The 52,375-nt window shown below is 69.9% G+C and carries 42 protein-coding genes, 1 tRNA gene and 2 pseudogenes; 10 read left to right on the forward strand and 35 right to left on the reverse strand.

The features are described 5' to 3' along the window. Positions 1–298: 298 nt before the first annotated feature. On the forward strand, positions 299–1,240 hold the full coding sequence (locus OP79_RS38520) for an FRG domain-containing protein (protein ID WP_157857433.1): 942 nt from the start codon (positions 299–301) through the stop codon (positions 1,238–1,240). A 266-nt stretch (positions 1,241–1,506) separates the two neighbouring features. Here OP79_RS38520 and OP79_RS58115 read toward each other — a convergent pair. Continuing rightward, a pseudogene (locus OP79_RS58115) lies at positions 1,507–1,656 on the reverse strand (transposase); the annotation flags it as partial. Positions 1,657–1,860: 204 nt separating this feature from the next. On the opposite strand from OP79_RS58115, the gene OP79_RS58120 reads away from it, so the two are divergent. Continuing rightward, positions 1,861–4,608: a LuxR C-terminal-related transcriptional regulator gene (locus OP79_RS58120; protein WP_078492274.1), complete on the forward strand. Its 2,748-nt coding sequence runs from the start codon at positions 1,861–1,863 to the stop codon at positions 4,606–4,608. Positions 4,609–4,610: 2 nt separating this feature from the next. Here the strand turns inward: OP79_RS58120 and OP79_RS38535 are convergent, their stop codons facing one another. From OP79_RS38535 to OP79_RS38640, 21 genes are all read right to left on the reverse strand, one after another. After that, complete coding sequence (locus OP79_RS38535; RefSeq protein WP_033327236.1) at positions 4,611–7,709, reverse strand: DNA/RNA non-specific endonuclease; 3,099 nt, start codon at positions 7,707–7,709, stop codon at positions 4,611–4,613. A 152-nt stretch (positions 7,710–7,861) separates the two neighbouring features. After that, complete coding sequence (locus OP79_RS38540) at positions 7,862–10,054, reverse strand: ATP-binding protein (RefSeq protein WP_051745280.1); 2,193 nt, start codon at positions 10,052–10,054, stop codon at positions 7,862–7,864. A 1-nt stretch (position 10,055) separates the two neighbouring features. Next, on the reverse strand, positions 10,056–12,077 hold the full coding sequence (locus OP79_RS38545; protein WP_033327237.1) for a hypothetical protein: 2,022 nt from the start codon (positions 12,075–12,077) through the stop codon (positions 10,056–10,058). A gap of 43 nt (positions 12,078–12,120) precedes the next feature. Then, on the reverse strand, positions 12,121–12,714 hold the full coding sequence (locus OP79_RS38550; RefSeq protein ID WP_033327239.1) for a hypothetical protein: 594 nt from the start codon (positions 12,712–12,714) through the stop codon (positions 12,121–12,123). Between the two features lie 62 nt (positions 12,715–12,776). After that, positions 12,777–13,985 carry a hypothetical protein gene (locus OP79_RS38555; protein WP_033327241.1) on the reverse strand — a complete coding sequence of 403 codons (1,209 nt, stop codon included), beginning with the start codon at positions 13,983–13,985 and terminating at the stop codon, positions 12,777–12,779. A 13-nt stretch (positions 13,986–13,998) separates the two neighbouring features. Then, positions 13,999–15,120, reverse strand: a complete 1,122-nt coding sequence (locus tag OP79_RS38560; protein ID WP_033327243.1) for a hypothetical protein — start codon at positions 15,118–15,120, stop codon at positions 13,999–14,001. A 17-nt stretch (positions 15,121–15,137) separates the two neighbouring features. Then, a complete protein-coding gene (locus OP79_RS38565; RefSeq protein ID WP_033327245.1) occupies positions 15,138–16,367 on the reverse strand; it encodes a hypothetical protein in 1,230 nt (409 codons plus the stop codon). Further along, positions 16,364–17,779: a phage tail protein gene (locus OP79_RS38570; protein ID WP_051745282.1), complete on the reverse strand. Its 1,416-nt coding sequence runs from the start codon at positions 17,777–17,779 to the stop codon at positions 16,364–16,366. The genes OP79_RS38565 and OP79_RS38570 overlap by 4 nt, the downstream gene beginning before the upstream one ends. Before the next feature lie 3 nt (positions 17,780–17,782). Then, entirely contained in the window at positions 17,783–19,945 is a 2,163-nt protein-coding gene (locus tag OP79_RS38575) for a putative baseplate assembly protein (protein WP_051745284.1), read from the reverse strand. Continuing rightward, positions 19,942–22,089: a baseplate J/gp47 family protein gene (locus OP79_RS49985; protein WP_051745286.1), complete on the reverse strand. Its 2,148-nt coding sequence runs from the start codon at positions 22,087–22,089 to the stop codon at positions 19,942–19,944. The genes OP79_RS38575 and OP79_RS49985 overlap by 4 nt, the downstream gene beginning before the upstream one ends. After that, a complete protein-coding gene (locus OP79_RS38590) occupies positions 22,086–22,565 on the reverse strand; it encodes a GPW/gp25 family protein (RefSeq protein ID WP_051745288.1) in 480 nt (159 codons plus the stop codon). Before OP79_RS38590 ends, OP79_RS49985 begins: the two co-directional genes overlap by 4 nt. Then, positions 22,562–23,290 (reverse strand): phage baseplate assembly protein V, encoded by a 729-nt coding sequence (locus OP79_RS38595; protein ID WP_033327247.1) that lies wholly within the window; start codon positions 23,288–23,290, stop codon positions 22,562–22,564. Before OP79_RS38595 ends, OP79_RS38590 begins: the two co-directional genes overlap by 4 nt. Before the next feature lie 7 nt (positions 23,291–23,297). Beyond that, positions 23,298–24,485, reverse strand: a complete 1,188-nt coding sequence (locus OP79_RS38600) for a phage late control D family protein (RefSeq protein ID WP_033327249.1) — start codon at positions 24,483–24,485, stop codon at positions 23,298–23,300. Between the two features lie 6 nt (positions 24,486–24,491). Further along, positions 24,492–25,193 (reverse strand): CIS tube protein, encoded by a 702-nt coding sequence (locus OP79_RS38605; protein WP_033327252.1) that lies wholly within the window; start codon positions 25,191–25,193, stop codon positions 24,492–24,494. Next, positions 25,193–25,414 carry a putative phage tail protein gene (locus OP79_RS38610; protein WP_033327255.1) on the reverse strand — a complete coding sequence of 74 codons (222 nt, stop codon included), beginning with the start codon at positions 25,412–25,414 and terminating at the stop codon, positions 25,193–25,195. The genes OP79_RS38605 and OP79_RS38610 overlap by 1 nt, the downstream gene beginning before the upstream one ends. Before the next feature lie 74 nt (positions 25,415–25,488). Beyond that, positions 25,489–26,001, reverse strand: coding sequence for a phage tail protein (locus OP79_RS38615; RefSeq protein WP_033327257.1), 513 nt, complete (start codon positions 25,999–26,001; stop codon positions 25,489–25,491). Next, positions 25,998–27,611, reverse strand: a complete 1,614-nt coding sequence (locus tag OP79_RS38620; RefSeq protein ID WP_051745292.1) for a phage tail sheath subtilisin-like domain-containing protein — start codon at positions 27,609–27,611, stop codon at positions 25,998–26,000. The genes OP79_RS38615 and OP79_RS38620 overlap by 4 nt, the downstream gene beginning before the upstream one ends. A gap of 13 nt (positions 27,612–27,624) precedes the next feature. Beyond that, positions 27,625–28,083: a phage tail protein gene (locus tag OP79_RS38625; RefSeq protein ID WP_033327259.1), complete on the reverse strand. Its 459-nt coding sequence runs from the start codon at positions 28,081–28,083 to the stop codon at positions 27,625–27,627. A 76-nt stretch (positions 28,084–28,159) separates the two neighbouring features. After that, the gene (locus OP79_RS38630) at positions 28,160–29,977 is read right to left on the reverse strand and encodes a phage tail sheath family protein (protein ID WP_033327261.1); all 1,818 of its coding nucleotides are present in this window, start codon (positions 29,975–29,977) and stop codon (positions 28,160–28,162) included. Between the two features lie 13 nt (positions 29,978–29,990). Beyond that, complete coding sequence (locus OP79_RS38635) at positions 29,991–30,710, reverse strand: hypothetical protein (RefSeq protein WP_033327263.1); 720 nt, start codon at positions 30,708–30,710, stop codon at positions 29,991–29,993. Beyond that, positions 30,707–31,342, reverse strand: a complete 636-nt coding sequence (locus OP79_RS38640) for a Pvc16 family protein (protein WP_051745297.1) — start codon at positions 31,340–31,342, stop codon at positions 30,707–30,709. The genes OP79_RS38635 and OP79_RS38640 overlap by 4 nt, the downstream gene beginning before the upstream one ends. Positions 31,343–32,444: 1,102 nt before the next feature. On the opposite strand from OP79_RS38640, the gene OP79_RS57425 reads away from it, so the two are divergent. The 4 genes and pseudogenes from OP79_RS57425 (at position 32,445) to OP79_RS55560 (ending at position 36,009) form a co-directional block, all read left to right on the forward strand. Next, positions 32,445–32,840, forward strand: a complete 396-nt coding sequence (locus tag OP79_RS57425) for a transposase (RefSeq protein WP_051745298.1) — start codon at positions 32,445–32,447, stop codon at positions 32,838–32,840. A gap of 548 nt (positions 32,841–33,388) precedes the next feature. Continuing rightward, a complete protein-coding gene (gene ltrA / locus OP79_RS38650; protein WP_033327265.1) occupies positions 33,389–34,564 on the forward strand; it encodes a group II intron reverse transcriptase/maturase in 1,176 nt (391 codons plus the stop codon). 89 nt (positions 34,565–34,653) lie between these two features. Next, a pseudogene (locus OP79_RS38655) lies at positions 34,654–35,313 on the forward strand (IS1634 family transposase); the annotation flags it as partial. Positions 35,314–35,858: 545 nt separating this feature from the next. After that, a tRNA-Pro gene (locus OP79_RS55560) sits at positions 35,859–36,009 on the forward strand. On the opposite strand, the gene OP79_RS58680 is transcribed toward OP79_RS55560, so the two are convergent. The 5 genes from OP79_RS58680 to OP79_RS55565 form a co-directional block, all read right to left on the reverse strand. Next, entirely contained in the window at positions 35,991–36,854 is an 864-nt protein-coding gene (locus tag OP79_RS58680) for an integrase core domain-containing protein (RefSeq protein ID WP_078492278.1), read from the reverse strand. The genes OP79_RS55560 and OP79_RS58680 overlap by 19 nt on opposite strands. Then, entirely contained in the window at positions 36,776–37,012 is a 237-nt protein-coding gene (locus tag OP79_RS57430; RefSeq protein WP_245685598.1) for an ArsR family transcriptional regulator, read from the reverse strand. Before OP79_RS57430 ends, OP79_RS58680 begins: the two co-directional genes overlap by 79 nt. Before the next feature lie 477 nt (positions 37,013–37,489). Further along, the gene (locus tag OP79_RS54490) at positions 37,490–37,840 is read right to left on the reverse strand and encodes a carbohydrate-binding protein (RefSeq protein ID WP_033327267.1); all 351 of its coding nucleotides are present in this window, start codon (positions 37,838–37,840) and stop codon (positions 37,490–37,492) included. A gap of 442 nt (positions 37,841–38,282) precedes the next feature. After that, positions 38,283–39,125 (reverse strand): aminoglycoside phosphotransferase family protein, encoded by an 843-nt coding sequence (locus tag OP79_RS49995; RefSeq protein ID WP_425428669.1) that lies wholly within the window; start codon positions 39,123–39,125, stop codon positions 38,283–38,285. Between the two features lie 197 nt (positions 39,126–39,322). Beyond that, complete coding sequence (locus tag OP79_RS55565; RefSeq protein ID WP_157857434.1) at positions 39,323–39,508, reverse strand: hypothetical protein; 186 nt, start codon at positions 39,506–39,508, stop codon at positions 39,323–39,325. Positions 39,509–40,017: 509 nt separating this feature from the next. Here OP79_RS55565 and OP79_RS38675 point away from each other — a divergent pair. After that, entirely contained in the window at positions 40,018–40,398 is a 381-nt protein-coding gene (locus tag OP79_RS38675) for a hypothetical protein (protein ID WP_033327269.1), read from the forward strand. A gap of 556 nt (positions 40,399–40,954) precedes the next feature. Next, positions 40,955–41,227 carry a hypothetical protein gene (locus tag OP79_RS38680; RefSeq protein WP_157857435.1) on the forward strand — a complete coding sequence of 91 codons (273 nt, stop codon included), beginning with the start codon at positions 40,955–40,957 and terminating at the stop codon, positions 41,225–41,227. A gap of 224 nt (positions 41,228–41,451) precedes the next feature. On the opposite strand, the gene OP79_RS38685 is transcribed toward OP79_RS38680, so the two are convergent. The 3 genes from OP79_RS38685 to OP79_RS38695 all read right to left on the reverse strand — a co-directional run bounded on the left by OP79_RS38685 (position 41,452) and on the right by OP79_RS38695 (position 44,165). Next, complete coding sequence (locus OP79_RS38685; protein WP_033327271.1) at positions 41,452–42,717, reverse strand: DUF418 domain-containing protein; 1,266 nt, start codon at positions 42,715–42,717, stop codon at positions 41,452–41,454. 375 nt (positions 42,718–43,092) lie between these two features. Beyond that, on the reverse strand, positions 43,093–43,569 hold the full coding sequence (locus tag OP79_RS38690; protein ID WP_033327273.1) for a (2Fe-2S)-binding protein: 477 nt from the start codon (positions 43,567–43,569) through the stop codon (positions 43,093–43,095). A gap of 44 nt (positions 43,570–43,613) precedes the next feature. Then, positions 43,614–44,165 carry a molybdopterin cofactor-binding domain-containing protein gene (locus tag OP79_RS38695; protein ID WP_342669574.1) on the reverse strand — a complete coding sequence of 184 codons (552 nt, stop codon included), beginning with the start codon at positions 44,163–44,165 and terminating at the stop codon, positions 43,614–43,616. Positions 44,166–44,195: 30 nt separating this feature from the next. Between OP79_RS38695 and OP79_RS38700 the strand changes: the two genes are divergently transcribed. Further along, complete coding sequence (locus OP79_RS38700) at positions 44,196–44,909, forward strand: hypothetical protein (protein ID WP_051745305.1); 714 nt, start codon at positions 44,196–44,198, stop codon at positions 44,907–44,909. 423 nt (positions 44,910–45,332) lie between these two features. Here the strand turns inward: OP79_RS38700 and OP79_RS38705 are convergent, their stop codons facing one another. Beyond that, positions 45,333–46,202 (reverse strand): MBL fold metallo-hydrolase, encoded by an 870-nt coding sequence (locus tag OP79_RS38705; RefSeq protein ID WP_033327276.1) that lies wholly within the window; start codon positions 46,200–46,202, stop codon positions 45,333–45,335. A 496-nt stretch (positions 46,203–46,698) separates the two neighbouring features. On the opposite strand from OP79_RS38705, the gene OP79_RS52660 reads away from it, so the two are divergent. Next, complete coding sequence (locus tag OP79_RS52660) at positions 46,699–47,589, forward strand: DUF1963 domain-containing protein (protein ID WP_078492281.1); 891 nt, start codon at positions 46,699–46,701, stop codon at positions 47,587–47,589. On the opposite strand, the gene OP79_RS58685 is transcribed toward OP79_RS52660, so the two are convergent. From OP79_RS58685 to OP79_RS38725, 4 genes are all read right to left on the reverse strand, one after another. Continuing rightward, entirely contained in the window at positions 47,579–48,184 is a 606-nt protein-coding gene (locus tag OP79_RS58685; RefSeq protein WP_078492282.1) for an ATP-binding cassette domain-containing protein, read from the reverse strand. The two genes, OP79_RS52660 and OP79_RS58685, sit on opposite strands and share 11 nt — an antisense overlap. 8 nt (positions 48,185–48,192) lie before the next feature. Continuing rightward, positions 48,193–49,092: an LLM class flavin-dependent oxidoreductase gene (locus OP79_RS38715; RefSeq protein WP_033327278.1), complete on the reverse strand. Its 900-nt coding sequence runs from the start codon at positions 49,090–49,092 to the stop codon at positions 48,193–48,195. A 194-nt stretch (positions 49,093–49,286) separates the two neighbouring features. Then, positions 49,287–50,486: an MFS transporter gene (locus tag OP79_RS38720; protein WP_245685599.1), complete on the reverse strand. Its 1,200-nt coding sequence runs from the start codon at positions 50,484–50,486 to the stop codon at positions 49,287–49,289. Beyond that, on the reverse strand, positions 50,479–52,375 hold a 1,897-nt coding region (locus OP79_RS38725), incomplete at its 5' end, for a glycoside hydrolase family 2 TIM barrel-domain containing protein (protein ID WP_033327308.1). The genes OP79_RS38720 and OP79_RS38725, both read right to left, overlap by 8 nt.

Genomic DNA, 52,375 nt, shown 5'->3' on the forward strand with positions numbered 1-52,375 from the left:
GGCCCGGTCCCTGTTCAGCATCGCATCGTCCACGACCTCGCCAGCCTGAGCGCCGCCTACACGACCGCGAGCCTGACCGGGCTACAGCCACGGGGAGTTTTCGCGCAGGGCAGGCGGCTGCTGGTGGAGCGGGTGAAGGGGCGTCTGCCGTGCCGGTGGTGACCAGTCGGTTACCGGGCGCGTCGCAGGTGTGCTGCCAGGTGGGGACTTTCTGTGTATTCACGCACATCGGCAGAGTGGGTAGGTTGTGGACTACGTCGGAGTTCGGAGATAGAGGCTGTCCCATCGGAGGCAAGTGGTGGACAAGAATGTGTACCGCGGCTCGACGCTCACACGATGGAATGAGCTGGTGAAGGCTCAAGATGTATGCGGCATGAGGGACCTCAGCCACATGAAACGCCCCTTCGGTGATGCGGAACCGGTCCTGAAGGTAACCTCGTTCTTGGACCTTTTCATGAACGTCTCCTTCCTCTCCGTCATGAACAAGAGGTGGACGCTTCTCTACCGGGGTCAACAGAGTCAAAATCCCTTGCAACCGGGCCTGTTCAGAAACCAATGGACCCACAGTAGTGACGACTCCTCATGGTCCGTTTCCCTGGAGGGGGACGAGAGGCAGCACTACTGGGGGTCCCTGGGGACGGTGGAGCGACTGGCGCTGGAAGTGACCAGGAAACACGGTCTGCCGCGATGGCGTCATTTCAAGGCACAGTCGCTGGCGCGCTGGGCCATGGTTCAGCACTACGAACTCTGGCCGACGCCGCTGCTCGACTTCACCACCTCACTGCGGGTGGCTGCCTCGTTCGCGCTTGGGATCTCCTCACCGGTTCGCACCGGGTATGTCTATGTCGTGTGCGTTCCGACAGTACGTAGCGACGTCATGGACCTGGAAGGCGCCGACAGCGACGAAAGGGCCAGTCAGGTTCTGGCGCTGCGGCTGAACTCAGTCTGTCCTCCCAGCGCTCTGCGCACGCATCTACAGGAAGGCGTGCTGCTGGGTAGGTACCCAGTGCTGAAGGACGGGTTCCAGGAAGCTGGCGAGCAAGATCTCTCCAACCTGACCATCGCGACCTTCCAACTGGTCGACGACAACCACACATTCTGGAGTGACGACTTCCCTCGGCATACCGAGCGGTCACTGCTCCCGGCCCGGGACTCTGACCCCTTGTTACGTGACCTGCGAGAAGCAGTGCAGTACCGGATCGATTCAGCGGGGCGTGCACATCTGATGACTCCGACTTGATGCCAGGCGCGCTGCGCACGATTGGTAGCTGGTCACCGTGGGTGCCGACCGGTGCGCTCTTCAGAGTCGAGGAAGCGTTTCGTCGCTTCGATCTCGGTCTTCCGTCGGAGCTCGGCCTCCGCGTCATAGGTCCGCTCCCGAAGCGGTTCACGCTTCTTCCGTGCCTCGGACGTCTCATGCGCCCCCTTCCAGTCGGGCCTGCCACTCAGCGGATGTGAGGTTGGTTGTCTTCGCCGAACCCTCGGCCTCGCCTCGCGGTCGGCAAAGTCGCCGGCCATGAGCTCGAGGGCTTCGCGTCCGCAGTCCACGGTGATGCCGGTGGCGATGACCACGGCCCTGGAGACAATCTGGTGGTCGACGCGGGCCTTGCAGTGCGTGGCGTCGAGGTACACGTAGGGGAAGGGGGTGTGGCTGTGATGGCGATGCCGTAGGTGATGCCGAAGTAGCTTGGCCGTGCCGTACGTCCACACGTCCACCGCCCGACAGGTGCTCGGCGTCCGGCCGAATGGCCGGAGTCATCCGGTTGCGGTGAACCGCCGTGTGCCAGACTTGCGGAAGGGGGGAAGCGGCACCGGAGACGTGGGGTCTCGCGTCTGTCCTCCGGGCATGTCGCGTGCAGCATGCTTGGGAGGAGCGCAGAAACCGTCGCACTGGCTCGACTGCTCGGCGCTGCGGTGTCCGGGCGTGGGGGTGCGCTCTTCGTCGTAGGACGAACGGGCGTTGGACGGACCACCGTTCTCCGCGAGACAACCACCCTCGACACCGACTTGGAGTCGACGTGCGTCGCAGGAACCGCCGCCGAGTCGCAAGTGCGTTACGCGGGCGTGCACCAGGTGATCCAGGCATACCGCAGTGATCTACGACTACTTGCCGCGCCCCAGCGTGAGCTGTTGGAGCATCTGCTGGTCACGGGGCGGCAGCGTCCGGAGGATACCGGGCTCGCGGTGGGAGCGGCGGCGCTCGGCCTGCTCGGCGCGGCGGCTGCGCGGTGTCCGCTCCTGCTCGCGATCGACGACGCGCACCTGCTGGACGCTCCGTCCAGGGAGGCGCTGCTCTTTGTCGCGCGGCGGATCGCGGGGGAGCCGATCGCCATGGTCCTCACAGCCGAAGACTGCCGCTCCGTCAGGTCCAGCCTCCGCCCGGCCGTCACCGGCGTACCCGAGCTGAGGCTCGGTCCGCTGGACCCGGCTGATGCGCGGGCTCTGCTCAAGAAGGCCATGCCGTATCCACTGCGGCAGTTCGTGGCCGAGCGGCTGCTCGCCGCCGCGGAGGGCAATCCGTTGGCTCTCACCGAGCTGCCGACTCTGCTCACACGGGCCCAGTGTTCGGGGGTGTTGCCGCTCGATGACCCGCTTACTCCTGGCGAGATGCTGCGGGACGCCTACCTTCCCGGGCTTGCCCGGCTCCCCGACACAGCCCGTGCCGCCCTTCTGGTGCCCGCCGCGGCGGGTGACAGTCCGAGTGACGACGTGCAGCGCGCGCTGGTGCTGCTGGGACACGCGCCTGACGCGCTGCTGCCTGCGGAAGAGGAGGGAGTGATCGAGTTACGCAGGGGGCGGCTTGTATTCGCCGACCGGCGGCTGCGCCTCGTCATCTACCACGACGCCAGTACGTCGCGGCGACACGCGGTCCACCGGGTTCTCGCGCAGGTTCTTCAAGGCGCCGTCGCCGCATGGCATTTGAGCGCCGCACACATGCGGCCGGACCGGGCCGTGGCCCACGCCGTCGAGGCGGCCGCGAGTGCTGCGGCCGAGGCGGCCCCGGTCACCTGCGCCGAACTGTACGAGCGTGCTGCGGGCGTCGCGGACACGGACGACGAGGCGGCTCGACTCCTCGGCCTGGCGGCGGGCTCATGGCAGCGGGCCGGGGCTGCGGAACACGTACCGGTGCTGTTGGGCAGGGCGCTGGAGCTCACCCGTGAGCCGGCGCTGCGCCGCGAACTGAGTGTGGTCCAGGCGCGCCAGCGGGGGGCGGTCGGCCACCCCGGTTCCGCTCACCGAATGCTGCGCGCCGAGGCTCGTCGCCAAGCCGGGCAACCCGTCCTGGCGGCCCAACTTCTCTTGGAGGCGGTCGATTCAGCGATGTGCGCGGCCGATAGCCGTGCCGCGCTCGGCAGCGCCTGGCAGGCCTACCGGCTGACCCGGCTGGGCGGTGGGGACCTGGCGGAGTCGGCAGCCGTCCAGCTCGCGCAGGTCCTGGCCCTGCGCGGGGAACGCGTGCAGGCCCGCGAACTTCTGCTGGCCCGGTCGGCGGGTGAGGCCGCGGTGGCGCTGGTGGGGCGGGCGGAAGTCCTTGGCTGGCTGGAGGAGTACGAGGCCGCCCGCGTGCTGCTCGACCGGGTGCTTGGCGAGCAGCCTGGGGTCGAAGCGGGAGCGGGAGCGGAGCGGCGGGCGACCGCGCTCGGCTGTCGGGCCTGGATCGGGCTGTGGACAGGGGAATGGGTCGCGGCCCGCACCGATGCGGCGGAGGCTGTCGCGTGCGCCGAACTGCGCCAGGAAAACGCTGCGTTGGCGCAGGGCCTTGTCGTGCTCGGGCGGCTCGAGGCCGCGCAAGGTCGGGTGGTGGAGTGCGGCGCGGTACTGGCCCGCGCCGCCGGAGTGGCGAGGGCATACGGCCTTGAACTCGTCACGGGGCAAATTGCAGTTGCCGAGGGTCTGTTGGCGTTGGGGGCCGGTAAGTTCGAGAAGGCGGTGGACGATTACGAGCGGGCCGGTGTCCTCGCCCATCGGGCCGGCATCGAGGATCCGTCGGTGGCCCCGTGGGCGGCGAATCTGATCGAGGCTTATGTGCACAGCGGGCGGATCGCCGAGGCCGAGCGCGAACACGGCTGCTTCGACGCCGAGATGCGGCGCGCGGGACCGTCCTGGGCGCTCGCGGTGAGCGCCCGGTGCCGCGCCCTGCTCCTCGAGGCTGACGGCCGGGGCGCGACCGGTGCGATCGAGGCGGCCTTCCATGAGGCCCTGGAGTGGCATGCGCGGGGCGCCGTCGTCTTCGAGCATGCGCGGACCTTGCTGTGTCATGGTCAGTGGCTGCGCCGTACGGGACGTACGCCGGAAGCGCGCGTTGCCCTGGCGGAGGCGCTGTCGGTCTTTTCCGTGCTCGGTGCCGTCCCGTGGGAGGAGGCGGTCCGCAGTGAGCTGCGGGCGTCGGGTGAGCGGGGTGGCCGGACGAGTTGCGGGCGGCTCACCGAGCAGGAGGGGCGTATCGCCGGGTTGGTGGCGGGCGGTGCCACGAACAAGGAGACGGCGGCGGCGCTTTTTCTCAGTCCGAAGACCGTGGAGTTCCATCTGGGGAATGTGTATCGGAAGTTGGGGGTGCGGTCGCGGAGTGAACTGGCGCGGACTTATGGCGCGGTGGGCGGGGTGTGAGGTCAGTCCTTTTTGTTGGCGAGTGTTTGGTGCACGAATTTCTTCCCCTTTACTGAGGCTTTCATGGTCACGGCAGTCGGGCGCTTGGAGGCATTGGTGACCCGTTGCGTGTTGTCTTCATAGTGAGGCGTGACGACATACCTGATCGTGTACCCCAGTTCTGCCTTTTTCCGAACTTCGCGTTCATGGTTGGTCATTCCTGGAGTGTTGACAGAGCCGTACAGCGTGACGACATTCTTCAGTTCGTCGTTGGCACCGCCGAGTTGGGCGCCGATCAGATGGGACCTGTGGAAACCTTTGTCCTTCTCCCAGCCGGGAGGCTCTGCGTCGAGGTTCAGGTTGGTGCGTCCGCCTATCGTGTCCGGGGTGATCTCCGCCACGGCCCTGCCGGGGCGGCCCTTGTTCGCTGGACCGTAATCGGTCCTGGCGAGTAGCCCGAGCGGCGCCTTCTTGACCTTCTTTTTGAGCTTCGCCTTTTTCTCAGGGTTGAGTTTTCCTTCCACGCTCCACATGCCGCCGTCTTCCACCGGTTCAAGGGAGGTGAGGCGGTATCGGACGCGTATGGGGAACAGCGCAGCCTTGATGACCCGTCCGTCGAGGGCTAATCCCTTCAGCTTGTTGGCCGTCCTGACAGCGAGCTTCACAGCGGCTTCGACATCGCGCATCTTCTCCTCCGGCTTACGCCGGTCCGCCCTCGCGATCAGTTTGCCGAAGGCCTTCTTTCCGCCGGCCATGAGTTTCTTGCCGTATGCTGCGGCCTTGGCGATCAGCCCGGAGACGAAGCTGCGAACTGGGGTGCCGACCTTTTCCAGGATGCGCTTGATACTTGCCGGGATCGCACCGAGTCCCAGGACGCGGGCGAAGAGGTCGACTGCGAGCGGGAGGACTCCTGCGAGGGAGGTCTCGATCTTGTCGGCGGCCTTCCGGGAGACGCCGTTGCAGATCTCGTCGAGCGTGTCGAGGATGCCGCTGACGAATGCGGCGAGTGCTTGGGCCTTGTCGAGCAGGAAGGTGATGAAGTCGTAGATGGCCGTGACGGCCTTGATCAGGGCGCCGGCCGGAGTGATCAGGGAGAGCAGCCAGTTCATCCCCGCCTTGATAACGGTGTCGGCGACAAATCCCTTGAGCATGTCGAAGGCCTGCTGCTTGAGGTCGCCGACCTTGTCCCTGATCTCCTCCCACAGGCCCGCGGTGCCCTTCTCGTTGAGGACCCCGATGATCCTGACTGTGCCGATGACGGCGTCCAGAACCGGCTGAGGCATGCGCTTGAGCAGCTCGGAGCGGATGGAGGCCCAGCTGATGCCGAAGAGCGAAAGCATCAGCTTGATGACGCCACGCAGATCCCACTGCTCCGGCAGCTCCACCCCGGCGGAGGCCAGATTTCCGAACACCCAGTCCTTGAGGGCCTTCGAGAGGTGCTCGGGGATGTGCGTCAGGAACTGTGTCAGCCCTGCCTTGACCGAGGCGGCCAGGTTGGTGAGGAAGACGAACGGGTGCCTGATGATACGTTCGGCGACGCCGGCCGCCCGTTTCACCACACTGACCAGCAGGTCTTTCAGGCCGATCAAGATCTTGCGCGCGCTGCCCACGGCGTCGCCGGCCCGCTTCCACAGGCTCCTGTTGGCCTGCTTCACTGCCGCGAGCGCCGCGTTCGTCGCCTGCTGTGCCTGCGCGTACGACTCGGCGAGCTGGTCGACGACCGCGTCCGCCTTCTCGTCGATGGATGCTTCCAGAGCGTCGTACCGCTCGGTGAATCCGGCCGCCGCCTCCTCCCCGAAGCTACGCATGGAGGGCTCAAGTCCCGCGACATGGGCGTCCATTCGGAGCCGACCGATCGCAGCTCGCTGCCGTGCGTAGGTGACCCGCTTCTCGACGACGGTGGCGACCTCGTCGACCGTGGCCCGGATCTCGACCGTGTAGACGGCCTGGTGTGTCTTGTAGTCGGGGTCGCCCGAGAAGAAGTCCCACACGCTCGTCTCGCATGCGGCGAGGAAACGCTTGCGGGCCTGCGTGGCCCGTGCGTCGAACAGCGCCCGGACGGTGGCGTCCAAGTCCGCGAGGGCTGCCCCGACTTCGGTCCTGGTCTCCTCGTAGATCGTGGTCAGATCTGTCGTGATCTTGGTGCGGCGGGCCTCGGCACGTGCCTGGGCCGCCCGTTTGCCGCTCGTCACCGACTTGCCTGCACCGGTCCGCACGCCGGCCATGGCGGTCATCGCCGCCTGGCCCGCGTCGGCCGCCCGCTGCGCGGCCGCGGCGCGCTGCGCGGCCTCCTCTGCGCGGAAGGAGGCCGGTGCCGCCGCGGAATCCCGCTCCGCGGCCTTCTTGGACTGCAGGGCGGTCGAGAAGGCGGGCTCGTTGGCGTGCAGGAGGGTCTCGTCGGTGAGCCCTGCCTTGTTCATCTCGGCCGTTGTGCCGCTCGCATGGGCGGAGAGGTCCACCGCGGCGGCGGGCGCCGGCGGCGGTACGGCGTCCGCTGCGCGGGGCGGGGGCGGAACGGGAGATGGACGGTCGGGCGGCAGAGGTGTGGCGGGGCGTTCGGGTACACAGGCCGGGTCAGGGGCGGTCGCCGCGGTGTCCCGCACCTCGCTCGACGTGGCATCCGCCGCGGCGTGCACCTCACTCGAGAGTTTCGGGGTGAGGGTGTCGGGCCGTGCCGGGTCCGCGAGTGCCTTGGCCTCGTCCGCTGTGATCGGTTGCTGTTCCTGGATGCGCTGCTCGAACCTCGCGATGAAGCCGGCCCGGTCGAAGGGCTTGGGCTGCGTCGAGGCGATTGCGTCCGTCTGGTCGAGGCCGGCGTAAGCGGCACGCTCCCCGTGTGGTGCCACCGCAGCGCGTTGCGCCGCCGTGGCGTCGGCGGTGGGCGCGGGGTGCCGGGCCAGCGCCCATGCGGCGGCGGTGACCTGGTCGGCGATCCGGCGCAGTCCCGGCGAAGAGACCCCTTTGCCGGCCGTCGCCCGCCGCGGCGTCTCCTTCCTGGCACGGTCGGTTGTCGCCTCACCTCGGGCGGCGAGTGCGGCGGCGGCGCCGTTGCCGACCGCCGTCCGTACCGAACGCGGGCGCGTGGCGGGTGCGCCACCGGTGGTGCCGGTCTCCCGCACCACGGCGGGCGCGGTTGTGCGCGGCCCCCTCCGGGTTGCCGCCAGGGCAGGGCGTGGGCGCAGCGCCTTGAGCTTGTCGGGCGAGGGCCGAGTGGACCCGGATGCTGCTCGGGTGACGGGGGGCGGCGGCGTCGGGACGTTCCGTACGGGGGCGCTCATGGGAGCACGCAGGGCGTGGTCGACGGGACGGGCACATCACGTCCTTGTGCGGACAACGGGCCGAGTGCCAGGTCGAGTTCACCGGACCTCGGCAGTCGCGACTCCTGACGGAACTGGCGGGTGATCGCCTCGGCGAGGTGTTCGCGGCCGATGGTTGTGCTGCCCTGTTCCGCCGCCAGCAGTGCGGCGCCGCGCGCGGCGGCCATGATGGCCGCGCCGGTGAGATCGAGTCGCGCGAGCCCTGTCAGGTTCAGCTGGGGGTCCAGCGGGGCGCTGCGCGGGAACGCCATGTGCCACAGCCTGGTTCGCTCGCGCTCGCCGGGACGGGAGAAGTGCACCAGGAACTGGAAGCGGCGGGTGAAGGCGTCGTCCAAGTTCCCTTGCAGGTTGGTGGTGAGGACGACCAACGCCGGGCTGGATTCGAGTCGTTGCAGCAAATAGCCGACCTCGAGGTTGGCGTAACGGTCGGTGCCGCGGGTCACCGCGCCCCGCTTGCCGAACACGGCGTCGGCCTCGTCGAAGAGGAGCAGTGCGTTCGTGGACTCGGCGTGACGGAACGCCTCGTCGAGGTTCTTCTCGGTCTCGCCGACCCACTTGGAGACCGTTTGCGCGAGATCGACCCTGAGCAGGTCCACGCCGAGGGCATCGGCGACGACCTCGGCGGCGAGGGTCTTGCCGGTGCCGGGCTCGCCGGTGAAGAGGGCCTTCAGGCCGGGGCCGCCGTGCTGCCCGCCGAAACCCCACTCCTGGGAGACCTTGGGCCAGGCACGGAAGGCGGCGGCAAGCCGGCTGATCTGCTGCTCCTGTTCGGCGGGGAGCACGAGGTCGGCTGTGCCCCGGGTGGGCGTACGGACGTCGGCGATACGGCCCGGCTGTACGGCGAGTACACGGGCGACGGCTGCGTCCAGGGACAGGCCGGCGGACTCGCCGAGCCGCACCGCCGCGCGCATGTGGGCGGGCGTAAGGCGGAAGCGGGCGGCCAGGTCGTCGAGCACGAGAGACGAGGGGCCTCCGTCGTACGTGTTGGCAGCGGTGGCTGTGCTCCACAGGTCGCGTCGTTCCCGGTAGCCGGACTCTCCGGTGAACTCCTCCGCGTACCGGCCCGAGGCGAGCAGCCCCAGGGGGCGCCACGGAGTCCGCCCGGTGAGGACGACCGGGACGCCCGAGCGGGTCAGGACGTCGCAGACGGATGTGGCGGCCCATCCCGTGTCGGGGTCGTGGAAGCGGTCCGAGGGCAGCCAGAGCGCCGTGCCGAGCACGGCGGCCGCAGCCAGCGCGTGCCTCGTGGCCGCCCGTACTTCCTCGGGTGTACGGCATGCCTCCAGGTCCGGAGCCTGTCGTAGTGCGAGTCCCGCCTGGTCGGCCACGGCACAGGCCGCGTCGGCCTGGCCGCCGTCCGGAAGCCCCCACAGGGCGGCGATTCCCACCGGGTGCTGCCGCAAGTGGGAGGCGAGGTGTTCCGTACGGCCTCGGGCCTGTGCGTCGAGCAGCGCGGGCACGGGTGCGAGGAGTTGGCCGGGGTCGTGTGCCAGGAGTTCGGGATCTCCGAGGCCGTGCAGCAGGAACGCGGTCAGTTCGGGAACGACGTGCAGCGGGCGCAGTAGATCGGCGCCGGACGGCTCGGGTCCGCCGTACCTCTCCGGGCTGCCGTCCTGGACGAGCAGCCCGAAGCGGCGCAGCCGCCCGTACGGCCCCAGCGCGGGCAGCCTGTCGAACCGTTCGGCGGGCGAGGGCGCGAGGACAGTGAGAATCAACTCGGCCGTGGGGCGGCGTTGGTCGAGGTCGTCGAGGAGGTAGCCGAACAGCAGGGAGTGCTCGGGAGCCAGAGCCGGTGTGAGGCAGAGCAGCAGCGCGTCGCACTCGAAGGAGTCGAGGCCCGCGGTGCGGGCCAGCGCATCCAGCGGCAGCTCTCCTCCCTCGGCGGCAACGTGGCGGCGGAGTTCGAGCTCCGCCTGTGTCTGCTCGGGCGACGGCGTCCCGCGCCGGGACGACGGCTGTACGACGCCGGGGTCGGTGACGTCGAGGAGGAGACCGGCCTGCTCGTCGGTGACGCAGTACGGGGAAAGGTCGGCCTCGGCGAGCAGAGCGGAACGCTTCGCGCGCCGGGCCGCGGCGGCCCGCAGCGCCCGGTGGACGGCGCCGTGGCGGAGCGTCAGGTGGGCTGTTGCGAGGGCTCCTCGGGTCGGCATGTCACCCTCCGGTGAAGACGACGGTGCGCCCGCCGAACCACGGCACGTCCGGGACGTCGGCGAGCAGTCGGTGCCGGTAGAGATCGGCATGGCGGGCGCCCAGCGGCAGACGCACCTCTACGTTTCTGTCGTGGAAGGACACGCGGGCGCCGAGGTCGGCGAAGCGCCCGAGGGCATCCACCGGATCGGTGGCCTCGTGTTCCGCCCAGAGCGTCCAGGCGAGATCCGCCAGTGCGACGGCGGCGGCCAGCGTCGTCGTGCGCTCGACCGCCGGGGCCTGGCCGGTGCGCACGGCGGGGCGCAGCTCGATCAGAGCCTCGCTGAACCGGGCGGTGCGGGGCGCCTCGTGAGCGAGGCGTCGCGCCGCTCCGACCAGAGCGTCGTCCGGCCTCGATTCGGTGGGAGGCGGCTCGCCGATGTTGGTCCAGCAGCGGCGCGGGCCTGGTACGCGGCGCAACCGCTCGCCTCGGGCGGGCGGCAGATCGGTCACGAAGCCCATGCCGAGCTCGGCAAGAGCGTGCGTCAGTCCGGCGGCTGCGGGGACTCCGGGCTGGGCGGGCAGCAGGACGACCGGCTTTCCGGCCAGTTCCCAGGGCCTCAGGAGTTCCGCCGGCTGCCGTGCCTCCCACACCGGATACAGGCCGTCGACGTCGAGCAGGAGCAGCCGGTCGTGGCCTGCCACGCGTAACAGCAAAGGGATGGTGGCGGTGTGCCCTTGGGCTGTCTGGAGTCCCAGGCGGGCGTCGAGCAGGCCCAGGAGCGGGGCGAGGCGCCGCTCGAGTTCCGCCGCGGAGGCGGGAACGCCGTGGCCGCCCGGCTCCGTGCCCGCGAAGACGGCGACCGCCTGCGCATCCTGCGGCGAGCGCAGCCAGCCGTGCGCCGGCGGCGGCAGCACCTTGTGCGCGAGACAGGCGGCGAAGGCCGTTCCGTCGGCGCCCTGTGCACCCCCGCCCGCGAGGACAGCGGCCAGCGCCTCCAGATAACTGCGGTCGTGGAGCGGCGGCATCAGCAGGAAGGGGAGGGCGTGGTCGGTGTCGGTGACTGTGCCGGGCGCGGGGCCGCTGTGGTGTTCCGAGGAGAGGCCGGGGGCCGGCGCGCGGGGGTCGGACGACGGGGTGTGCGGGTGGGGCTCGGGGCCGGTGGCGGGATCCGGGATGCCGGTCCCCTCGGAGGGAATGGGGCGCAGCGCGGCGAGGAGCGCGACGGCGAGGTGGTCCGGGTCGAGGCGCGCGTGACCGTCCGGTGCGCGTGCTGCCGAGGTGCCGGGGAGCGGGGGAGTCGGGTCGGCCGTCCCGTCGGGCTCGGGCGGGGTGGGGCGTCCCGCGGTGTCGAGGGCGCGGAGCAGAAGCAGCAGCGCCTCGTGGGGGAGCCCGGCAAGCAGGGTGTCGAACGCGCCGCACGCCCACGCCTCGCCGAGGAGGCCGACCAGGACGCGCTCGCGGTCGAGGGCCGGCGGCGGGTGTGGCGCAGGAGGTCCGGGCCGCAGGCGTGCGGGCGCACGGGGGTCGGGGCGCGTTCCGGTTCCGGTACCTCGTCCTGTACTTCCCCGCGTACTGCTCCGGGCCCGGGTTTCGGGTGCTGTGACACTCAACTCCGCAGGGGTGGTGTGTCCACGGCGCAGTAGCGTGGCCGCCGTGTCGGAACGGGACCGGGACGAACCGTCGTGGTCCGGCGCGTATGCGGCCGCCGCGAGGAGCTCGTCGAGTGTGACGGACGACCGTATGTGTACGTGGTCGGCCGCCGTCATCTCCTGTGGCGCGGCGCCCGGCTGCGGGAACGGGAGCCGTCCGGTGGCGGACAGCGGGAGAGGCGGATGCGCAGGGTGCAGCGCTCCCGCGAGATACGTCTCAAGGACGCCGGGAAGCAACGCGACCGCGCCGCGGGCCAGTTCGGCCGGATCGGCCCCCCAGCTCCAGCCGTCGGTCCGCACCAGGCGCACCCGGCAGTCGAGCACGGTGCAGCCGCCGAGCGCGGCGAGGATCCCACCGCCATCGACAACCGGCCCCGTGGGGAACGTCGTCATGGCGTCGCGCCTCCGTTCCGAGATGGTCGCGTGTGACCGGGTGTCAGTTGATGACAGGAGCAGGGGCGTACCTGGCCACCGGCCGGCCCTGGACGAAGACCAGGGCCTCGTCCGTCGACGTGACGGCGCCACCACCGAGTTGGGCCCTGCCCCTCGCGTCGAGGAAGGACAGGATCCGGAGCCTTGCGGTGGTCCCGGCACCCCACTGGCCGGCCGGATGGACCAGGGCGAGGACGGGCGCTTTGCTGTCGCCCACCGAGCTGACGGTGAGCGATCCCGCGTCGCGCTGGACCGTTGGGACGGTGCCGGTGACCTGTTCGAGTCGCGGCGGCGCCGGGGCGGGGGCCGGTAGGACGCCGACGTCCACGTACCAATGCCAGAAGGCGGTCAGGATGTCGGGCGGCGCGCTGAGGTCCGCGGCGGTTAGCAGGTCGGCAGGGACCAGGACGAGCCCGGAGGCTCCCGGTTCGGCCAGTGGGAAGTCGGTGCTTCCCGTCAGTTCTCCGACGTCCGCCGTAGGAGCGGCTGTTGTACGGGTGAGTGCGGCGAGCACATGGCCGGTGTGCTGGAGGTGGAGGACCGTGACGGCGACACTGGTCGGCGTCACCGCCGAGGCGGCCGGTTTTGCGGTTGCCATGATGGTTCTCCCCTTCACTGCCGAACATACGGGCGTGGACGATGCCGAGGGGGCTCGGACGCTCAGGCGGCCGGGCGCGCGGCCAGGATGACGTAGTCGACTGTGCCCGGCAGCACGGCCGGGCCTCGGAGAGTGCGGCTCGGGCCGAATCCGCCGTACCAGGCGATCAGGCAGCTCAGGCGGCGTAGGGAGTCCACCTCGCAGCGCAGCACCACGGGCAGCGCGTCGAATCCGGATGCCGTGGCTCCGGCTTCGGTGGGTGCGCCGTACGTCTGAAGCCTCGGCGTCACCTGGAGGTGCAGGGTGATCTCTCCCGATGCGACCTGATCGGCGGTCACCGGCGGGGGCAGCGGCAGGATGACGCCGTGGGTGGCTGTTCCGGACTGGACGAGTACGCTGCCGCTGACCAGTGGGCTGTCCACGGCGCCGGTGACGGCCAGGCCGCCGGAGACCCGTACATCGCCGTCGATCTGTGTGCTGCCGTCGCCGAGCACACGCAGCGCCGGGGCGAGCGCACCGGCCGCGGTGAACCTGCCGATGTTCAGGCCGCTGTCCGCACCGCCGATCCGCACCCCCACCTTCCCGGCCACCGGACCCTGCTCGGCCGCCAGTTCCAGCGTGCCGCCGCGCGCGGAGACCCGGTCGGCGAGGACGCCCGCGTACCGGCGGCCGACTCCGTTCGCCCGTGGCAGCACCGCGGTGAAGCCACCGTCCCGCCCGCCGCCCCAGGTAACGAAGGAGAGAAGGGCCCGGCCCCGGTCGCCGCCGCCCAGCTGGTCGGGTCCCGCGTCCGGCGCAGGCAGCCGCTGGTCGCCGAGGTCGAGCTCGTCGCCGGGGGACCCGACCACGAGGACGAAGCTCTCCGAGGTGCGCGCGGCGGCACCGTCCGAAGAGCAGCCACCGGAGAACATGGTGGCGCCGCCCACTGCGGCCTCGTCGCTCCATATGAGCAGGAGCGGGCGGGGGGAGACATCGTCGGGGTCGGCGATCTCGAACCCCTGCCCGGAGGTGGAGAGTTCCACCGGGTCGGGCACCACGATCTCCCGGCCCGACGGGTCGACGAGCGTGCCACCGCCGACGACGACCGTCTTGTAGACGTCGGAACCCGCCCGCGCACGGGACGTCACCTCGAGTCCGGAGGTGATCCCCCAGGTGTGCAGGTGGCGGTGGTGGCGGGCGGCGGCGTCGCGTTCGTAGCGCACCACGGCCGACAGATCGTCGGCGGCCAGGTTCTGGCCCTCGTGGAATTCCGGCCGCAGCGGTGCGGGCATGGTCCGCCCCTTCCTATTCGGATGGCTGCGGGAGGCAGCCCGTGAGGTCGAGGAGGAAATGTAGAAAGTCCAGCAACTCCTGGGTCGTGACCTCGTGTTCGAAGATCCGGGCCAGCCGGGTCCGCCACTGCTGTTCCACCGGATCGGTCAGGTGGGCGACGCGCCGTCCGCTCGGCACGGCCCGTACGACGTCGCAGCCGTCCAGCGTCACCGTGGCGATCAGCACGTGCGGGTCGCAGCCGACCGGGCAGGGGACGACGAGGAGCGAGCGTACGGCCGCGCGCAGGTAGGCCTCGAAGGCGTACCAGGCCCCCTCCTTGCGGATCCAGCTGCGCCGCACATCCTTGCCCGGAGCCTTCTTGGGCGGCAGGTCGCACAGCAACGCCAGGGGAGCGCGATCACACAGATCTCCGTTGACGTCGAGCCGGGCGGTGAGCCAGGCCGTGAGATCGTCCGCCGAAGGGCTTGCCTTCACGTTCTGGCAGGCGGTCAGGAATTTCCGGTCGTCACCGAACCTGCGGCGCAGCAGTGCGCAGAGGCGGTCCGGTGCCGGTTTCGGTACACAGCCCAGGGAGAAGCGGTGTCCTTCGCGTACGCGCGTGGGAACGCAGCCGACTGTCGTGGAGCCGTCGCCGGCGTCGTAGAGGGCCTCGGGTTCGGCGAACTCCTCGTCGTAGCGCAGGAAGAGCCCGTACGTGCGCTCGGGCCCCGGAGGGCAGGGGTCGGGACAGCCGCCGCCCGAGGTACGGAACTCCCGTGCGAGGGCGACGACATCGACGTGCTCGGCGCAGATCACCGGGATGTCGTTGCCCGAGCCGTCCACCGCGTGACCCGCACCGACGCGCACCGCGCCAGGGGTGCAGGAGTTGCAGGAAACGGAGAGACCGCACAGGACCGCGCCGTGCCCTTCCGCGGACACGTAACGCAGCCGGTTGTGGGCGCGGGCGAGCCCGGTGGTCCAGGCCGCGAGCCGCCCCAGGTCGTCCTCGTTCAGGAGCTGGCCCGCGAAGAAGACCGGCCGGACGGGGCCGCCCGCGCGGAATCCGGCGGGTGCGGTCAGGGTGGTGGCGGTGCCGCCACCACAGCCGCAGCCGCAGTCGTGAGTGTTGGCGGTGTGGGTGCCGGAGGCGGTCATCACCGCTCCTTCCCGATCTAGTTGGCGATGACGATCCAGCTCTCGAAGGTGCCGGCCGCGCCCGCGGGTGTACCGGAAGTGCGCGGTCCCGCGCCGTCCGGGGGCAGGAGCCCCGACCGGTGCGCGACAGGACCGTCCGGCCCCGGTACGAGGCCACCGGTGTGGGTTCCGTCCACCGGATCACCGCAGACGTCCAGGACGAAGGGGGTGCGAAGGACCAGATGGATCCGGTCGCCGTCGTTGAGGTACTCGTGGTCGGTCTGGCGGATCGTGACGCGGTCGGTGGTCTCGTCGGCCGGTTTCGGGGTGACCACTTCGGTCTCCAGGTGCATGACGGTGCCGTGGGCGCCCCGGCCGCCGGTGAACTGGAACAGGTCGGCGATGCCTGGGTCCCGCAGCGTCGCGGTGCGCACCGGACGGGAGAAGCGGATCTCCAGGCCGTCATCGCCGAGCAGCGTGCGCGCCTGCTCCGTGGTCATCCGCTCGCCGTGCTGCCACGAGAGTCCGGTGATCACGGTCGAGGGGCGCCGCGCGAGCGGGCGGCGGACCTCGGGATGGACCTGTTCCGGCTTCAGCGCCCAGTCGGGGCGCAGGCCGTCCACACGGGCGAGCAGCAGCCCCGGTCCGACGACCGTGCCGTCGCCGCACCCGTACGCGTCCGCCGCGTCGTCCGTGGTTGCTTCGTCGGGGCACCGGATGTCGCAGGGGTCGGCCCGTGGCGGCCGGAGCGTCGCGCGCAGGACGAACCCCTCACGGATTCGGGCGTAGGCGGTACGCGGCAGGCTGTCGCATGCCTCGCTGTATACGGCGCGGACGCTGTCGACCGGCTCCTCGCAGTGATGGATCGTGAGGTAGGCGATGACGTCGCGCCCGGAGCGGATCTCGTCCAGGGCGCGCCCGCGGTCGTCCTCGTCGAGCATCCGCCACAGGTTGTGCCGGGGCAGCACGCCGCACGGCACGGTCAGCTCGTCACCGTGCCGGTCCACGGCCACGCCGTCACTCACCTCGATCCAGGGCTGAGCACGCTCCGGATCGGGGCACCCACGGGGCGGCGGCACCGGACGCGTCCACAGTCCGTAGGCCACGCCGTAACCGTGCAGGGCGAGATTGTGCAGGCGCAGCCGGGCGAGGAACTGCCCCTGCTCCTGGCGGAGGTCCTGCGCGGACAGCAACTGGCCGTGGAAGTACGTCAGCCGCCGCCGGCCGGTCGGCGGGGCGCTGTCACGCCCGGCCGGGTGAGCGGTCATGAGGTCCTGCCCTTCGTCTTGTTGCGCTTGTACTTCTTGTCCTCTGCGTCCGTTTCGTCGCTGGCTGTGTCCTCGTCGGCGGGTGCGCGGGTGCCGCCTTCGTCGAGGACCACTGTGCGGATGCCCGCACCCGACGTGCCGTCGAGCCGGATGCCGCGGCGTCCCGAACGGTCAGGACCGAGCAGGGTGTCGACGCCGAGCACGGCTCGGCCCGACGGAGACGGCGCGGGGCCGACGAGGAGGGTGTCCACGCCGACCGCGCTGCGCTCGCCGACGGTGAAGCCGAGCCCGCCGAGGGACACCGTCGCCGTGGTGTGTGCGGGGGAGAGCCGCTCGACCAGGTCGGCGGCGGTGGTGGCGAGGCCGTCGAGTGCGCCGGGGCGCCGGACACCGGTGTCCGGATGGGGTGGGAGCAGGACGCGGAAGCGGAACGCGCTCCCGGTCAACGGGTCGTCGGCAGGTTCGCCGAGCGAACGTAGCGGTGCTCCGCTCCGGCCGCCGACACCCGCAAGCCGGGAGCCGAGCACCGCGGGACCGCCGAGCCGGACCCGCGTCGCCGACCGCCCGAAGAGCCGCACCTCGCCCAGGCGCGTGTCCCGCCCCACCGCTCCCCACGGCGGGCCGACCGGTTCCAGCACGGCCGGGCGCACCCCGAGCACGATCTCCAGGGCGAGTGCGAGCCCGTGGGGCGTGCCGCGTCGCCTGCGCAACTCGGGTGCGGCGGCGATGAGTTCACGCAGTACGGCGGGCGAGAGCAGCACGTTCTCTGTGCCCGGATCGAGGCCGAGCAGACCCGCGATCCAGGGCAGTACATCCTCGGGCACGCCGGCCGGGTCGAGCAGCGCGGGAGCCCGCTGAGTAGCCCGGTCGAGGGTCTCGACCACCGAGTCGAACAGGGCGAGGAACCGCTCGGTGAAGTCGTCGGCGGTCGGATCCTCGCGGTAGACGGCCGGCAGCAGGTCGGCAGAGGTGGCGCGGGGCAGGTCGAGGCGCAGCTGCCGCACGGCGGGCCCGGCCGTGGCCGCGTCGCCGCGCCCGAGCAGCAGCCGTACGACGAGGTACCGGCCCGGCGGCTGGTCCACGAGCACGTCGTACGCCGGTCCCGCGACTGTCTGCCAGTCGTCGGGCCCCGGAACGCCCACCGGATCGTCGCCGGTGGTGGCCAGTTGGACGACCAGCGCGCTGCCCGAAGGCACCTCCGCGACGACGCGGACGCGGTGCCAGCGGCACCGGGAGATGCCGCTGTCGAGCGGGATGGTGACCAGGGCCGCCTCGGTGACATCGGGGGGCAGGACCAGCGCATCGCCGTCCCGGACGGGCTCGGGGAGCGGGGCGGCCGATCCGGTGGCCGGCCGCCAGCCCGAGGCGGAGTCGAGGAGCAGATGCGTGGGTGAGTCGGTGCGAACGTCCATGAGTCACCGCCCCATCTGTTGCGTGGTGGTGTGAGCGACGGCGGAGGCCGTCACCCGCCCGACGTGGACCAGCGCGTGCGGTGGCAGCGGAGTGTCGGAGCAGGGCCGCACCGGCAGGCCGTCCACCGTGAGGGTCAGGAGCGGCACCGCTGTCACCGCGTCGTCGGTGAACAGCCTGCGCACCATCGCGCTGTGGACGAGCGGTCCGCCGAACGGCCAGCCGTCGCCCGCGGCACCCCCGCCCAGCGGATGCAGGAAGCGGCGCAGCCCGTCCTCGGCACGGCGTACGGATGCCGCGCGGTCGGCGCCCGGGGCCAGGGCCAGCACGATCCGGGCGTCCACGCGGACATAGCGGGGAGCGGCAGCCACGACGGTGATGCCGGTCGGCGCGAGCGTCCGTGTCAGATGTTCCGCGATTGCCGCGAGGTCCCCGGCCGTGGGAAGCGGTGCACCGGCGGTGGCGGGGTCCTCGTCGGGCGGTACCACGTAGACGCCGACGATGCCGGGCAGCCGGGCGCCGGGACGGTCCGGGTGATGGCCGGGGACGGCGTGGGCGCGGGCGATGCGGGCGCCCGGGGCGCGCAGCGCGAGCAGCGCGTGGTCCGCGGGGGTCACGGCCCGACCGGCGGTGCGGATCTCGGCGGCGCCACGGCGCACCGTCGCATCGAACGGTTCGGTGTCCGTACCGCCGTTCCCGGCAAGCGGGTTGGTCACCGATGCGACCCCCGGCACGGCCGTGCGCAGGACGCTGGCCGCGTCCACCGCCACGGCACCCTGTCGGCCGCCCCCGGTGCGGTAGCTGAGGGCCCGTACGTTGCCCATGCCGGGCGGGAGCGCGACTCCGTGCACGCCGTCGCCGAAGGCGACCACACCGGTCTCGGCGTTGAGGGTGTAGACCCGGTCTGCGGGGCCCGCGGCGGCCAGGTCGGGCACCTCGCGCCACACGGGCACGGAACGCCGCGCGAGGGGGGTCGGACCGGTACCGGGGAAGAGCGGTGCGGCGGGGTCGTCGGCGACGGTGACGGTCAGTGAACCCGGGACGACGGGTGGCGTCGCCACTCGTAGCCGCACGCCCGCTCCGGCGTCCGGTTCCCGGGGGCCGACGGGAACGGGGCTCAGGACCTCGTCGCGTACGGTCCGTGTGGCCGAGGCGAGGACCGTGTGCGGCAGGACGGCGACGAGCCGAGGCGGCTCGGCGTACGCCCCGCCGACCAGGCGCACGCGCAGCCAATGGGCAGTGGGCAGTTGGGTTCCGCCCGGTGGGCGACCTGGGCGCCAGCCTGCGGGCAGCCGTAGCTGTATGGTCCCGGTGCCGGAGAGCGCGCCCGTGCGGTCCACCACGACGTCGGCCCTCCTGAACGTGTCGCCGTCGAGCACGGACCAGCGCAGCTGCGGATCGGGCGCTCCCGGTGGCGCGACGGCTCCCCGCGCAGCGGCGGCGGGACCACCGGGGCGCGGGGCCGCCACGAAGGCGAGCGAGAGCCCGCCCTCGGGTGCGTGGGGAGCGGTGAACCCCAGCCACAGGGCCGAACCTGCCGCGCCCTGGGCGCCGAACGGCAGGAAGCCACCGGTTTCGGGACCTTGCGCGGGCTCCACGTCGTCCACGGGCCCCGGCAGGGCCCCCGTCGCCGGGCCGCCCACGGCCAGGACCGTGAGCTCGGCGGGTGACACCCACATGTCGTCCACGCTCTCGAGTACCACTTCCGTGCCGTCCTTGCCCGGAGCACCCGCCTGGAAGCCCGCGGGAACCTGAACGCCCGGTCCGGCAACGGCCGTAGCCGTGAGGCGCAGCATCACCTGGGCGGGCGAGGCGGGCAGGGCGGAGACCCCCGCGATCCGCAGATGCTCGACGAGCAGCTTCTCGGGCAGCCGGTCGACGCGTGCGGCCACCGCCTCGGCCATCAGCGCGAAGAGGCGCAACAGCGCGACGCCCGCGTCGTCGGGCCCTGTCCCGGTCCACTCGGGCGTGAAGCCGCCGGCCCGCGCGCGCAGCGCGGCGATCAGGTCCTGCCGTGTGACGCCCAGCGGCACCGGGCGCCCGTCCGCGTCGAGTAGCGCCGTGCGCGTGGCACCGGCGGACAGCGTCCACCACGGTTCGCCCGCGCCCGGCGCGAGCCTGGCGGAAGGATCGACGGCGGCGGGGCGGCCGGGGCCATGGGCGTTCATGTGCGCACCTCCCGTGGAAAGGCACCGGACGGCGGTTCGGTGCACACGAATACCTCGACAGGGCCGGGGAGTTCACCGGTGCGCAGCGGCAGATCCCCGCAGGACTCGTAGGGGCCGTCGTCCAGGGCCACGGCCACGGACCGCACCGGGGTGCGGTCGCCCACTGCCGTCAGCGCCTGTTCTACCGCGCGCAGCAGTGCCGAGGGGCGCAGCACGCCACCGAAGGGCCACCCGGTGCCATCGCCTCCGGTGAGGGGGTCGAGGAAGTGGTGCAGTGCCGCGTCGACGAGGTCCCGGCGGGCCGTGTCCGTGGCGAGCGTGACGCGTACACGGACCGGTCGGTAGCGCGGGGGCGCGGCGAACACGTGGGCACCCAGGAGGCGCGCGGCTGCCAGACGGTGGTGTACGGCGGTGAGCGCCCCCGGATCGGGAACGGGCAGCGGTACGGCACTTTCGCCGGGGCCGCGCGGCACCCGGGGGACGACCAGCGTGGTCACGGCGCCGGGCACGGTCCGCCCCGGGTGTGCGGGGTGGGCGCCGACCAGGGCGTGGGCGCGGGCGACGGCCACCCCGGGCGTGGAGAGGGCGAGTTCCTCGTGGTCCGCGGCGGACACGGCGCGGGTGACAACGGCGAGCGCGGTGGCGGCCCGGCGCCGTGCGGCTGACGGGGACTCCGTCTCGGCGCCGCCCTCGGACGGCACCGGGGCCCGCGCGCCGCACGGAGTGTCAGGGGGTTCGGTGTCCGTGGACGTGCCGGTGAACACCCAGTTCCCGGGCGGGTCTTCCGCTCCGGGAGTACGCGGCGAACGCGCCCGTGCGAGTTCGGCGAGAGCGGGGAAGGCGAGCAGCGCGGCGGGCGCGGCAGTTCGGGCTGACACGCGTACGGCCGGGTCCGCGCCACCGTTGCCGGAAGGGCCGCCGCCCAGCCGGTACTCCGCCCGCAACACGGTCCGGGATCCAGGGCCGTCGGGCCGCGGGATCCGCCCGGTCAGACCGTCGCCGAAGCGCAGCGCCCCGAAGGCCCGGTCCACGGTGAACACCCGGTCGAGCGGCCCGCTGAACGCCAGATCCGGCACGGCTTCCCACTCGTATGCGCGGCCGCTCCCGGCGTCGTCCGACTCCCACAGCGTGAACCGCCCGACATCGACCAGCCGCCCGGCGGCATCGCCCGGCAGTACGGCGACCGGGCCGGAAACCGGTGACCAGTTGGCGAGTTGAGCCACCACGGGCCCATCGGCACCCTCCTTCAGACCGACCCGTTGTGCGTGGTGCGCCGGCACGGAGTTGGGCGAGAGCCGCAGCAGACGCGGCGGTGCGGCGAACGTCGCGGCAGACGTGGCGAGGACAAGCTCCCGCTCGACCCCCGCGGCCGTGGCCGGCAGCGTGACCCGGACAAGGCCGGAGCGGCGCAGCCCGCAGGTCCCGTCCGACACCGCCCCGCCCGGCAGCGGCTGGGCATACCCGATGGGCCCGTAGGACCAGCGGAGTCGCGCGGGCGGGGGGACACCGTCCGCCGCCGCCGTGGACCAGCCGTCAGGTGTGCGGTTCCCCGTCCACGGACCGGCCGGCTGCTCAAGGACAAGGAGCAGGGAGAGCTCCGCACCGCCCGGGAATCCTTCACCGGAGACCGAGAGCCGGATGCCGACCCGTGCGGGATCCCCGTACCCGTCGGTCAATGGCACCGGACGTCCGGCGGCGAGGTCGACGGTGTGGTCCCGGCCGCCGTCCGCTTCCCGTACCGACAGGCCGGTCACGGTCACCGGCAGCACGTCCAGATCGCGGTCGAGGTGGAAGCCGGTCCCACGCCCCGGTTCACGGCTGAAGGAAGCACCTTCCCTGATCCGCAGCCGGGTGCCCGGCTGCTGCGGGACGACCTGCAGGACTGTCGCCGCGGCCGTCGCCGTCGCGGGTCCGGGCACGCCTAGGAGCCGGAGCACCGCGTGCACGACCGCGTCGGGGACCTGGTCGAGCCGGTAGATCTGCTGCTCCAGGAGGTAGGCCTGGAGATCGAGGAGCGTCATGCCGGGGTCGACGGGGGAGTGCAGGGTCCAGCGGCCCGAGGAGTCGGCGGGAATCCGGGTGCGGATTGCGTCCACCAGGTCGGCCCAGGTCAGATCGTCGAGCCGTAACGGTGTCAAGGTCATGAGCCGTCACCCCCACCGGGCGGGCCGCCGGGAGGCTCGCCCGCCCCGAAGGCGCCCGTGCCGCCCACCAGGCCGGAGCCGCCGTCGAGGTAGTACGGGAAGACGAGCGTCTCGTGCCGCCCGCTGGTCCTGACCCGGTAGTCGACGAATACGGTCACCCGCCACTCCTCGCCCGCCTGTGCCTGCGCCCGTACCCCGTCCACGGCCGCCCGTGGTTCGAAGTCGCGGATGGCTTCGCCGATCGAGTCCTCGAGCTGGCGCAGAACGCGCGCACTGCCGGGCGAGAAGACCAACTCCGGGGCGCGGGTGCCTATTTCGGGCCGCATGACCCGCTCGCCGAGGGCGGTGCGCACCAGGACGAGGAGACAGTCGCGGACACTCTCCTCGCCCGCCGCGTACGAGAGGCGCCCCGAGGCGTCCGGCAGCAGCGGGAAGCGCCAGCCCTGCCCCAGGAACGCGTCCGGTCCGCCGTTCACATCGCCACCTGCACTTTCGGTGCCAGGGGCGAGGGGCCGGGCGGGAGGGGTGTCCCGGTCACGCCGGACGGGGCGACCGGGTGGGTATGCGAGAGGGCCCAGGTAGCGAAGGCTGTTCCTGCCAGCACGGGTTGCGACGCGTTGCTGCCCAAGTTCACCTTTGGCGTTTCCAGCGTCACCGAGGGACCGGAGATCGTCACGGACCCGGAGCCGGCGCTGATCTCCACGGAGCCGTCGGCGGTCACCGTCACCGTGCCGTTGGACGCGGTCCGCACCACCACCGACTTGTTCGCGTCGTCCAGCGTGATCCGGTGTCCCGCGGACGAGGTGAGCCGCACGGCCTCGTTGCCCGGACTGTCGTCCAGGACCAGCTCGTGGCCGTGCTTGGTCCGCAGCAACTTTTCGTCCTTGTTGCGTGAGCGGTGCGTGGGCGGCTTGTCGATGCCGTTGTAGAGGCAGCCGATGACGATGGGGAACCGCAGATCGCCCTGGTCGAAAGCGACGAGCACCTCGTCGCCCTCCTCGGGCACGAGGCTCACGCCGTAGCCGTTTCCCGCGTACGGCTGTGCCACCCGGCACCACTCGGTGATCATGGCGCTGTCGAACCGGAGCAGTTTCAACTGCACCCGGCACTCGTGCTCCGGGTCGTCCTCCACCTTCTCCACCACACCCGTCACCACACCGAAGTACGGCTCGCCCCCTGCCGGTCCCGGCAATGCAGTCATGGTCCCGTCACCGCCCTTCGGATGTGCGCCGTGCCTCGAACGAGGTGATGAATCCGGCGGAGTTGAAGGAATGCGACACCTTGGTCGTGTAGTAGGTGCCGCCGAACCTGCTCCCCACGCCACCGATCCGCAGGGAGTCGCTCGGCACCAGCGCGGGCGCTCCGGTCAGCCGGCCCGTACAGGTGACGTAGTGGTAGGCCCTGTCGCGCAGCACGCTCGCGGCGAGAGCCCGCGCCTCCTCCTCGGAGAACACCGGCCGATTGACGATCAACTCGCCCCTACCGCCCATCGTCTGGGCTGCTGCCGCAGGCCCGCTGCGGCCGGCGTCCGGCTCGGCCTTGACGTCCGCGTCCGTCGCGGTGGCGACGATCTCCTTCTTCGTCCGGGGGTCCCAGCCGCGCACCGTCACCATTGCGACCTGCCCGGACAGCCTCACGGATGGCCGGAACGAGATCAGGTTGGGCACGGGAGCGGTCCCAGCGGCATCGCCCCGGCCAGGGCCCTTGTACCAGAGGTCGAAGGTGTGCGGCTGCCGTTCCGTCGAGCCCGCCCGGCCGTCGGCCGGGCAGACGAAGTACAGCTTTTCCACCCCGCTCCGCGGATCGGGTGCCACGTAGAACTCCCGGTCGATGCCCTTCGCCCGTGCCAGCAGGAAGGCGGCGTCGTCCTGGACGGTCTGCACGACCACCGGATGCACCACGCCCCCCTTCTCCGCCACAAGGCCGAGCCCGTACCGCTGTGCGACCCTGTCCGCGATCTGCCAGTCGGCGAGGTTCAGGAACTTCTTCACGTCGCCGGACTCCGGTTTACGGTCCTTCATTCGCGTCGTGCTGTCCTGGCAGGTGACCCGAAGAAGGGCGGGCCCCGAGGTGGAGAAGTCCGCCTGGACGCCGGTGACATGACCGAAGGCGACCACTGGCGGATCGTCCGGCCCGGTGTAGCCGAGCCTGACCATCACGGGCCGGCCGGCGGCGAAAACCTTGTCATCGCCAAAGCGCAGCAGCTGCTGCGTCTCGTCCCAGTTGCTCAGCGTCAGCGAGAAGGTTCCGGTCCTGTCCAGCTCGCGCACCACCTGGATGTCGACCACGGAGTTGTTGACCGCTGCGGTCTCGGCGCCGTCAAGGGTGATCGTGAAGCGGGGGGCGGAGATGTCGGCCGGGTACGGTGCCGCGGCTGCTTTCGGTGGGGTGGCCATCACCGCTCACCCCCGTCCCAGGGCGGGCACGACGAGTGCCGTTCCCGGCGTCAGCGCCCGGGGATCGGCGAGGCCGTTGGCGGACGCGAGCTCACGCCAGCGCCCGGAGTCCCGGTACACCGCGGCCGCGATCGAGGAGAGCGTGTCGCCGCGCCGCACCGTCCAGACCTTGGGCACGGTCGGTGAAGACGTCGGTGTCCTCTGCTGTTGTGTCTTCGGCGCCGTGAACTCCTTGAGAGAAAGGGACACCTTGGCGCGGGTCGGTGTCCCCTCCCGGTCGAAGAGCACATAGGTGATGGCGAGACTCTCGATCACACCGGTGAACTCCGGGTTGCTGCCCCATTTGAAGGTCACCACCGGTGGCATGTGAGCCTTGGGTTCACGGAGTGTCAGCTTCTGGAACGCGTCGAGATACTCCGTCTGTACGTTTCGTGCAGGGCCCTTCGGCGCCTCCGACGTGTCGACCAGCGCGTCCAGCTTCAAGATGCGCGCGCCGCCCCGTAAGTACTGCAGTGGGGGCGAGTCCAGGTGCAGCACCTCGATCTCCTGGTAGTTCACCCCTTTGGAGACCGCGTACTCCGTCGGGTTGATGGGGAGCTTGAGCAGCGGCGTCGCGGACGGCGAGTTGTCGCCGGGCAGTGTGACCGTCAGGGTCGCCCGGTTCAGTGCGGCGCCCTGTGCCGACGAGACGTCGGGCGACGAGGTCATCACACACCTCCGGAGCAGCCGGGGGTGGTTGCGCCGGCGTTGCCCTCGGCCGGCCTGTCACCGGTCAGGGATGCCTCCCGGGCGAGAAGCAGGTCGCGGGACCTCGCGTCCTCCTGCCGCTGCGACCACTCACGTATGTGCGCCGCGAAGAGCCGGGCGAAGACCGCCGTGTCGTCCCCGCCGACCTCGAAGTCGACCGACAGATGATGAATCGTCAGCATCCTCGTCTCCCCAACCTGTGCGAACCCATGACTGCGTCCTGTCCTGCGGCTGCCCACTGCCGGCCCCTCGTCCGTCAGCCGAGCTCCAACCCCTCCTGTCGCACCGACACGAGACCCTCGTGGGCGATCTCCAGCTGCTCGAGGGCCACTTCACTGCGCTCCGCGTGCAGATCCGGGCCCGTCCACTTCGAGGCGAGGCCTCTACGGAAGGCCCACACCGCGCCGGGCAGCCCGGCCGCGTCGAGCAGGACCACCGCGCCGCTGCGGCGCGCGCCCAACGGATCGGCGAGCCCCGTCTGGTACCAGTCCCAGAGGCTCGGTCCTCTGGCCACGCCGCGGTGCAGCACGATCCGGTTCCAGGAGTGCCGCACCGGGAACTGCCGCACCCGGTCGTTGACCCCGCCCTCCGGATACGCCAGCACCTCCAGCTGCGCGCCGATCCCCGTGACCTGCTGGAAGGCGCCCTGCGCAGTCAGCGCGAGCAACGCCGTCTGTGTGGGCGGCAGATGGGCGACAGCCGGGCCGAGTGCCACAAGGAACCGGAACTTCGGCAGCGGCTCGGTGAAGAACTCCAGCGGCCCGGTCATCCCTCCACCACCTCGAGACGGTCCGGCGGGCTCATCAGGAGCCGTACGGAGATGAATTCCATGGGTGCCGCAGGAGCCAGCTCCACCTGGCAGACGAGCTGCCCGAGCGCCGCGAGCTCCGGAGGGTTCAGCGCCTCGTCGCACCGCACCCGAAAGGCCTGCGCAGGACGGGCTCCGGCCAGGGCGCCCGCCTCGAACAGATCGAGCAGCACCTCGGTGAGCCCCTGTACGAGCAGCAGCCGCAGGCCGGGGGTGTCCGGCTCGAAGACCAACGGTTCGGCCACGGCGCGCGCCGCCCGCACCAGGCGGTGCACCAGCCTGCGGTGGGCGATGAACCAGCCGTCGCCCACGCCGCCGGCCCGCAGCTGCGGCACGGCGGTCCTGCCGCCCCACACGAGCGGGCCACGGCCGGGCAGACAGCGCAGCAGGTTCGCGCCCGACGCGTAGACGGCCGCCTCCTGCTCGGGGCGCAGCACATGAGCGAGGTCCACGACGTCCTCGAGCGAGGCGTTGGCCGGGGTCGCGAACGCGCCCCGCTCGCGGTCGAGACGCGCCACCACCCCCGCGACGTGGCCGGAGGCAGGCATCGTACGCAGCGACGATCCGCCGGATGCCGCCGGATCCGACACCCGCAACGGCGGCCAGTGCACGGCGCACGCCTGAAGCCCTGCCGTGCCGTGACGCTGCCGCAGTGCGTCCATCCACCGGGCGGCGTACAGGGTCGCCGCGGCGGGGTCGGCGGCTCCGGCGTCCGACGACGGAGGGTCGAGCAGGGCCAGGCGGTCGAGGGCGATGGCGCACTCCTCGATCAACAGGTCGGTGATTACGTCCCGTTGCGCCGTGCCGACCCCGCAACGGTCCAGGTCGGGCAGCGCGAGCAGGGCGGGTTCCGGCAGGTCGGCCATGGCGTATACGGCATTGGTGTACACACGGGCAAGGGTTTCGCCGTCATCGGGGCTGCCGGGTGCGGGAGTTCCTCCCGTGAGGGTGGTGGTCTGCGTTCCCGCATGCGACGCGCCGGCCCGGTCGGCGGGCGCGGGACCGTCCGGACGCAGCCGGACTAGCCGGGAGAGCCCAGCCACGGCGTCGGGGAGTTCGGCGGCGGGCAACCACCCGAACGACTCGGGAGGCTCGCCGGGTGCATCGATCCTGACGAGCACGTGAGGGCCATCGGCGATCATGCCCGGACGATGACGGACCGTCACCCTCGTGCCGTCCGCCCAGCCACCCGGCGACGCGGCCTCGACCCGGCAGCCCGCCGCCGGGCCGTACGGCGAGGGAGCCCCGGCCGGCCACGCGGCCGCAGCGGACGTCACCCCCACGGGCTCGAGCCGCACCACCCACAGCGCACTGCCGCCGTTGACGAAGAAACCCCGGATCGCGTACGGCAGATCGAGCGCGGCGTCCAGGCCCCCGAAGACGGCGGTGTACGCCGCCCAGTCCGTGACGCGCACCGGGGAGGCCAGGGGCCCGCGCCGGGTGCGCCCGGCGAAACAGGCCGCATCGGTGCGCAGCGGCTGTACGGGATCGGCCGCGGCGACGGCCGTGGCAGTCAGTCCCGGCAGCGACGTTCCGGCGGACAGCGGTGGTTGGAGGGCAGAAGTGGGCACGACAGCCTCCCGGTTAATCGGCCATCCTGAGTTCTACGACGGCGAGCTCGACGGTCTCCATCGCGATCTCGTTCTTGGTCGCATTCAGCGATGGGCCGGTGTACTTGACCGGCCAGCCACCGTCGAACGTCCAGCGCATGACTTCCTGCCGACTCTCGTCGAGCAGGATGATCGCCCCGGTGGCGCGCAGAGGCTGGCCGTTCATCGACAACTTGACCCAGTTCCAGAACTCCATATGGCCGGTGATGCCGCGCTTCAGGACCAGATTGGAGTGCTTGGTGAGGCCAGTCAGCTTGCTCACACGGTTGTGCTTGTCACTGCCGTTGCGGTACTCGATCGGCTGGATGTCCACGGTGAGGCCCGTCACCTCGGTGAAGGACGCCTGAACGTCCTGCCCATTGGGGGCGACACCGGTGACCTGAACGAGGAAGTTGAAGGAGCTGTACTGGTCAGGGCGCGTAATGGGGGGCACAGTCGACCCCTCTCCCGCGGCGGCTGCCGCGTCATCGGTGTCGCGGCGTTCGCAGCCGTCGCGGCGTGGAAGTTGGTCAGGACGCGATCGACTCGCGCGTCGCCTGCTGGATCCGGACGATCACGAACTCGGCCGGGAAGACGGGAGCGATTCCCACCTGGCAGACAAGCTGGCCGAGCGCGAGATCGTCCTCTGTCATCGTGGTGCGGTCGCAGACGACGTAGAAGGCCTCTTCCGGGACCGTGCCGGCCAGCGCGCCGGATCGCCAGACGCTGGTCAGGAAGCTGGTGATGGTCTGCCGGACCGACTCCCACAACGCTCCGGTGTTGGGCTCGAAGCAGACCCACTGCAATCCTTCGTCGAGCGACTCCTCGATGAAGAGGAAGAGCCGCCGGACGTTGACGTAACGCCACCGCGTGTCATCGGCCAGGGTCCGTGCGCCCCATACCCGTTGGCCCAGGTTGGGGAAGGCCCGCAGCACGTTGATGCCGACAGGGTTCAGGGTGTCCTGCTCGCGCCGCGTGATGTCGGCGGTGAATCCCGCGCCGGGGACGATGCCGCGCAGCACGACGTTGGCCGGTGCCTTGTGGACGCCCCGTTCCAGGTCCGTCTGGGCGTAGACGCCGATGACGTGCCCCGAAGGGGGCGCCTCCAGGCTGCTGTTGCCCGCCGGGTCCGGCACCTTGAGCCAGGGGTAGTAGAGCGCGGCCCGGTCCGTGGACAGGCTGGCGCGGAAGGTCTTGATGTCGTCGATGGTGGCCTTGGGGTGCCCGTCGAATACGGCGAACCGGTCGCCGAGTTGTTCGCAGTGGGTGTTCAGGCCGTCCAGAACATCTGCGTTACAGACACCGGGCACGGCGCAGTTCGAGATCTCGTCGATGTCCTCGAGTGCCTTGATGCCCGTGCGCTTCCCGGAGCCGCCATCCGTACCGGTGTAGTCGGCGGAGGTGGGACTTCCCGCGCCGTCCGCGCCGCCGGCCAGTTGCGCAGTGGCGATCGGGCCGCGCTGATCGATCCTGGGGACGAGCGTGCTCAGGGGCGGCAGCGGGGCGGCGCCGATCCCGAGGGTGAGTAGCCCGTTCGGGTCCGCGCCGACGGCCGCGGCCAGCGTCGCCAGATCGGCGGCTGGGGCCTGGGATGCGGCGGGGACCAGGAAAGTCTGCGGTGGTACGCCGGGAGGCGTCTCGACGATCTCGAGCCGGAACCCCACCAGGAAGAGCTTGTCCTCCGCGACAGCCGCCGTCGCGGGCGCACGGTCCAGGGTGATCGTGCTATTGGCCCAGTCGGGAGCTCCCACGACTGTGTGCACACTGGGGGCGTCATTGGTGGCGGCGGGGATCAGGAGAAGGGTGTCCTTGTCCTTGACCGCGCCCAGAGCGGTGAGCTTCACGGTGGTCGCGGGGGCGGCTGCAGGCGGTGCGGCGACCGTCGCTGAAGCACCCCGCGAGAGCCGCAGCGCGACATGAAGACTGTTGCCGCTCGCTCCCGCCTGACGTGCTGTCGCGGTAAGAATCACCGCTCCGGGCGCCGGCGCGGGAGGAGCGTCTGTCAGCGTTGCCGCCGCGCGGGTGCTGTTCGCGGTCGGGCGCGGGACCCGCTTGACGTAGAGCTGTTGGCCACCGTTGTCGAAGAAGCCCTTCACCGCGAGCGGCAGCAGCCACCAGTGGATGCCGTCTTTGTCGGCGGCGGTGATTTCAGTGGGGCTCGGCTGCAGGAAGCCGCCAAAGACGCGGTGGAAGCCCTCCAGACTGGTCACCAACTGGGGCTTGCCCTCCAGCGGTCCGCGAGCGGTGACACCGACCATGCCCGCGATGCTGGTACTGACCCCGGCGATGGGCCTGGGACCGCTGGTGAGCTCCTCGATATAGACGCCTGGGCTGAGATATTCGGGCATCGGGCTTCCTCCGCTACGGGATCTCGATGAGCTGCTCGGAACCGCGGACGTCCTCCGCGGTCAGCTGGACCGACACCTCCGGGCCGCCGACCTGGCCGGGGGCCGCGCGCGCCGTGATCGTGAACCACTCGGGGTCGGGCGCGACGGGGCCGGGCAGCAACGGCTTGCTGCCGACCTTGCGCAGCGGCAGCCGGAAGAAGCCGTCGGGTGCCGTCGCTGCGTACTCCACCCAGTCGGCGCCCCGCGCAACATGGTCGGAGTCGGTCCGGGGCCGACCGCTGACCGAACCTCCGGCCGTGGCCGCACCGGGGACCCCGCCACGCCGTACCCGCCCGCGCAACAGTCTGATTCCGGGCGGAAACGGGTAGTTGGGCAGCGGATACAACCGCATGCGCGTGACCGGAGGCACCGTGGATGACGGGGCGTCGAACGCGACACCGTCCGGATGACCGGCGGCGAGCAGATAGGGCGAGACGAGCCGGACGCGTACCCGCTGTACTGCGCTGCCGGGGGTGATCGGACGAGGACTGGCCAGCGACGGCAGAAGGATCACCCCGCTCGGGGTGGTCACGACAGGAACATCGCCGTCGGCCGCCCATCGCCCGTCGGCCAGGCGCCGTTCGACCACGACGGTGACCCGCAGGGCGGGCACGCGTCCGGTGAACGCGTCCACGGGGAGCAGACAGACCGGCCCCGCCGCGATCCGTATGTCCGCCGGCCCGCCGGCCGTCACGGCCCTGCTCCCGGACTCTGCCCGACGCCGATCTCGCCGCCGGTGACGGGAGCATCCGTGGTGATGTCCCGGGATGCCAGATTGACCACCCGCACCTCGTAGTTGAGGGAGAGCCGGTACGGCTGGGCGATGGCCCACCACACCTTGGCCCGCTCGTCCAGGGACAGCGGGGCCAGTCGCAGCGCCAGCGGTTCCCCGGAGTCGACCACGCTGTTGCTGTGCGCGGCCGCCGCGAGCAGCAGTGGGCCCTGCAGGATGGCGTTGTCGTACAGTGCCCGCATCGCCGATCCGAGCAGACGCTGTTGGGCGTCCGGTGTGCTGCCGGTCGGGATGACCAAATAGCGCAGCAACAGGGCCATGTCGGCCCTGCGGCGCTCCTGCCGGACCGCGCCGGTGACCGGATCCTCGACCACGGTGCGGCGCGGAGGCCGGTTGCGTGTGCTCGGATCCTCGGCGACTTCGTAGAGGAAGAGTTCGAGCCCGAGCCATCCGCTGCTGCCCTGCTGTTGCCCCACGAGTGCGACGAGGCGAACCTCGGCCGAGGTATCGGACTCATGCACCGCGTCGGTGAGTACGTGGACCAGGATGTCGGACACATCGGCGATGACATCGGAACCGACCACCGCAATCACCCCCTGACCGTGCACCTGCGACTCGGATGCGTACCGAGAACCGCCGGTTGGACCGGTCGTCCACCGCCGAGGTTAAGGGCTGGGCATGCCCTGGCTCTTCAGGGAAATCCCTAGCATTTCCCTGGGCCCGGTGGCGCTCGCGGGTGATCGGACGGGGCGGTACGCAACTGGAGTGCAGGCTGTGTCGCACCCCCGTGGAGCGACCGCGTCCGGCCGACGAATCTGTGCAGCCGTCGCCCACCGTGAATCGATGCCGCTGTGTGCGACCGGGCGGGTCGCCGGCGGAGGCAGCTTCAGGCCCCCGATGAGGACGCGCGCCTGCGGAAGCCGCATCAGGCCCGAGAGCGGTACGCCGAAGTGCGGGTCAGTGGCCAACGCGCCGTACTCGGGCTGGACTCTTTGCCACCGTCCCTCTTGTCGCTATTCATTGAGGGAGCTCCCCCAGGCGTCCAGGTCGTGTCGCAGTGGCGCCACTTTCGCCGAGTGAATCGCTTTCGCCGGACGTGGCTGGCTCGTCGTCCACAGGGCGCGCGATCCTGTCCGCCACCCGGGAATACGTCATAACCAACTCACCTGCACTTGAGTCTCGCCGTCGCTCGAATCCTGGCTCAGTCAAGATTTCCGTGAAGCCGCTCATGCTTTCGTGCGCCGGTGACGCTCCGTCACAGGCGGCGTGATACTCGGCGAGTGTGAGGAGCTGCTGAAGACCGTATTACCGCACCTGGGCGGGGTGCTGGTGGAGGAAGTGAGGCCCGAGGGCGGGGTGTTACGCATTGTGGCGAGAACTCGAGAGTCGCTTCCGGTGCCGTGCCCGGACTGTGGGGCACCAGCGGTACGACGGCACAGCGGATACCAGCCGTCTCGCGGACGGCGCGGTCGGCGGGCGGCAGGTATCCATCGAGCTGACCATCCGCCGGCTGTTCTGCGATGCGCCGGGATGCGTCCGCGTAACCTTCGCCGAGCAGGTCGAAGGACGACGGTGCGCTATGGGCGCCGAACCCCGCAGCTCAGGGACTTGCTGAGTGCGATTTCGGTGGCTCTGGCCGGTCGGGCGGGTGAGCGGTTAGCGGCCCGGCTGCCGGCGCCGGCCAGCCGGACCACCATGCTGGGGCTGGTCATGGCCTTGCCTGATCCGCCCGCCGGGACGCCCCGGGTGCTCGGCGTTGACGAGTTCGCCACCCGCAAAGGCCACAAGTACGGCACCGTGCTGGTCGATTGTGAAACCCATGCTCCGATCGACCTGCTCCCGGACCGGGAGTCGGCCACCTTCGCCGCCTGGCTCACCGACCACCCCGGAGTGGAGATCATCTGCCGCGACCGGGGCGGCGCCTTCGCCGACGGCGCCCGCTTCGGAGCCCCCGATGCGGTCCAGATCGCCGATCTCTGGCACATCTGGCACAACCTCGCCGAGGCGGTGAAACACCTGGTCTTGTGTCCTGAACATGAAAGGGAGTTGGTTGTAGGTCAGCTTCTGGAAATGATGCTGTGCGGAAGATGAAGGAGTAGTGGCCCTTCGGAGTCGCCCTGCGGGGGGAGGCTTCAAACTACCTCATGCTGCATTGGGTTGAAGGCCGTTGTGGTGAGCGATGAGGAAAAGGCGTCGTGAGAGGCGTCAGGTGGGGATCGGGAAGACGAACGCAAGTGAATCGCTGCTGACGTGTCGCAATGTTTCTGGACGACATCAAAACCGGGGTGTGACCTGAATCCCGGGATAAGCCTGGCGGGCGCCCGTCTATTGGCCAGGCGGTGTCCGGCATGTAGGCGACGTGAGCCCGATCTGCGGCTTCCGTATGGAACAGGAGAAGGCAGGCACCGATACAGCCCGCCGCGCTGCGGCGGCAAGAGGGAGTACCCCAAGCAGCGGACACTGCAAGGGGCTGAGTACCGACGCGGAGCCTGCTGGCGGACCGGCTCGTAGTAGTGATGAAGCCCCTGTAACGAGGGTGGAGCGAAGGGGCCGGGTCGTTCGTGACTGTGTTGATCGCATCAACCGGACTGTGTCCGGGAGGAGTCCGAGGAACCAGTTGAAGTCTCAGAGCAAGCCGTTTGAAATTTCCAAGTGGGAAGTCAAGGAATATCGACGACTTCGAGAAAGACCTGAAGGGCAACCTCTACAAGGTCTGGAACCGGATGTCGTCAGGCTCGTACTTTCCGCCCCCGGTGCGCGCGGTGGCTATTCCCAAGCCTCACGGAGGCGGCGAAAGAATGCTCGGCATTCCCGCTGTCGCCGACCGGGTGGCCCAGACCGTGGTGGCACGGCATCTGATGCGGCGGGTGGAGCCCATTTTCCATCCGGACAGCTACGGATACCGGCCTGGACGGTCCGCGCTGGACGCGGTGGGAAAATGCCGGGAGCGGTGCTGGAAGCGGGACTGGGTGGTGGAATTCGACATCACCAAGTTCTTCGACAGCGTCCCCTGGGACCTGCTGGTCAAGGCGGTGGAAGCACACACCGACGCCGTCTGGGTGAACTTGTATGTGCGGCGGTGGCTTGCTGCCCCGCTCGTCATGCCCGACGGCTCCCTGCGGGAACGGGAACGTGGAACCCCGCAAGGGGCCCCGGTATCTCCCGTCCTGGCGAACCTGTTCCTGCACTACGCGTTCGACACCTGGATGGACCGGGAGTTCCCGACCGTCTGGTTCGAGCGCTATGCGGATGACGCAGTGCTGCACTGCGTCACCGAGCATCAGGCCCGCCAGGTGCTGGCCGCGCTTGCGGACAGAATGGCCGAGGTCGGGCTGCAACTGCACCCGGACAAGACCCGGATCGTGTACTGCCAGGACGGAAAGCGCCGGCGCTCCTACGAGCACACGGCGTTCACCTTCCTCGGGTACACCTTCCGCGCCAGACTGAACCAGAGTCGACACGGCAGCCGCTTCGTCGCGGTCGACCCGGCAGTCAGCAAGGACGCCTTGAAGAAGATGGGGCGGGAGGTGCGTTCCTGGCACCTGCACACCCGCTCGGACCTGTCCTTCCAAGACCTCGCGCGCAGGATCAACCCTGTGGTGTCGGGCTGGATCAACTACTACGGCCGCTACAGGTGGTGGGAGTTGAACGCCTTCCTGATGCGCATCAACGCCTACCTGGTGCGCTGGATCCGCCAGAAGTACAAACGGCTCGCGGCCAAGCGGAAGGCCCTCGCGAAGATGCAGGAGATCGCCCAGCGATACCCCCGCATGTTCGTGCACTGGAGGTTGACCACGAGCGCCGTACTGATCTGACGATCAGAACGACAAGAGCCGTATGACGGGAGACTGTCACGTACGGATCTGTGAGAGCCGGGAGGTGAGATCCCTCCCGGCTACTCGGCAAGGAGGTGAAGATCTCCGACACCGAACGCTTCGTGATCTGCCACAACCCCGAAGCCGCCGTCCGCGACGAATACGTCCGCCGACAGCTCGTCGCCCAGCTCACCGAGCTGATCGCCGACACCGACAAGCTCAGTGAGTTCAAGCGCGGTGAACTCCGCGGGAAGATCGCCGGCAAGCCCGGCCTGAACCGCTACCTGCGGACCACCCCGACCGGCAAGCTCCGCATCGACACCGCCCGGATCAAGACCGAGGCCAACCTCGACGGCAAGTACCTCCTGCGCTGCAGCGACCCGCACCTGTCGGCCGAGGACATCGCGCTCGGCTACAAGCAGCTCCTCGAAGTCGAGCGCGGCTGGCGCGACATGAAGCAGATCATCGACCTGAGGCCGGTCTACCACCACCGCGAGGAACGCATCCGTGCGCACGTCCTGCTCTGCTGGCTGGCCCTGCTGCTGATCCGGATCACCGAGACCACCACCGGTGCCACCTGGACCACCATCCGTCGCGAACTCGACCGACTCCACCTGGGCACCTTCACCGGCCCCACCGGGCAGTTCAAGCAGGTCACCGCCCTGACCAAGCCCCAGCGCGACCTGCTGGCCAAGCTCGGCGTCCCCGCCCCGAAGCAGATCCTCGATCTGAAGCCCGCACCCCGCTGACCAGCCAGAACGCCATCGCCTAGAGAAACGCCCTCCGGGCGCCACCAGTCATGTTCCCGCAGGTCACACAACAGATTCGGGTCTCCAGCCGACTGAATTACGCGGAACGCAGGCGAGTGTCAGGAGCGGTATCGCAACCGAACATAGTGGTTGGGATGCGGCTCCTCCCGGTCAATCGAGGAGGCCCGTGCTCGTCGCGCGCCCCAGGAGCGCGAGTTGGGGCCAACCTTGAATTGGACAACGGCGTGAACTTAGCTCGAGACATGGTCATCGGGGTGGGTACGGTGCCCCGGCCGGCATCGGTGGAGTCAACTGCACAGCGGTGTTTGTGCCGACTGGCTGGTCGCAGTCCCGGGCGGCTTCGTCCTCTCCCTCTGTACCCGCCGGGCTCGGGACCTGACCTGCGAATGCTGAGGTCCGCAAGGTGCGTGGCCGGTAAGGGAGGTACCCAGGCAGAATTGGAGACCGGTGGGGCTTGCTGCAGCGCGCCGATGCTGTCTCGAACGTCCGTGTACGGCACCCAACAGCTGCGGAGGACTGCCCAACGGTGGCACACTGGGAAGTGTGGCGATGAACGGAGCGCAACAGGCCCGAACAGGGCTTGAATCGTGTGGAATTGGTCGCCAGGTCTCGAAAGAGTTGACATGCACTTGACTGGGGGTCAAGGGGTCGCAGGTTCAAATCCTGTCGTCCCGACGGTGTGATGTCTCAGGACATCGGAATGACCCCGAACCCACGACTGGGTTCGGGGTCATCGTCGTTGTGGGCCGGGTGGGCGGCCGGTGGGTTGGTAGTCGCGGCTGGGGTCGATGGTCAGGTCGCGGAGGAGTTCGCCGGTTGCGGCGTTGACGATCCGGACGTCGAGGTCGTTGACCAGCATGATCACGTGGGTTCCGGTGTGGGTTCGTCCGACGCCGATGTGGTGCAGGCGCCCGGCCGGGCGGAGGGTGACGACGCCGGATTGATCGATGCGGTCGTGGCGGACGCGGGTGTGGGTGTCGGCGTCGCGGCTGTGGGCCGGCAGGGCCTTGGGCAGGGTGGTGTAGATCGCGGCGGGGGTGGCGCGGTGGGGACCGGTGGGGCCGCTGGTGGTTGTGGGCGTGGACGAACCGGTCGATGAGAGTCTGCAGCTGGGTGAGGGTGGCGGGCTGGTCGGGCTGGGCACGCAGCCAGTTCTTCATCGTCTGCTGGAAGCGTTCGACCTTGCCGCAGGTGGTGGGGTGGTTGGGGGCGGAGTTCTTCTGGGTGATGTGCAGGCGGCGCAGCTCGTGTTCCAGGGCGTTGCGGCCGCCGCGGCCGCCGGAGAGGCGAGTGGTGAAGACCATGCCGTTGTCGGTGAGGGTGGAGGCCGGGACACCGTGCACGGCGACGGTGCGGCGGAAGGTGTCCAGGACGATCGGGCCGGTCACGCGCTCCCAGCAGGTCACGTGCAGGGCGTAGCGGGAGCAGTCGTCCAGCCAGGTCAGGGTCTCGATGTCGGTGCCGGCCTGGTCGGCGAGCCGGTAGTGGGTGAAGTCGGCCTGCCAGGTCTCGTTGGGCAGCGCGGCCTGGAATTGGACGCTCCCGGCTGGCTCATCCCCAGCTCCTGGGCCAGGTCGGTCACCGGCCGCTCACCCGCCCGCAGCAGTGCCAGGATGTCCCGGCGCTGCGACTCGGCGATCGCGTTGAAGACGTCCGACGTCGTCGCTGCTCGTGCCATGGCAGCCATCGTATTCCTATATCGGCATACGTCAACGGTTGAGAATCGGGCGAGTCTTGTCGGATGACGATTGCAGGCCCCCGGCCACGCCCAGCTATGGACGTGTGGTGAACCGCCCGTCAGGGCGCTTGTGCAGCCAGCCGCGGTCGGCGAGCTTGGTCATCTTCGCCCGCAGCGGCTCCAGCCTGCCGCGCACCGACGCGTCCAGACCCAGCCGATCGCCAACCGCCCTGACCTGCACCGGGCCGTCCGCCTCCCGCACGAACGGTCGCTGCTGCGGCGCTTCGGGGTCTCGGGCAGGCTAGCGGGCCAGAACGCCGTACGCAGTGAGTAACCGGTCGGGGAACCGGCGAGCGCCATCGCCGTACGTACGGCGATGGCGCTCGCGTCCAGCACGTCGATCCTGGCCGGGGCCGGCGGCTGCCTCTTGACGGACCGGCCGGGCACCGCGGGACCGTCGCTCTTCCGCGACGGACGTCAGACGGGTGTCAGGTGGCACAGCGGCCCGAGGCGGAGCCGACGAGGGGCGGCGCCGTCGGTGCCGGGTACGCCCTGGGCGCGGAGGGTGTCGATGTCGGGGGCGATGCTGCCCGAAATCGCCGCGAACTTCGCGGAGTTGGCACCCTTGGCCAGGTGTGCCGGCACGGACACGGTGAGGTAGGTGGTGGCCGAGCCGGTCGGCGGGAGGGCCACGACGTACGAGTCCTGGCCGCCCACCTGGATGGTGGCCTTGCGTGCCGCGGTGCCGCCGTTGGCGTAGGTGATGTCCATCAGCTTGGTCCCCGCCGCCGAGGCGGTGACGACTGTGAACGTCGGGGTGGCGGCCATGCTGGCGTCCTCGTACGCCCACGAACGCCGTCAGTGCGCTCCGGCTGGAGGCGTTCCGACGCCGTCGGATGGCGCCGCGGTGCGGTGCGCTGTCATGGGTCAGGTCGCGGTCCACGGCGACGGCGAAGAAGGGCAGCTGCACGTCTCCCTCGACCGGGTCGCCGATGTCGAGGAGAACGGCCGAGGTGCTCATCGGATGGGCACCGGCCGACGATGCGAGGCCGCCGACCAGCAGGAATGCACGGCGCCATACGGTTCGGCCCGCTGGGCCGTTACTGGGGAGAGCCCTTTGAACTCGCCTTGTTCTCACGGAAGTTCACTGCATTCAAGGGGAAGAAGAACTTCCCAGGGGAGTACTGGGCGGCGGTCTCACGACGTTGGTGCTGTTGTCGGTGGGGGCGGCAAGTGATCTTCCCTATCACGGCCTTCGATCAGGGCGACATCACTCCACCGACTCCAGAATGCGGTCGAGTGTCCGGCGCCCCATTCTGCTCATCGTCGGATTGCTCTCGATGTAGTACCAGACAACACCCATCGCCTGTTCGAACGCCCATGCCTTGCCGCGCTCCCACTCGAGATCGTCACAGACCAGTGTTCGTCGGAGCACTTCCCGCGGGCCTGGCTGCAACAGGTGCCAGGCACTGACCAGATCCAGGGCGGGGTCGGCCGGGCCGAAGCCGCCGGTGTCGAGTACGCCGCTGAGCCGGTCTCCCGCGACCAGTACATTGCCGGGAATCAAGTCACCATGGCTCATCACGTCGGCACCCGTGCGTGGCAACTCCCGAAAGTGGCTCCACACCTGGCGCAGCCGGGGCACGTCGAGCAGCCGCTTACTCTCCTCGAAGCACTTCGCCATCCAATCGTCGTGGTGTGCGAGAACGCCCCCACGACCTTCGCCGCTGAAACGCCGCCCCCGCGTCTCGGCGCCCCGCAGGGCTGCGATGAAAGCCGCAAGGTCCTCGGCAAAAGCGTCCGACCCACTCGGGTCGGCATCAAAGGCGACCGTTCCCGGCAGCCATGTCTGGACCGACCACGGCATGGGGTAGCCCGCTCCAGGCTTTCCCAAGGCGACGGGTTCCGGGGCGGGGAACCGAGACACCTGTGCCAGCTCCGCGCTCGCCTGTGCTTCCTGTTCCAGAACCGCCAGCGCCTCGGCAGCATCGGCCAGACGCAGTGGGAAACGCGCAGAGAGGTCGTTCCCGATGCGGAAGATGGCGTGGACCGTCCCGGTCGACGACAGGAGTTGGATCACCTTGCCGCTCCACTGAGGGAACTGCTCCTCCACTGAGGGAACTGCTCTTGGATCAAGGTCGCAACGATGTCGGTGGTCACGTCCACTTGGTCATCGTGCATGGTCAATCTCGCAAGCCCTTCCACTAGTCCAATTCGAAACGCCGGAAGCAGACCAGATCAACTGAGACGACAGCCAGTATTCATACGCCAGGGTCCACATCAACTGAGATTTGCGGCCACCCAGGTGTCTCAACCGTTCTGGTCGCTGATGGCGATGAGCCGGTCTACACCGGTGGGTGCCTGTCCGGAGGGCAGGTCCTCGGCAGGCACCACGAAGCAACCTTCGTTCGCGGGGGGACTGCTCGATGGCTCTTGTGCCACCGCGGGCAGCACCGTGTGTAGCCGGCCGTCCTCGCCGCCTTCGTCACCTGCCACGAATTCCCGCCTGACGTCTGCGGAGATGATCAGCGGCCTCTCGATCCCGGCAGCCTGTACGAGAACGAGTGGTCCCCCTGGGTCACGTTCAAGATCCGAAACCGGTCCGTCGACAACGAGCCGCCCGAGCCCATCGCCACCCACGCGGCGCTCGGCGCGGCGACTTCGAGGGCGAGATCCCGCCATGTCCCAGCGGCCAGGCCGTCTCCTGCATGCCCATGCCACAAAAGAGAGGAGCAACCAGGGAAGAAACGACTTGGTTCTCCGGGCCCTTATGAGTGATCGATTTCTCTGTGTCGGCTGGCGGCGGTCGGGTGCCGGTTGCTATGTCTTCGGGGAATTTCCCTGCTCAGGTGCTCACGACATGGTTACCGGTCAAGGCGTAGCGGAGCGCCACCTCTCAGTCGCGTATTGGCCAGTACATGACTAACTAGGCTGACTTAGTGTCAGTTAGCGTCTTTCGCGTTGGATATCCCAGCAAATCAAGTTCAACAGGGGGGATTCTTCTCATGCATATGAGAGCCAAGGTCATAACGACGATCGCGGCAGGGATGCTGGCCGCCGCGGGCATGTCTGCGCCTGCTGCCGCGGCGACAACGCCCGCCGACCGGGAGGCCCGGGCAACGACGTCCGACGTGACCATCGCCAACACGTGGGTCTATACGTGGACCAGCGCGAACATCCGCAGCTGTGCGTCCACCCAGTGCAGCATCAATTACTCGGTCCCCGCCGACTACCGGCTCAGCGCCATTTGCTGGGCACCCGGCGAGCGGGTGAGCCAGCATGGCTACTCTCACAACAAGTGGGTCCTGCTCGGCTCGGGTGCGAGCTGGATCTGGGGCGGCCTGCTGAAGGGGAGCGAGACAGGCAACGTACCCAACCGCTGCTGAACTTCGTTTGAGTGACGAGTGCTCGCGCCGCTCGGGAGCCGAACCAGCAGGCGCTGCATAGGCACTTGCCACCCCCGGAGTAACCGACTCGTCGCATCATGAAGGCCACCAGCTGCGTCCGCACCCGCCCGGGGCTCCGCTGGTGGCCATCTGCGTGCCCAGCGCGAATTCTCAGCGTCTTGGGCACCGCGGGCAGTGACGCCCTCCCGCCCTCGTCATCGAGGACCATCAGCGCGCGCCTGCCCGCGGGCCGGTCACGGTACTGGCCGCCTCAGCCGCGCTCGCGCTCGCTGAGGGCCCAGACGGTCGTGCTTGAGCGCGCGGCGGCGGTGCCGGCCTCTGCAGCCGGGAGCTCCGAGAACGTCGGCATCTCCCGCCGCCGTCCCGTCGCTGCTGGTGTACGGGCGGTCGTTACCTGCACCGGCACACGACAGCGAGCAGACCCCGCCTAACTCCCGGATGGTTAATTCGGGGCCGTGTGTGACGTCGGCCTTCAACACTGGAATCCCTGGCAGCTGCCCCGCGGACCATCGACGCGGACAGTGCAGCGGTCTTCGTGCAGTTCGTCGACTCATGCCTGGCAGACGCCCAGGACCAGCAGATGTGGAGGGACCTGATGGCGGCGATCCAGTACCTCTGGCGACACCTGCTCGCCGAGCAGGACCGCGAGGAAGGGCTGGCCCAGGAGAGGGCGGAGAGCGTTCTGCTCAATCTTCAGTGGCGCCGGATCGACGTACCGGATGCCGTCCGCGAGCGCGTTCTCTCCTCCACCGACATGGACGAACTCGGCACCTGGCTCGAACGCTCCTACCAGGTCAGCGACGCGTAGGAGCTGTTCGCCGAGGGTGCTTTGAGCCGTACGGCTTCTCGGCGAGGGGCGAGTCAGCCCGCCCCCGTCCGCCACGGTTGCTCCGTCCGCCCCGTCAGCTGCGCGACCAGCCATACACAACCCGCAGACGTCATGTCACCGACCCACGGAACGCTCGGCAGCGACCAAGCCAAGTCACACCGCCGGGCTGGGCCCCATCCCCCGAGGAGCCCAGCCCAGCCGCGTCACCCCGCCCGGCCCCGCGCCCCGTACATCAGCCGCCGCAGCACGACCTCCACCGGCCCCCGGCGCCCCGCCCGCTCCAGGGCGTACGCCCCCGCCACTGTGATCAGCCAGACGCCGACCGCGAAGAGCGCCATGGTCGCGCTGGTCAGGTGTTCGCCCAGCCCGAGGCCCCAGGCGGCCAGCACCGGGGCGAAGAGCAGCGAGTGCGCGAGGTAGCAGGACAGGGACCGCTTGCCGACCGCCGAGACCGCCACCGCGGCTGCTGAACCCCGTCGGGTCCTCCTGCTCGTCCACCAGTGCGCGAACAAGGCGACGGCGGCGACGTAGCCGAGTCCGGCGGCGTTGCCCGTGAGTTCCCGGAGCAGGAAGAGCGCTCCCGTTTCGCTCTGCGCGTCGTCCGGTACGTCGAGGGCCCCGACGTGGGCGAGCGCGGCGGGCAGTGCGCCGAGCCAGCCGACCGTGATGCCGATGACGGCTGTGCGGCGCAGCAGGGTCCGATGGAGCCCGGGTTCCTCCAGGACGCGGCGGCGTGCCGCCCAGAAACCGAGCAGGAAGATGACGTAGCCGCCGCCGACGAGCGTGAGCAGGCCGCCGGCGGTGACATACAGGCCGGTGGAGATGCGGGTGCCGGCCGCGTCGAGCCAGCTCTTCTCGTCCGCGGCGTACGCCACGTAGCCCGCATCCGCGTCGGCGGCGTTCCCGAGGGACCCCAACTCTCCCTGGAGCAGAGCCGATACGACCGGCTGCAGCGACACGAGGACCAGGTGGGCGGCACCGATCCAGATCCACCACTTCAGTGCGCGTTCGCTTCGACGCAGGAAGACGAGGCCGAGGACGAGGCTCAGCACTCCGTAGTAGCCGACGATGTCGCCCGCCATCAGCAGAGCGGAGTGCGTCAGGCCGATGACGATCAGCCAGAGACTGCGCCTGCGCAGGATCCGGACCGTGTCCCGCTCGGAAGTGCCTGCGGTCGTCTGCCGCAGATAGAGCTGCATCATCCCGTAGCCGAAGAGGAACGCGAAGAGCGGATAGATCCGCAGGTCCAGCACGGTGATCATGGTGAACTGCACCGCGTGGTCGAGCCACGAGCCGTCCACGGGCTGCCATCCCGAAGGTCCGCCCCGCGCCGCCCAGAGATGGAAGGCCGTGTTGGAAAGGACGATGAGCAACAACATGAATCCGCGCGCGAGGTCGGGTGCGAGCGCTCGCTCCTCGGCCCGTACGCCCCCGCGCCGCACCGGCTTCTCTTTGCTCGCGATTGTCATGGACCCACGCTAAGAAGGTCCTGACACGTCCCGATATCGGTCGGTGGTCGCGCGGCGGCCGACCAAGGGATGATGCAGGGGCGGGGGGCCGCGACCAAAGTTGGCAACTCCCGGGCGGGGCCCGCCTCGTGTCAGAACCGGTACGTTCTCCGGCGTCACGCCCCCCGCAGCCCGTGACGAAACTGCGGGCGAAGCCCACACGCCGGCTGCTGCGCCTGCTCACCAACGAGACGCACCTACCGACCCTCAAACCGCGTCCGTGGGCCGCGTTGCAGGCCGACGATTCACGAAGGGGTGTCCTACGACGTGGAGGTGCACACGACGCATACCGAGTCTCTGCTGGGCGCGCGAACCATCGCCGACCACGTCAGCTGATCACCGGCCCGTCTCGGCCGCCGCCATCTTCGCCGCCGCCAGCTTGATGGCCTCGCGGACGCGGAAGTACGTCCCGCAGCGGCAGACGTTGTCGATCGCGTCGATATCGGCGTCGGTGGGGTTGCTGGTCCTCTTCAGCAGGGCGACGGCGGCCATGATCTGGCCGGGCTGGCAGTAACCGCACTGGGGGACGTCCTGCTCCAGCCAGGCCTCCTGGACGGGATGGAGACGCTCTCCGTCGGCGAGGCCCTCGATGGTCGTGACCTGGCGTCCGGCGGCCTCGGAGACGGGGACCACGCACGGGTTGACGGCTTCGCCGTCCAGATGGCTGGTGCAGGCCTTGCAGACGTCGATGCCGCAGCCGTACTTGGGCCCGCGGATGCCGAGCAGATCGCGCAGGACCCACAGCAGAGGCAGGTCGGCGGGGGCGTCGACGGTCACGGAGGTGCCGTTCACGGTGAAGGTGTGCTGGGGCATGCGGGCGCTCCTGCGCGGTGTGGGGCCGGGCCGGGGTGGGGGCCTCAGCGCGGGAAGGGTTCGAAGTCGACGGGGAAGTGGACGGGGAAACTGCGAGGACGGGTGCCGGTGGCCCGGGCGTACGCGTTCGCGATGGCGCCGACCGCGGCCGGGACTCCCAGCTCACCCGCCCCGCCCGGTTCGCCGTGCGCGGGCATGACGATGACCCGCACGTCGGTCGGCGAATTCCGCTGCCGCGCATAGTGGAACTGCGAGTAACTCCCCTCCAGGGGCAGCCCTTTGTCGATGTGCAGTCCGGCGGTCAGCGTCGTGGAGATCGCGTCCGTCAGCCCGCCGAGCATCTGTGCCTCGAGGCCGCGCGGGTTGATCGGCCGCCCGACGTCCACGGCGATCACCGCTCTCGTCACACGCGGGGCCTTCGGGTCCCGGGCGTCGATCTCGACCAGACAGGCGGTACGCGACTTGTACTCGGCGTGGAAGCCGATGCCCTGGGCGAACCCGTCCGCCATCGCACGACCCCAGTCCCCGGCCGAGGCGGCCCGGTCCAGCACCGCCCGGTCTTCGTCGGTCTTGAGGAACCTGCGCCTGAAAGCCACTGGGTCCTGCCCCAGTTCCGCCGCCAGCACATGGCCCTCAACGGTCTGCCCCTGACCGCGCACGTGATGCTGACCACCGGATCCGGCAAGATCGTGGGTCTGTGCAGCCCCAGCGACCGCGTGATCGGGCACGGAGACCTGCTGTCGACCGCGGTCGGGCTCCAGGGCGGACTGACCTCGCGCGCCGGATACGTGCTGCGCGCCGACGAACTCGACCAGCGGCAGACCGACTTCGCGGCCGGCTACTTCGCCGCCATCGCCACCTGGTACCAGAGCCTCACCCTGGGGGCAGCGACCGCCGAGATCGCCGAGCAGACCACGCAGGAGCTGGCGAAGTCGTCGATCCGCCCGCTGCTGAACCCCGGGCACCTGCAGCACATCGACGAATGGCTGGACAGCCCCTTCGCCGCCGGATCCCACGGCACCGTCCACTCCGGCATGTCACTGCAAGCCGACATCATCCCCGTAGGCTCCACACCGGACCTGGCCGTCAACTGCGAGGACGCCGTCGCGATCGCCGACGCCGACCTGCGCGCGGAACTCGCCGAGCGCTACCCGCAGATGTGGGCACGCGTCACCGCCCGCCGCACCTTCATGACGCAAACCCTCGGCCTGCAGATCGCCGAAGAAGTCCTGCCCCTCTCGGACCGGCAGGCAGTGCTGCCGCCCGCGCTGCTCTCGCTCTCCTCGGTCCTTGTCGCCACCGCCACCGCCTCCGCGGAGCAGCGAGCGCGTCCGGCGTAGCCAGAGAAACCCTGCCTCTCCCTGCGGCCGAAGGAGGTAACCCGCACGTCACCGATGGGCAGAAGCCGGCCTGTCGCCGTGTGCCGGCTGAAGTCGGCACACGGCGACACCTGCTGAGCACCCACCTGCTGCACACCAGCGATCCCATCGAGTCCGTGCCGAGAGCCGATGCCCCGCTGGTGACGGTCAGTGGCCGCAGACGCCTTGGGCCCTGTCTGGATGGGCCGTCGTACGGAGCCCTTCTTTGGCCAGTCTCCTCGTCGCTGACACGTACGCGCTGCGTTCCTGCACGCGGACCGGATGTGGCTCCAGTCCGGATGCGGCTGCCGCCTCACGGCCTTCAGTCCCGTCGACGTCGAGACCGCCGAGAAATTGGAGCGTCTGCATGCCCTCGCGCCTCACGCGCGCGCCGAACGGCCGCGATCACGCCGAGAGGAACGGCTCCGTCAAATGCGGCGTCGCCAGGTGCAGCGTGGTGGCGGTTTCGTGGCCGAGCAGGCGTTCCCTTGAGTGTCTGGCCGCCTCCGGGTCGGTCTCGTGCGCGTAGGCGAGCTCGGGATGGAGGAGTTGGAGCGCGTGCACCAGGAGGTCGCCGGTGAGGAGCGCCAGCTCGCGCCCGTCGGCGACCAGCACGCTCTGGTGTCCGGGCGTGTGACCGGGCGTGGCGACCGCGCGCCCCGTGCGCAGCGGCGTGTCCCCGTCGAGGAGCCGGAGCCGACCGGCGGCCGCGAGCGGGTCGGTGAGGGTCTCGCGAAGCTGCGGGTTGAGCGCGTCGAGGGCGTCGAACTCGGCCCGCTGGAGCAGGTATTCGGCGTTCGGGAAATAAGGGCGGCGGCCGCTGCTCGCGTCGCCGGCCGAAGCGTTGCCGTCCGCCGCGCCGCCCGCTGATGGGACGGCCGCCTCGGTCACGACCGCCCACCCGACGTGGTCGGTGTGCAGATGTGTGAGCACCACGGTGTCGACTTCGGCAGGGTCGATGCCCGCGGCGGCGAGCGACTCGGGGAGCGCACCGGGCACGGGCGCCCACGAGGCGGCTGGGCTGTCCGCCGGACCGATCCCGGCGTCCACGACGGTGAGGCCCTTGTCACCGCGGATCGCGTACGCGCGGAACTGGAGCCGCCAGCGGCCCTCGGCGTCGACCGCGCCCGGGTCGTAGCGGTCGGCCTCGGCCCACTGTGCGGCCGTGGCCTCGGGGAAGGCCTCGGCACGCGGGGAGAAGAACGGGCCCTCGCCGTCGGCGAGGGCGATGATCTCGGTCGAGCCGATCCGGAGGCGGGGAACGCTGAGGGACATGGCCGCGATCCTGCCATGCCTACCACACGGGTGATGGCTCGCCCCATGCCGCGATGATCTCGATGTGGGGGCCACAGATGAACAGTGGCAAGTCTGGGGTTGTTGCTGCGTGTTGCGCATGCTGGGCAGGCCGTCGGTTTGCCCGAGGCGGCTGAAACCTGATCCACACCGAGGCCGGCCGCCACGGCATCCGCCCGACCGTCCTATTCGACTTCGTCCAGGTCGCCGAGTACTGCTGGACGGCCGCGCACGCCTTCCATCCACCGGCAGCTGCGAGGCCGAAACCTGACGGCGGTTATGGCTGGTGCCGATCTCGGCCGCCGCGTACACGGCCGCTTTGGCTCCTGAGTGCCTGCTTCTGAAGGTGCGGCCTGAACGCGCAGATCGCAGGACCGATTGACTCTCCGCACACACGACAGCATCGGGACCGGTGAGGGTGATCCTCATTCTCTATGGCCGTGTCCGGGGCGGGAGTTGCCCCCGTACTGTTTCCGCCATGGATCTCTACGAAGCCTTCCGGACGGCGGCGATCGAGCAGGGCGTCTCGTCTGCGGATGTCGACGCGTACCTGGCGGATGGACGCCCTTGCCTACGTCTGGGGCCCGGACCCGGACCGGTCGCCGGATGGGTGGGTGGACTGCCGGTGCTTCCCGACGGTGTGGCGTGGCCGCGCGCCGACGGCAACGACCACGACGTCAAGGCCGAGCCCTTCCCGCTGGCTGTCACCATCGACTTGGCGGCCTTGCCCTGGGAGGGGTTACGGGAGGCACTGCCGTTCACGCTGCCGGCCACCGGTCTCCTGCAACTGTTCTACCTGTATTCCCAGGATCCGCGCAGTCAGCACTGCACCGGGGAGGAGGAAGCTCTCGGATTCGTTCGAGTGGTTCACGTTCCCGACCTGGGCCTGGCCGAGCAGCGTGCCGTTCCCGAATACGCTCATGCGGAGAAAAGGCCGGTCCCGGTGCACGAGCGTGTCGAACTGCGGGCAGCACTGCGGATCGACATTCCGGGATTCGACCCCGATTACGGCATAGAGCTGCCGGGACTGCCGGCGGACCACCCGCATGCCGCTGTCCTGAAGGACCTGACGCTGCGTTTTCTGCCGGTTGGTCCGTGGTGGGAGGGCGTCCAGGTCGGCGGCCACACGTGGGGGGAGCAATGGGACTGCGAAGACGCGATCGCCGCGGAGTTGGCACCACCCGGGGAGGACAGTTCCAGCAAGGCCAGGCAGGAGCGTAAGCAACAGGTGTATCGCGAGTGGCTGCCTCTGGCTCAGTTCAGCGTGCAGGACGAGAAATACACCAATGCCCGGCTGATGATCCGCCGGGAGGACCTGGCGGCGGCCCGCTTCGACCGGGTCCGTTCCTATCAGGAGTTCACCGAATGAGGCGCCGGGCGCAGCCTGCGCGGCACGGCAAGAGACAATTCGATCCGGTGGCCCACCGCGGTCCACCGCCGGGAGGCGCCCTGCGGCGTGCAACGAGCCATAGACACTCCAAGATGCTGTGAGCCGCAATGCCTCGGCGACGGTGGGCAGAGACATCGGGGTTGCTTCCTGGCCGAGGTAGCCGATCGCGGATCGAGCCCTTGGCCGAGGCCACCGGCGCCCCATAGAGGCTGACCTGTCCCTTCTTCGGGTGCAGGGGTCCCACGATGGTGCGGATCAGGGCGGGTTTCCCGGCGCCGCTGTGTCCGAGGATGCCGGACAGCGCGCCGGGTGCCATGGTCAACGAGACGGGGTCCAGGGCGTGCCGACTCAGGCCCGGGTAGCGATGGGTGACACCGTGCAGGGTGATGACGGCCGGCGAGTCGCGGCTGTTGTCGGCTGTCCGGTGGGCGTCGTCGGCCTGTGGCGTCCTGGTGTCCATGCGTCCCGTCCGGGTGTCAGGTTGCCGGAGGGGGGAAGGCCCCGCCGTTCCCGGCGCGGGAGGTAGCGGCCGACCCGCTTGCTGAAGACGATGCGTTCCACCTGCCCGCTTCATACCTGCGGTTACGGACGACGAACATCCGACTGCGTGTGCAGGTCCGGAAGGACATCGGCCGCGACTGCCTCCAGTACGCGCTCCGATCCTGCGAACACCCCTTCCCGGCGCGGCCACGGTGCCACGACGTCGGTGAAGCCCAGTTCACCGGCTCGTCCGAGGAACTCCCGGTAACACTCGACCGAGGACAGCGAGTACACCGGGGCAGCGTCAGTCTGTACGAAGCGCCGGACGTCGCGCCGCCCCTGTTCGCCGAGTGCCTCATCGAAGCGGTGAGCCGCCTGGGCGATTGATTCCCACCACTGTTCGAGCGTCTCGCTCGGCGTGCCGGTCGTGATCCAGCCCTGTCCGAAACGTGCGGCAATCCTCATCGCCCTCGGCCCGTTGGCCGCGACGACGAACGGCATCCGGGGCCGCTGCACACAGCCCGGCGCGGAGTGAGCGTTCACCGCCGTGTAGAACTCTCCCTCCGAGGTGACCGTGTCCGACGTCAGCAGTGCGTCGAGCAGCTCGACGAATTCGCGGAAGCGGGTACCTCGTCGCGCCACTCCGCGGCTGGGGCCGAAGACCGTCGTGTCGTAGTCGCCCTCGCCGACGCCGCCTGCCCCGACACCGAGCGTGAACCGGCCATTCGACATGTCGTCCAGTGCGGTCAACTCCCGGATGAATGACACCGGATGCCGGAAGTTCGGCGAGGCGACGAGGGTGCCGAGTTCGATCCTGGAGGTCGCCAGCGCGGCCGCGGTCAGGGTGGGCACCGTCCCGAACCAGGGCCCGTCCACGAGCGAAGACCAGCCGAGATGGTCGAACGTCCAGGCGTGATCGAACCCGTACTCTTCCGCGGCGCGCCATTTGGGTTCGGCGTCGCGCCAACGATATTCGGGGAGGATGACGATTCCGGCTCGCACAGCTGCTGCTCTCCTTCTTGGATTCGGCGGTATTCGGCCTGCCGCGGCGCGTCGCGGCAGGCCGGGTGTAGTGGTTGGCGACCCGGGGCGCGGGGCGGCCCACGGGCTGGGCTCCCGGTCGACGGCCGCTGCGGGAGTCGTCGGGTGCCGTCGCTCTTCGTCGTGGTCGGAGTTTCCGCGCCACCGCACAGTGCTCAGTCGTGGGACTTGCACGTAGGAGTAGGGGCTCCGCTCGCTGTTCTCGTCAGACGGATCAGCCAGACCGTGGCTCCCAGGGAGGCGGCGGACAGTGCGGTGAGCAGCCAGGGAACGGCGTGGATTCCCGTCGCCTCGATGCCCACGCCGAGCAGCGGCGGCGCCGCCACACCGCCGAGCATCGAGGCCGCGATGACCCAGGCACCGGCGTGTCTGGACTGTGGAAGGGCCCTGTTGAGCCAGGGCAGACCGGTGGGGAAAACGGGCGCGATGAACAACCCGACACCGGCGTACGCGAGGGGCGCCATTCCCTTGACGCGCGCCAGTAGCAGGCACACGGTCATGCCGACCGCGCACACGGTGAGGATGCGTTCCGGGGAGTACTTCAGCGTGATCGGGACGACGAGAAAGCGGCCCGCCGTCATCATCAGCCAGTACACGGAGGTTGCCGAGGCGGCCACGGTGGCGCTGTAGCCGACGGTCTCCAGGTGAGTGGGTTCCCAGCCGCCCACACCCGTCTCGACGGCGACGTTGAGGACGTAGAGGGCGATGAAGCCGATCAGGATGGGGGACAGGCCCAGCTTCGCGGACGGTGCAGCGGACGGGATGCCGGCCGCTTTCGTGCCTATGCCGCTCGTGGTCAGCGCGAGCGCCGCCGCCAGCACCGCGCACCCGGCGAACGCGTACGCGTAGTCGCCCGGCCCCAGCCACGCCACGACGGCCGGGCCGAGCACCGCTCCGATGCCGAAGTGTGCGTTGAGCACGTTCAGCATGGCGGTGGACTTCTCGCCGAAGCCGACCGCGAACAGTTGGTTGAGGCCGTAGTCGATGCCGCCGAAGCCGAGGCCGCCGAGGAAGGCGGCGGCCAGTGCCACCGGCCAGTTGGGGGCGAGCGCGAAGCCCGCGCCGCCGGCCGCCATCAGGGCGTAACTCGCGGTTATCAGCGTCCTGTTGCTGATCCGGGCGTGGATGGCGCTGAGGGCGAGGACGCCCGCGAGCCCGCCCGCGAAGTGCAGGCTCAGGCCCAGTCCGACGCCCGACGGGGCGAGGCCGTACTCCTCGCGCATGCCGGGGACCGCCGGGCCGTAGAGGGCCTGGAGCATGCCGATGAGGACGAATCCGACGCAGGCCGCGGCCGCGGCCGGACGGGTGAAGAGCCGGCCGGCCGCGGTCGGTACGACTGTGTCCCTCTCAGTCACGAGGTTCCGAGAATACGAACGAGAACTCGGCGGGTGCCGCCCGCAGTTGGTACTGCGGCAGCGCGCCAGGACCGCAGGACTGCGAGCCGATGCCCTGCTGGCCGTGGTCGAGGTTGACCCACACCGTGTCGCCGGGAGTGAGGTCCGTCAGGTGCTGGGCCGCGTCCAACTGCTCGTTGGTCCAGCGCCTGGCGGTAAGCCAGAATTCCGGGTCGCCCTCGATCCTCAAGCCCCCGAGCTCCGCCCAACGGACGTCGGCCCGCGCCCCGTTCTCCTGCGGACGCACGTACGGAGTCTGCAACTCGTCGACGCTGGTGAGCCACTGGAGGAGCATCGACGCAGCACGGGTGTCCGGGTACGCCTCGCCCGGACCGCCGCCGAAATACAGGACGTCATCTGCGACGGCAGCCGACAGCCCGAAACGGATGCCCAGCCGCGGCAGTGGCACCGTCCAGTCACCCTCGGGTGCCACGGACACCGTCAGCTTCAGCCGCGTACCGTCGGAGGTCCACCGGTACACCGTGCGCAGGCCCACCTCCCAGGCGGCGGGCGCCACCCGGGTCCGTACGGTCAACGCGTCGTCGCTCAACTCGACGGCGTCCAGGCGGTGTTGCATACGGTGCAGGCCGTACTTGCGCCACATCTGCGCCCAGCGGATGTCGTCCTGCCAGGAGGCACCCTCGTCGTTGTCGGTCGGCGCCCGCCACACGTCCAGGCGCAGCCCGGTCACGTCGAAGCCGCCGATCGTCCGCAGCGCACCCGAGCGGGCGTCGAAAGAGGCAGGGCCGAGTGTGATCAGCCCGTCGCCGCGCACGGGACCCTCCGAGGCGGCGACAGTCACGGGTGTGCGCCGAGCGACGGTCGCCTGCCCCCACGCCACCACATGGGCCTTCTTCGCCCAGGGAGTGTCCTCGGCGAGTAGCACGCGGACCGTCCACTGGACATCGTCGCCCTGTCCGTCGGGGGCCGGCGGGAGCTTGACTTCGGCCGACTCGCCGGGCGCCAGGGGCGGAACGGTGAGCCTGCTCGCACCCGTAGGCATCCCGTCCACCTGGTGGCAGAACTCGAACTCCAGGTGGGACAGGTCGGCGAAGTCGTACGCGTTGGTGATCCGTACGGTGCCGTCCGATCCGTCTCCTTCGATACGGACCGGCTCGATCACCTTCTTGAACTCGATGAGCCCCGGTGAGGGCTTGCGGTCGGGGAAGATCAGGCCGTCGCAGACGAAGTTGCCGTCGTGCAGTTCTTCCCCGAAGTCGCCGCCGTAGGCGAAGCCGTATCGGGTGTCCTTGATGCCGTGGTCGATCCACTCCCAGATGAAGCCGCCCTGGAGCCGCTCGTAGGTTTCGAAGAGCTGCTGGTAGTCGGCGATGCCGCCGGGGCCGTTGCCCATGGCGTGCCCGTACTCGCAGAGGATGAAGGGGAGCTGGCGTCGCTTGTGCGTGCCGCCGTCGAGGTCCCGGCCGATCTGCTCGACCTCGTCATGGGCCGCGTACATGCGTGAATACATGTCGGTGTCGCGGCAGTTGATGTCGCCCTCGTAGTGGATGAGGCGGGAGCCGTCCCGGTCGCGGATCCACTGGGCCATGGCGGTGAGGCCGCGGCCGGTGCCGGCCTCGTTGCCGAGGGACCAGATGATGACGGAGGGGTGGTTCTTGTCGCGCTCGACCATGCGGGACGCGCGGTCGATCAGCGCCGGGGTCCAGCGGTCGTCGTCGACGGGGTTGTCGCGCCAGGCCTGCTCGACGAAGCCGTGGGTCTCCAGGTCGCACTCGTCGATGACCCACAGCCCGTACTCGTCGCACAGGTCGAGAAAGGCCGGGTGCGGCGGGTAGTGGGAGGTGCGCACAGCGTTGATGTTGTGCCGCTTCATCAGCAGCACGTCCTCG

It is taken from the genome of Streptomyces yerevanensis, from assembly GCF_000716805.1.
Classification (GTDB): domain Bacteria; phylum Actinomycetota; class Actinomycetes; order Streptomycetales; family Streptomycetaceae; genus Streptomyces; species Streptomyces flaveus.

Coding starts and splice junctions, on each gene's coding strand:
- OP79_RS49985 (WP_051745286.1), bottom strand. CDS start 22,089: ATGACCTTGACACCGTTACGGCTCGACGATCTGACCTGGGCCGACCTG.
- OP79_RS57425 (WP_051745298.1), top strand. CDS start 32,445: ATGCTGGGGCTGGTCATGGCCTTGCCTGATCCGCCCGCCGGGACGCCC.
- OP79_RS54490 (WP_033327267.1), bottom strand. CDS start 37,840: ATGGCCGCCACCCCGACGTTCACAGTCGTCACCGCCTCGGCGGCGGGG.
- OP79_RS58685 (WP_078492282.1), bottom strand. CDS start 48,184: ATGAAGCGGGCAGGTGGAACGCATCGTCTTCAGCAAGCGGGTCGGCCG.
- OP79_RS38570 (WP_051745282.1), bottom strand. CDS start 17,779: ATGGACGTTCGCACCGACTCACCCACGCATCTGCTCCTCGACTCCGCC.
- OP79_RS38540 (WP_051745280.1), bottom strand. CDS start 10,054: ATGCCGACCCGAGGAGCCCTCGCAACAGCCCACCTGACGCTCCGCCAC.
- OP79_RS38565 (WP_033327245.1), bottom strand. CDS start 16,367: ATGACCGCTCACCCGGCCGGGCGTGACAGCGCCCCGCCGACCGGCCGG.
- OP79_RS38555 (WP_033327241.1), bottom strand. CDS start 13,985: ATGCCCGCACCGCTGCGGCCGGAATTCCACGAGGGCCAGAACCTGGCC.
- OP79_RS38595 (WP_033327247.1), bottom strand. CDS start 23,290: ATGACTGCATTGCCGGGACCGGCAGGGGGCGAGCCGTACTTCGGTGTG.
- OP79_RS38545 (WP_033327237.1), bottom strand. CDS start 12,077: ATGACGACGTTCCCCACGGGGCCGGTTGTCGATGGCGGTGGGATCCTC.
- OP79_RS57430 (WP_245685598.1), bottom strand. CDS start 37,012: ATGGCACGAGCAGCGACGACGTCGGACGTCTTCAACGCGATCGCCGAG.
- OP79_RS38600 (WP_033327249.1), bottom strand. CDS start 24,485: ATGGCCACCCCACCGAAAGCAGCCGCGGCACCGTACCCGGCCGACATC.
- OP79_RS38605 (WP_033327252.1), bottom strand. CDS start 25,193: ATGACCTCGTCGCCCGACGTCTCGTCGGCACAGGGCGCCGCACTGAAC.
- OP79_RS38575 (WP_051745284.1), bottom strand. CDS start 19,945: ATGAACGCCCATGGCCCCGGCCGCCCCGCCGCCGTCGATCCTTCCGCC.
- OP79_RS38630 (WP_033327261.1), bottom strand. CDS start 29,977: ATGCCCGAATATCTCAGCCCAGGCGTCTATATCGAGGAGCTCACCAGC.
- OP79_RS38690 (WP_033327273.1), bottom strand. CDS start 43,569: ATGCCCCAGCACACCTTCACCGTGAACGGCACCTCCGTGACCGTCGAC.
- OP79_RS52660 (WP_078492281.1), top strand. CDS start 46,699: ATGGATCTCTACGAAGCCTTCCGGACGGCGGCGATCGAGCAGGGCGTC.
- OP79_RS38550 (WP_033327239.1), bottom strand. CDS start 12,714: ATGGCAACCGCAAAACCGGCCGCCTCGGCGGTGACGCCGACCAGTGTC.
- OP79_RS58120 (WP_078492274.1), top strand. CDS start 1,861: ATGCTTGGGAGGAGCGCAGAAACCGTCGCACTGGCTCGACTGCTCGGC.
- OP79_RS38675 (WP_033327269.1), top strand. CDS start 40,018: ATGCATATGAGAGCCAAGGTCATAACGACGATCGCGGCAGGGATGCTG.
- OP79_RS38685 (WP_033327271.1), bottom strand. CDS start 42,717: ATGACAATCGCGAGCAAAGAGAAGCCGGTGCGGCGCGGGGGCGTACGG.
- OP79_RS38700 (WP_051745305.1), top strand. CDS start 44,196: ATGGCCCTCAACGGTCTGCCCCTGACCGCGCACGTGATGCTGACCACC.
- OP79_RS38560 (WP_033327243.1), bottom strand. CDS start 15,120: ATGACCGCCTCCGGCACCCACACCGCCAACACTCACGACTGCGGCTGC.
- OP79_RS38610 (WP_033327255.1), bottom strand. CDS start 25,414: ATGCTGACGATTCATCATCTGTCGGTCGACTTCGAGGTCGGCGGGGAC.
- OP79_RS38705 (WP_033327276.1), bottom strand. CDS start 46,202: ATGTCCCTCAGCGTTCCCCGCCTCCGGATCGGCTCGACCGAGATCATC.
- OP79_RS38615 (WP_033327257.1), bottom strand. CDS start 26,001: ATGACCGGGCCGCTGGAGTTCTTCACCGAGCCGCTGCCGAAGTTCCGG.